Origin of the sequence: Pseudomonas urethralis (assembly GCF_021602465.1) — a bacterium.
In the GTDB taxonomy this organism is placed as follows: Bacteria; Pseudomonadota; Gammaproteobacteria; order Pseudomonadales; family Pseudomonadaceae; genus Aquipseudomonas; species Aquipseudomonas vlassakiae.
This window is the reverse complement of the sequence record NZ_BQIJ01000002.1, coordinates 339514-393321: the sequence shown is the minus strand read 5'-3', so window position 1 is coordinate 393321 and position 53808 is coordinate 339514. Positions and strand designations below refer to the sequence as shown.

At 57.7% G+C, this 53808-nt stretch carries 64 protein-coding genes and 6 pseudogenes (2 of these 70 cut by a window edge); 39 read left to right on the top strand and 31 right to left on the bottom strand.

Translation table 11 applies throughout. From position 1 onward, the window contains the following. Positions 1–1083, bottom strand: the start of a protein-coding gene (locus tag L6D64_RS04665; protein ID WP_176509020.1) for a bifunctional diguanylate cyclase/phosphodiesterase. It extends 1464 nt beyond the left edge of the window; the window shows 1083 of its 2547 coding nt (coding positions 1–1083); it begins with the start codon at positions 1081–1083; its stop codon lies off the left edge, out of view. Positions 1084–1162: 79 nt separating this feature from the next. After that, on the bottom strand, positions 1163–2491 hold the full coding sequence (gene pssA, locus L6D64_RS04660; RefSeq protein WP_225923391.1) for a CDP-diacylglycerol--serine O-phosphatidyltransferase: 1329 nt from the start codon (positions 2489–2491) through the stop codon (positions 1163–1165). A 179-nt stretch (positions 2492–2670) separates the two neighbouring features. Here pssA and L6D64_RS04655 point away from each other — a divergent pair, with 179 nt between their 5' ends. Further along, positions 2671–2889, top strand: a complete 219-nt coding sequence (locus L6D64_RS04655; protein ID WP_176509021.1) for a DUF2970 domain-containing protein — start codon at positions 2671–2673, stop codon at positions 2887–2889. Positions 2890–3166: 277 nt separating this feature from the next. Here the strand turns inward: L6D64_RS04655 and L6D64_RS04650 are convergent, their stop codons facing one another. Next, positions 3167–4243, bottom strand: a complete 1077-nt coding sequence (locus L6D64_RS04650; RefSeq protein ID WP_176509022.1) for an ABC transporter substrate-binding protein — start codon at positions 4241–4243, stop codon at positions 3167–3169. 214 nt (positions 4244–4457) lie between these two features. Between L6D64_RS04650 and L6D64_RS04645 the strand changes: the two genes are divergently transcribed. The 6 genes from L6D64_RS04645 (at position 4458) to L6D64_RS04620 (ending at position 10086) form a co-directional block, all read left to right on the top strand. Beyond that, a complete protein-coding gene (locus L6D64_RS04645) occupies positions 4458–6110 on the top strand; it encodes a nitrite/sulfite reductase (protein WP_054885150.1) in 1653 nt (550 codons plus the stop codon). After that, positions 6094–6588: a DUF934 domain-containing protein gene (locus L6D64_RS04640; RefSeq protein ID WP_176509023.1), complete on the top strand. Its 495-nt coding sequence runs from the start codon at positions 6094–6096 to the stop codon at positions 6586–6588. Before L6D64_RS04645 ends, L6D64_RS04640 begins: the two co-directional genes overlap by 17 nt. A gap of 235 nt (positions 6589–6823) precedes the next feature. After that, positions 6824–7627, top strand: coding sequence for a 2,5-didehydrogluconate reductase DkgB (gene dkgB / locus L6D64_RS04635; protein WP_176509024.1), 804 nt, complete (start codon positions 6824–6826; stop codon positions 7625–7627). Positions 7628–7631: 4 nt separating this feature from the next. Beyond that, positions 7632–8579 carry a TIGR03571 family LLM class oxidoreductase gene (locus tag L6D64_RS04630; RefSeq protein WP_176509025.1) on the top strand — a complete coding sequence of 316 codons (948 nt, stop codon included), beginning with the start codon at positions 7632–7634 and terminating at the stop codon, positions 8577–8579. Then, on the top strand, positions 8576–8920 hold the full coding sequence (locus L6D64_RS04625; RefSeq protein WP_176509026.1) for a MoaF-related domain-containing protein: 345 nt from the start codon (positions 8576–8578) through the stop codon (positions 8918–8920). The genes L6D64_RS04630 and L6D64_RS04625 overlap by 4 nt, the downstream gene beginning before the upstream one ends. Next, positions 8917–10086 carry an MFS transporter gene (locus L6D64_RS04620; protein ID WP_176509027.1) on the top strand — a complete coding sequence of 390 codons (1170 nt, stop codon included), beginning with the start codon at positions 8917–8919 and terminating at the stop codon, positions 10084–10086. Before L6D64_RS04625 ends, L6D64_RS04620 begins: the two co-directional genes overlap by 4 nt. A gap of 41 nt (positions 10087–10127) precedes the next feature. Here L6D64_RS04620 and L6D64_RS04615 read toward each other — a convergent pair whose 3' ends face one another. Next, a complete protein-coding gene (locus L6D64_RS04615; RefSeq protein ID WP_236192353.1) occupies positions 10128–10601 on the bottom strand; it encodes a sn-glycerol-3-phosphate transporter in 474 nt (157 codons plus the stop codon). An 80-nt stretch (positions 10602–10681) separates the two neighbouring features. Here L6D64_RS04615 and L6D64_RS04610 point away from each other — a divergent pair, with 80 nt between their 5' ends. The 3 genes from L6D64_RS04610 to L6D64_RS04600 all read left to right on the top strand — a co-directional run bounded on the left by L6D64_RS04610 (position 10682) and on the right by L6D64_RS04600 (position 13335). Further along, positions 10682–12133 carry an alpha/beta hydrolase gene (locus L6D64_RS04610; protein WP_176508776.1) on the top strand — a complete coding sequence of 484 codons (1452 nt, stop codon included), beginning with the start codon at positions 10682–10684 and terminating at the stop codon, positions 12131–12133. A 204-nt stretch (positions 12134–12337) separates the two neighbouring features. Further along, positions 12338–12607 carry a hypothetical protein gene (locus tag L6D64_RS04605; RefSeq protein WP_054885155.1) on the top strand — a complete coding sequence of 90 codons (270 nt, stop codon included), beginning with the start codon at positions 12338–12340 and terminating at the stop codon, positions 12605–12607. Continuing rightward, positions 12604–13335, top strand: a complete 732-nt coding sequence (locus L6D64_RS04600; protein WP_176508777.1) for an ATPase — start codon at positions 12604–12606, stop codon at positions 13333–13335. The genes L6D64_RS04605 and L6D64_RS04600 overlap by 4 nt, the downstream gene beginning before the upstream one ends. Positions 13336–13429: 94 nt before the next feature. On the opposite strand, the gene L6D64_RS04595 is transcribed toward L6D64_RS04600, so the two are convergent. Further along, on the bottom strand, positions 13430–14785 hold the full coding sequence (locus L6D64_RS04595; protein WP_176508778.1) for an ATP-binding protein: 1356 nt from the start codon (positions 14783–14785) through the stop codon (positions 13430–13432). Next, positions 14782–15492, bottom strand: coding sequence for a response regulator (locus tag L6D64_RS04590; RefSeq protein ID WP_176508779.1), 711 nt, complete (start codon positions 15490–15492; stop codon positions 14782–14784). Before L6D64_RS04590 ends, L6D64_RS04595 begins: the two co-directional genes overlap by 4 nt. Before the next feature lie 164 nt (positions 15493–15656). On the opposite strand from L6D64_RS04590, the gene L6D64_RS04585 reads away from it, so the two are divergent. From L6D64_RS04585 to L6D64_RS04560, 6 genes are all read left to right on the top strand, one after another. Further along, on the top strand, positions 15657–16436 hold the full coding sequence (locus tag L6D64_RS04585) for an MlaA family lipoprotein (protein WP_176508780.1): 780 nt from the start codon (positions 15657–15659) through the stop codon (positions 16434–16436). Continuing rightward, on the top strand, positions 16429–16653 hold the full coding sequence (locus L6D64_RS04580) for a hypothetical protein (protein WP_176508781.1): 225 nt from the start codon (positions 16429–16431) through the stop codon (positions 16651–16653). Before L6D64_RS04585 ends, L6D64_RS04580 begins: the two co-directional genes overlap by 8 nt. A gap of 128 nt (positions 16654–16781) precedes the next feature. Next, the gene (locus L6D64_RS04575) at positions 16782–18011 is read left to right on the top strand and encodes an MFS transporter (protein ID WP_176508782.1); all 1230 of its coding nucleotides are present in this window, start codon (positions 16782–16784) and stop codon (positions 18009–18011) included. 31 nt (positions 18012–18042) lie between these two features. After that, on the top strand, positions 18043–18816 hold the full coding sequence (locus tag L6D64_RS04570) for an AraC family transcriptional regulator (protein ID WP_176508783.1): 774 nt from the start codon (positions 18043–18045) through the stop codon (positions 18814–18816). A 334-nt stretch (positions 18817–19150) separates the two neighbouring features. Then, a complete protein-coding gene (locus L6D64_RS04565; RefSeq protein WP_176508784.1) occupies positions 19151–19336 on the top strand; it encodes a hypothetical protein in 186 nt (61 codons plus the stop codon). A gap of 127 nt (positions 19337–19463) precedes the next feature. Next, complete coding sequence (locus L6D64_RS04560) at positions 19464–20681, top strand: amidohydrolase family protein (protein WP_176508785.1); 1218 nt, start codon at positions 19464–19466, stop codon at positions 20679–20681. A 22-nt stretch (positions 20682–20703) separates the two neighbouring features. Here the strand turns inward: L6D64_RS04560 and L6D64_RS04555 are convergent, their stop codons facing one another. The 6 genes from L6D64_RS04555 to L6D64_RS04530 form a co-directional block, all read right to left on the bottom strand. Further along, positions 20704–21213, bottom strand: a complete 510-nt coding sequence (locus tag L6D64_RS04555; protein ID WP_176508786.1) for a hypothetical protein — start codon at positions 21211–21213, stop codon at positions 20704–20706. A gap of 76 nt (positions 21214–21289) precedes the next feature. Beyond that, positions 21290–22015 (bottom strand): DUF72 domain-containing protein, encoded by a 726-nt coding sequence (locus tag L6D64_RS04550; protein WP_176508787.1) that lies wholly within the window; start codon positions 22013–22015, stop codon positions 21290–21292. A 142-nt stretch (positions 22016–22157) separates the two neighbouring features. Further along, positions 22158–22964, bottom strand: a complete 807-nt coding sequence (locus L6D64_RS04545; protein ID WP_176508788.1) for a DUF3618 domain-containing protein — start codon at positions 22962–22964, stop codon at positions 22158–22160. After that, the gene (locus L6D64_RS04540) at positions 22961–23386 is read right to left on the bottom strand and encodes a phage holin family protein (RefSeq protein WP_176508789.1); all 426 of its coding nucleotides are present in this window, start codon (positions 23384–23386) and stop codon (positions 22961–22963) included. The genes L6D64_RS04545 and L6D64_RS04540 overlap by 4 nt, the downstream gene beginning before the upstream one ends. Then, positions 23386–24030, bottom strand: a complete 645-nt coding sequence (locus L6D64_RS04535) for a hypothetical protein (RefSeq protein ID WP_236192351.1) — start codon at positions 24028–24030, stop codon at positions 23386–23388. Before L6D64_RS04535 ends, L6D64_RS04540 begins: the two co-directional genes overlap by 1 nt. Positions 24031–24164: 134 nt before the next feature. Beyond that, positions 24165–24626 (bottom strand): DUF6196 family protein, encoded by a 462-nt coding sequence (locus tag L6D64_RS04530; protein ID WP_176508790.1) that lies wholly within the window; start codon positions 24624–24626, stop codon positions 24165–24167. Positions 24627–24750: 124 nt separating this feature from the next. Here L6D64_RS04530 and L6D64_RS04525 point away from each other — a divergent pair, with 124 nt between their 5' ends. Further along, complete coding sequence (locus L6D64_RS04525; protein ID WP_176508791.1) at positions 24751–25659, top strand: LysR family transcriptional regulator; 909 nt, start codon at positions 24751–24753, stop codon at positions 25657–25659. 193 nt (positions 25660–25852) lie between these two features. On the opposite strand, the gene L6D64_RS04520 is transcribed toward L6D64_RS04525, so the two are convergent. Continuing rightward, positions 25853–26287 (bottom strand): anti-virulence regulator CigR family protein, encoded by a 435-nt coding sequence (locus L6D64_RS04520; RefSeq protein WP_176508792.1) that lies wholly within the window; start codon positions 26285–26287, stop codon positions 25853–25855. A 219-nt stretch (positions 26288–26506) separates the two neighbouring features. On the opposite strand from L6D64_RS04520, the pseudogene L6D64_RS28620 reads away from it, so the two are divergent. Further along, positions 26507–26608: pseudogene (locus L6D64_RS28620) on the top strand (hypothetical protein); the annotation flags it as partial. 508 nt (positions 26609–27116) lie between these two features. Then, the gene (locus tag L6D64_RS04510; protein ID WP_176508794.1) at positions 27117–27809 is read left to right on the top strand and encodes a DUF421 domain-containing protein; all 693 of its coding nucleotides are present in this window, start codon (positions 27117–27119) and stop codon (positions 27807–27809) included. A 470-nt stretch (positions 27810–28279) separates the two neighbouring features. Here L6D64_RS04510 and L6D64_RS04500 read toward each other — a convergent pair whose 3' ends face one another. From L6D64_RS04500 to L6D64_RS04470, 7 genes and pseudogenes are all read right to left on the bottom strand, one after another. After that, positions 28280–28504 (bottom strand): DUF2188 domain-containing protein, encoded by a 225-nt coding sequence (locus L6D64_RS04500; protein ID WP_176508795.1) that lies wholly within the window; start codon positions 28502–28504, stop codon positions 28280–28282. A gap of 133 nt (positions 28505–28637) precedes the next feature. Continuing rightward, the gene (locus tag L6D64_RS04495) at positions 28638–28958 is read right to left on the bottom strand and encodes a hypothetical protein (RefSeq protein WP_236192347.1); all 321 of its coding nucleotides are present in this window, start codon (positions 28956–28958) and stop codon (positions 28638–28640) included. Positions 28959–29155: 197 nt separating this feature from the next. Next, positions 29156–29614: a DUF3429 domain-containing protein gene (locus L6D64_RS04490; RefSeq protein ID WP_176508796.1), complete on the bottom strand. Its 459-nt coding sequence runs from the start codon at positions 29612–29614 to the stop codon at positions 29156–29158. 35 nt (positions 29615–29649) lie between these two features. Beyond that, positions 29650–30210, bottom strand: coding sequence for a GTP cyclohydrolase I FolE (gene folE, locus L6D64_RS04485; protein ID WP_176508797.1), 561 nt, complete (start codon positions 30208–30210; stop codon positions 29650–29652). Then, positions 30195–30608: a thiol-disulfide oxidoreductase DCC family protein gene (locus L6D64_RS04480; protein ID WP_176508798.1), complete on the bottom strand. Its 414-nt coding sequence runs from the start codon at positions 30606–30608 to the stop codon at positions 30195–30197. Before L6D64_RS04480 ends, folE begins: the two co-directional genes overlap by 16 nt. 151 nt (positions 30609–30759) lie before the next feature. Then, the gene (locus L6D64_RS04475) at positions 30760–31071 is read right to left on the bottom strand and encodes a DUF2514 family protein (protein WP_276575129.1); all 312 of its coding nucleotides are present in this window, start codon (positions 31069–31071) and stop codon (positions 30760–30762) included. After that, positions 31068–31497: pseudogene (locus tag L6D64_RS04470) on the bottom strand (structural protein P5). Before L6D64_RS04470 ends, L6D64_RS04475 begins: the two are co-directional and overlap by 4 nt. A gap of 154 nt (positions 31498–31651) precedes the next feature. Between L6D64_RS04470 and L6D64_RS04465 the strand changes: the two are divergent. Further along, complete coding sequence (locus tag L6D64_RS04465; protein WP_176508799.1) at positions 31652–32671, top strand: acyltransferase family protein; 1020 nt, start codon at positions 31652–31654, stop codon at positions 32669–32671. Here L6D64_RS04465 and L6D64_RS04460 read toward each other — a convergent pair. From L6D64_RS04460 to L6D64_RS04445, 4 genes are all read right to left on the bottom strand, one after another. Continuing rightward, positions 32655–33206 (bottom strand): tail fiber assembly protein, encoded by a 552-nt coding sequence (locus L6D64_RS04460; protein WP_176508800.1) that lies wholly within the window; start codon positions 33204–33206, stop codon positions 32655–32657. The two genes, L6D64_RS04465 and L6D64_RS04460, sit on opposite strands and share 17 nt — an antisense overlap. 2 nt (positions 33207–33208) lie before the next feature. Next, a complete protein-coding gene (locus L6D64_RS04455) occupies positions 33209–33373 on the bottom strand; it encodes a hypothetical protein (protein WP_176508801.1) in 165 nt (54 codons plus the stop codon). 941 nt (positions 33374–34314) lie between these two features. Continuing rightward, positions 34315–34491, bottom strand: coding sequence for a hypothetical protein (locus L6D64_RS04450; RefSeq protein ID WP_176508802.1), 177 nt, complete (start codon positions 34489–34491; stop codon positions 34315–34317). Positions 34492–34606: 115 nt separating this feature from the next. After that, a complete protein-coding gene (locus L6D64_RS04445; protein ID WP_176508803.1) occupies positions 34607–34828 on the bottom strand; it encodes a hypothetical protein in 222 nt (73 codons plus the stop codon). 113 nt (positions 34829–34941) lie between these two features. On the opposite strand from L6D64_RS04445, the gene L6D64_RS04440 reads away from it, so the two are divergent. Continuing rightward, the gene (locus L6D64_RS04440; RefSeq protein ID WP_176508804.1) at positions 34942–35325 is read left to right on the top strand and encodes a hypothetical protein; all 384 of its coding nucleotides are present in this window, start codon (positions 34942–34944) and stop codon (positions 35323–35325) included. 15 nt (positions 35326–35340) lie between these two features. On the opposite strand, the gene L6D64_RS04435 is transcribed toward L6D64_RS04440, so the two are convergent. After that, positions 35341–35589 (bottom strand): hypothetical protein, encoded by a 249-nt coding sequence (locus tag L6D64_RS04435; RefSeq protein ID WP_236192346.1) that lies wholly within the window; start codon positions 35587–35589, stop codon positions 35341–35343. Between the two features lie 220 nt (positions 35590–35809). Between L6D64_RS04435 and L6D64_RS04430 the strand changes: the two are divergent. The 11 genes and pseudogenes from L6D64_RS04430 to L6D64_RS04380 all read left to right on the top strand — a co-directional run. After that, positions 35810–36377: pseudogene (locus L6D64_RS04430) on the top strand (tyrosine-type recombinase/integrase); the annotation flags it as partial. A 271-nt stretch (positions 36378–36648) separates the two neighbouring features. Next, positions 36649–37893: a tyrosine-type recombinase/integrase gene (locus L6D64_RS04425; RefSeq protein ID WP_176508805.1), complete on the top strand. Its 1245-nt coding sequence runs from the start codon at positions 36649–36651 to the stop codon at positions 37891–37893. A gap of 136 nt (positions 37894–38029) precedes the next feature. Next, complete coding sequence (locus tag L6D64_RS04420) at positions 38030–39244, top strand: hypothetical protein (RefSeq protein ID WP_176508806.1); 1215 nt, start codon at positions 38030–38032, stop codon at positions 39242–39244. Then, the gene (locus tag L6D64_RS04415; protein ID WP_176508807.1) at positions 39241–39696 is read left to right on the top strand and encodes a hypothetical protein; all 456 of its coding nucleotides are present in this window, start codon (positions 39241–39243) and stop codon (positions 39694–39696) included. Before L6D64_RS04420 ends, L6D64_RS04415 begins: the two co-directional genes overlap by 4 nt. Further along, on the top strand, positions 39693–41519 hold the full coding sequence (locus L6D64_RS04410) for a DUF3732 domain-containing protein (protein WP_176508808.1): 1827 nt from the start codon (positions 39693–39695) through the stop codon (positions 41517–41519). Before L6D64_RS04415 ends, L6D64_RS04410 begins: the two co-directional genes overlap by 4 nt. Before the next feature lie 204 nt (positions 41520–41723). Beyond that, entirely contained in the window at positions 41724–41996 is a 273-nt protein-coding gene (locus L6D64_RS04405) for a hypothetical protein (protein ID WP_236192345.1), read from the top strand. 91 nt (positions 41997–42087) lie between these two features. Then, complete coding sequence (locus L6D64_RS04400; RefSeq protein WP_176508810.1) at positions 42088–43056, top strand: DUF932 domain-containing protein; 969 nt, start codon at positions 42088–42090, stop codon at positions 43054–43056. 73 nt (positions 43057–43129) lie between these two features. Further along, complete coding sequence (locus L6D64_RS04395; protein ID WP_176508811.1) at positions 43130–44134, top strand: YqaJ viral recombinase family nuclease; 1005 nt, start codon at positions 43130–43132, stop codon at positions 44132–44134. 88 nt (positions 44135–44222) lie between these two features. Continuing rightward, entirely contained in the window at positions 44223–45173 is a 951-nt protein-coding gene (locus L6D64_RS04390) for a recombination directionality factor (protein ID WP_176508812.1), read from the top strand. After that, positions 45145–45568 (top strand): annotated as a pseudogene (locus tag L6D64_RS04385) (JAB domain-containing protein). Before L6D64_RS04390 ends, L6D64_RS04385 begins: the two are co-directional and overlap by 29 nt. Positions 45569–45581: 13 nt before the next feature. Beyond that, complete coding sequence (locus L6D64_RS04380; protein ID WP_176508856.1) at positions 45582–45803, top strand: hypothetical protein; 222 nt, start codon at positions 45582–45584, stop codon at positions 45801–45803. Between the two features lie 9 nt (positions 45804–45812). Here the strand turns inward: L6D64_RS04380 and L6D64_RS04375 are convergent, their stop codons facing one another. Next, positions 45813–46160, bottom strand: coding sequence for a helix-turn-helix domain-containing protein (locus tag L6D64_RS04375; RefSeq protein ID WP_176508813.1), 348 nt, complete (start codon positions 46158–46160; stop codon positions 45813–45815). A 137-nt stretch (positions 46161–46297) separates the two neighbouring features. On the opposite strand from L6D64_RS04375, the gene L6D64_RS04370 reads away from it, so the two are divergent. The 4 genes and pseudogenes from L6D64_RS04370 to L6D64_RS28370 all read left to right on the top strand — a co-directional run. Beyond that, complete coding sequence (locus L6D64_RS04370) at positions 46298–46666, top strand: hypothetical protein (RefSeq protein WP_176508814.1); 369 nt, start codon at positions 46298–46300, stop codon at positions 46664–46666. A 33-nt stretch (positions 46667–46699) separates the two neighbouring features. Continuing rightward, positions 46700–47080, top strand: coding sequence for a hypothetical protein (locus tag L6D64_RS04365; RefSeq protein ID WP_236192344.1), 381 nt, complete (start codon positions 46700–46702; stop codon positions 47078–47080). Positions 47081–47113: 33 nt separating this feature from the next. Next, positions 47114–47518 (top strand): hypothetical protein, encoded by a 405-nt coding sequence (locus tag L6D64_RS04360; RefSeq protein ID WP_236192343.1) that lies wholly within the window; start codon positions 47114–47116, stop codon positions 47516–47518. A gap of 236 nt (positions 47519–47754) precedes the next feature. Further along, positions 47755–47942: pseudogene (locus L6D64_RS28370) on the top strand (hypothetical protein); the annotation flags it as partial. A 28-nt stretch (positions 47943–47970) separates the two neighbouring features. Here L6D64_RS28370 and L6D64_RS28425 read toward each other — a convergent pair. The 3 genes from L6D64_RS28425 to L6D64_RS04345 form a co-directional block, all read right to left on the bottom strand. After that, positions 47971–48120 carry a DUF2790 domain-containing protein gene (locus tag L6D64_RS28425; protein ID WP_236192342.1) on the bottom strand — a complete coding sequence of 50 codons (150 nt, stop codon included), beginning with the start codon at positions 48118–48120 and terminating at the stop codon, positions 47971–47973. Between the two features lie 475 nt (positions 48121–48595). Continuing rightward, positions 48596–49129, bottom strand: coding sequence for a YkgB family protein (locus tag L6D64_RS04350; RefSeq protein WP_236192341.1), 534 nt, complete (start codon positions 49127–49129; stop codon positions 48596–48598). A gap of 17 nt (positions 49130–49146) precedes the next feature. After that, positions 49147–49686, bottom strand: a complete 540-nt coding sequence (locus L6D64_RS04345) for a MarR family winged helix-turn-helix transcriptional regulator (RefSeq protein ID WP_054571903.1) — start codon at positions 49684–49686, stop codon at positions 49147–49149. Between the two features lie 446 nt (positions 49687–50132). On the opposite strand from L6D64_RS04345, the pseudogene L6D64_RS04340 reads away from it, so the two are divergent. Then, positions 50133–50267, top strand: a pseudogene (locus tag L6D64_RS04340) (succinyl-CoA--3-ketoacid-CoA transferase); the annotation flags it as partial. A gap of 107 nt (positions 50268–50374) precedes the next feature. On the opposite strand, the gene L6D64_RS04335 reads toward L6D64_RS04340, so the two are convergent. Next, a complete protein-coding gene (locus tag L6D64_RS04335; RefSeq protein WP_176508815.1) occupies positions 50375–51031 on the bottom strand; it encodes an O-methyltransferase in 657 nt (218 codons plus the stop codon). 50 nt (positions 51032–51081) lie between these two features. Next, positions 51082–52275 carry an arabinose transporter gene (locus L6D64_RS04330; RefSeq protein WP_176508816.1) on the bottom strand — a complete coding sequence of 398 codons (1194 nt, stop codon included), beginning with the start codon at positions 52273–52275 and terminating at the stop codon, positions 51082–51084. Between the two features lie 159 nt (positions 52276–52434). On the opposite strand from L6D64_RS04330, the gene L6D64_RS04325 reads away from it, so the two are divergent. Both L6D64_RS04325 and L6D64_RS04320 read left to right on the top strand, forming a co-directional pair. Further along, positions 52435–53094, top strand: coding sequence for a TetR/AcrR family transcriptional regulator (locus tag L6D64_RS04325; protein ID WP_176508817.1), 660 nt, complete (start codon positions 52435–52437; stop codon positions 53092–53094). Between the two features lie 568 nt (positions 53095–53662). Beyond that, positions 53663–53808, top strand: partial view of a (2Fe-2S)-binding protein gene (locus L6D64_RS04320; protein ID WP_176508818.1) — the beginning only. Its footprint extends 340 nt past the window's final position; only the first 146 of its 486 coding nucleotides appear in the window; its start codon is at positions 53663–53665; its stop codon lies off the right edge, out of view.

Genomic DNA, 53808 nt, shown 5'->3' with positions numbered 1-53808 from the left:
CCAGGTCTCGACAGGGCTGGTGTCGCAGGCCAGCAGTTGCGTGAGGGGGCGCTGCAGCCATTGCTCGACAGGGTGGCCGGTCAGCTCGGCGAACCGTGCGGACAGGTAGGTCAGGTGCTGCTGGGCATCGGTTTCCCAGATCCAGTCCGAGGCTGCCTCGGCGACGGCCTTGAAACGCGCCTCACTGGTTTGCAGGGCGTTCTTGGATGCCGCCAACTGGCGGTGGCTGCGGTCGATGCGGGCGCTGGCGCGGATGGCATAGCGGGTGAGCAATGCCGTCAGCAGGCCAAACACCAACAGCACCAGGCTCAAGGGGGCGACCACCGTACGCAACAAGGTGGTGCCGGGGCGCTCGATTTCCCAGGTCAGGCCCTGCCCGCTGCCTTCCAGCGGCAAGTAACCGAGGCCCGCTTGCGGGACTTCGCTCGCGGTGGTGGCAAAGCCACTCAAACCGACCGCCTTGGCCAGTTCTGCGAGCATGACCGCGTCCAGCGCACGCACGAACACCAGCACCGCGCTCGGCGCCGCCACATGGTGCGGTGTCGAGGGGGAGCGAATGACCGCAGCAGTGAACAATGCCGGTTGCCCGGCGAACATGACAAACCCGGACGCGGCCTGATCCTGCTTGGCCGCGGCACGCGCCAATTGCACGACCCGGCTGCCGCTGGCACTGAAATCGGCAAACGTGCGGGTGCTGAGTTCGCCTTTGATCACCGCATAGTGGGTACCGTCATCGTCCAGTACAAACACGCCCTCGTAGCCATTGTCGCTATAAAGGGTCTGGCCGACATTATCCTCGTCATACGCCCAGTGGCTGTCCACCGGCCCTGCCAGGTGATCGTAAGCGGCCTGCCAGAAGGCGTAGCTGAGCAGGTAGGCACGCTCGTTTTTCTGTAGCTGCTCAAGGGATGACTGCGTGTGGAAACTGCTTTGGCTACGTTCGCGCTCATCGAGCGACTGGGCGATCCGGTACAGCGAGACCATGCCCAGCACCAACGCCACCAGCAACAGCGCCGAGAAGGCCAGGACCAGCTGCCGGACCACGAGGCTGCGCGGCGAGCCATTGCCAACAAGTGCTTCCATTCGCAGAGCCTTTTACCAGGGTTCGTCAAAGTGGACCCCGACCGATTGGCAAGGATCGATCCAGCTGACGACTGGCGGCCTACAGCACCCTTTTGATCAACGGCTCCAGCCGGCTGTAGCGCAGGCGGCGCAGGAACTTGCGCACTTCCTTGGGATGCTCGGCTTTCTCGCCCAGCTCGTCCACCGTGCCGATCTGCGGCGCATGCCGGCGGATGCCTTCCAGCTCCACCGCCCGCGGCACCAGCCACTGCCCCTGCGGGTCGTCGATCAGCAGCCCGTTCTCCAGGTCCAGGTTGAACCCGCGTGGGTTGAGGTTGTTGCCAGTCAGCAGCGAATAGCGCTGGTCGACCCACACCCCCTTGGCATGGAAGGTGTGGCCCGGGTCGTTCCATATCCGTATCAGCAACTGGCCGCTGGCAATCGCGGCCTGACGGCGCCGGGCAAAGGCCCGCAGGTTGTCCTCGTACAGGTACGGCAAGGCACCACTGGCACTGAACGGCTCGCCCGGGGCAATGTAGAAGTCGTTGGCGGTGCGGTGGCCGACGATCAGCTCGATGCGCACGCCCCTGCCCAGAGCATGGTCGATCTCGCGCATCACCACCCGTGGCGGGTTGAAATACGGTGTGCTGATGATGATCTGCGCACGTGCCGCCGCCAGCAGCGCGCACAGCGTGCGGTTGAGCGGGTTGCCACGGCCCACGCCCAGCAGCGGGATGACCCGCAGCCCCTGCCCCGCCGTGGCGGGCGGTGCGTCATAGGCCATACGCCGCAGGCGCGCCCGCAGGCGCCGGATATCGCCGCGCAGGCTGCGGGTTGCAGGGGCAGCAGGCAGGTCCAGACGCGGCGTCGCGGTGTGGTGCAACAAGCGTCGAACCAAGCCGACCATGGCATCGGCCAGGGCCGGCGACTGGAACAGGTGGTAACGGTCGAGCCGGTAGCGGTCGAACCGGTGGAGATAGACGTTATTGAGGCTGGCGCCGGTGTAGATCACGCAATCGTCGATCACGCTGCCTTTCAGGTGCAGCACGCCGAACAGCTCGCGGGTCTGCACCGGCACACCATGAATCACCACATCCAGCCCACGCAACTGGCGCTGGGCCTGATACCAGGCGGCATTGCCCGGCTGGCGCCCGGCCCCCAGCAGGCCACGGCGGGCACGGAACCAGTCGACCACGATGACGATCTCCAGGCCCGGCCGCTGGGCCTTGGCCTGGTACAGGGCATCGAGCACCTCCTGGCCGGCCTCGTCCTCTTGCAAGTACAAGGCAACGATCACGATTCGCCGGCTCGCCGTGGCGATGCGTTCCAGCAGGCAGGTGCGGTAGGCTGCGGCATCCGGCAGCACCTGGATCGCTTCGGGGGCGATGGCGAAGCCTGGCAACGCCGCCAGCATGGAGTCAGGGTTCAAATGGAGTCACCTTTGGTGTGCAATCAGGTCCGTGCTGCCGGACACGTTTATTGTTCGGCGCGCCACCGCGTCAAGCCGAAAACCTTAACGTGAGGAACCGCCCGTGGCAATGCAGCCAGCCAAGCTCATGCGCATTGCCTACACTATTGCTGATTGCCGCTGATTCTTCAGGAGCCACCATGGACGATTCCAGCCAGGGCAAGCCCCCGACCTTCTGGCAGATGCTGCACAGCATTCTCGCCGCCGCCTTTGGTGTGCAAAGCGGCAAGAACCGCGCCCGCGACTTCACCCACGGCAAGGCCAGCCACTTCATCGTGCTGGGCACGCTGTTCACCCTGGTGTTCATTGCCGTGCTGATCGGCCTGGTGCAACTGGCGCTGCACCTCGCTGCCCGCTGAGCACGCTGGAAACAACGCAAACGCCTGCGGGATTCCCTCCCGCAGGCGTTATGCCTGGATCACGGTCTTGAGTTCAGGTCACTGGTGGCTGACCCAATACACGGCGGTGACCACCACCAGGACGATCAGGCAGAGGATCGCCCAGGCATCGACACTGCTGTCAGCTTTGCGGACCTTGGTAGAGTTTCCCATTGCATTGCCTCTTGTAGTGGTTATGGGAATGCACTTCACCACCAGCAGTTAAGACGAGCTATGCCCTTCACTCAAGCAAGGTCTTTCAATAGTCGACGGGTGACGTGAGAAACGGGTACTGGTAGCTGGGCGGCTGCCCTTGGGCGCTGTAATGCAGGAAATCGACACCGTAGTCGTCGCGTTCCAACAGTTTCAGCCAACGCCGTGCCTTGGCCTGGTCGATCGACTGCAGCACGGGCAGCACGTGCTCTTGCTTACCGTCGCGGTTGACCTGCAGGCCTTGGGCATCGTCGTGCAGCAATACCATGGCCCAGCCCCCCAGCGTGGTGTGCCCGCCCATCAGCACACCCAGGCGCCCATCGATACGGGCGCGCAAGGCTTGCGGCGAGCTGTTGACGGCGGCAAACACCACGTCGCGCCCAGGCTTGCGCCCGGCTTCCTCGAACGCCTGCATGGCACCGAAGGCCATCTCGTCGTTGGCTGCCCACACCAGCCGGGTCTGCGGATAGCGCTGCAATAACTGTTTGGCTTGCTCGTAGGCGCGCTCGCGGCTCCAGCCGCCATACACCACCTGGCGCAGCCGCACCTGCGGAAAGTCGGCCAACGCCTGGCGCATGCCTTCTTCGCGCAACTGCGAAGCCGGGGTGGTCTTGACCCCGGCAAAGGCCACCAGGTCGATCGGCTCATTGTCTCGGGGCACCAACGCGACCATCTCGTGCAGCATGCGAAAGCCTGCCTGCTGATCGTTGCCGGTCAAGGTGCCCAGCACTTGTCCATATCTGTCGGGCTGGGCCTGGATGCTCCGGGCCTGGCTGGCGGTGAGGCCGTTGTTGACCAGGAACAGCTTGACCCCGGTCCCACGGGACAAGCGGATGATCTCTGGCGCCAGGTACTGTTCGTTGACCAGCACCAGGTAGTCCGGCCGCTGCGGGCCATCGAGCGTCGCCCGGGCCTGGCTCATCGCCCGCGCGGCATCACGCTCGCTGTACTCGACCCGCAGGGTCATGCCCAGCTCATCGGCGGCAGCCTGCATGAAACGCGAGTAATTGACCCAGAACGTCTCGTTGGAGTGGCCAGGGTTCAGGAAGACCACCGAAGCGGCCTGAGCGCAAGCTGCCAAAGGCAGGCTCAGGCACAAGCTTTGGCAAAGCGCCTTGAGCATGCGGATACACCCTTTGAAACAAACCATTGAGTATAAACCCCTCGCCCGATGGGGTAACAAATGCCAGTCAGTCTCACTTAGTTCGTTTGGTTCTTTTCATATGCAAAAACATCACTTTAGCGCATAAACCCAACCTGCTATCGTTCCCCGGCTCCGAACCGGAGTGCGCGGCCGTGCGCGCGAATAGCTGCATGCAGCCTGAGACAGGACTTTTATGTACGTATACGACGAGTACGATCAGCGGATCATCGAGGACCGCGTCAAGCAGTTCCGTGATCAGACCCGCCGCTACCTGGCCGGTGAGCTGAGCGAAGAAGAATTCCGCCCTCTGCGCCTGCAGAACGGCCTCTACATCCAACGTTTCGCGCCGATGCTGCGCGTCGCCGTGCCGTACGGCCAGCTGAACGCCAAGCAGGTTCGCACCCTGGCCAAGATCGCCCGCGACTACGACAAGGGCTACGCCCACATTTCCACCCGCCAGAACGTGCAGTTCAACTGGCCAGCGCTGGAAGACATCCCGGATATTCTCGCCGAACTGGCCACCGTGCAGATGCACGCGATCCAGACCAGCGGCAACTGCCTGCGCAACACCACCACCGACCAGTTCGCCGGTGTGGCGGCGGATGAAATCGTCGACCCGCGCCCCTGGTGCGAAATCGTCCGCCAGTGGACCACCTTCCACCCGGAATTCGCCTACCTGCCGCGCAAGTTCAAGATTGCCATCAACGGCTCGAAAGAAGACCGTGCCGCCATCGAAGTGCACGACATCGGCCTGGAGCCGGTGCGCAACGCCGCTGGCGAGCTGGGCTTCCGCGTGCTGGTCGGTGGTGGCCTGGGCCGTACCCCGGTGGTCGGTTCGTTCATCAACGAGTTCCTGCCGTGGCAGGACCTGATCAGCTACCTCGACGCCATCCTGCGCGTGTACAACCGTTACGGTCGTCGTGACAACAAGTACAAGGCGCGGATCAAGATCCTGGTCAAGGCTCTGACCCCGGAAGTGTTCGCCGAGAAGGTCGAGGCCGAAATGGCCTACCTGCGTGGCGGCAGCACCACCCTGACCGAGGAAGAAGTCCAGCGCGTCTCGCGCCACTTCGTCGATCCGGATTACCTGGCCCTCGACAACGTCGACTACAGCGCCCAGGATGCCGAGTTCCCGGGCTTCGCCCGCTGGCGCTCGCGTAACACCCGCGCCCACAAGCGCCCTGGCTACGTGGCCGTGACCCTGTCGCTCAAGCCGACCGGCGTTGCCCCCGGCGACCTGACCGACAAGCAGCTGGACGCCGTGGCCGACCTCGCCGAGCGCTACAGCTTCGGCTTCCTGCGTACCTCCCACGAGCAGAACATCATCCTCGCCGACGTCGAGCAGCGCCAGCTGCACGCGCTGTGGATGGAACTGCGCGAAAACGGCTTCGCCACGCCGAACATCGGCCTGCTGACCGACATCATCTGCTGCCCCGGCGGGGACTACTGCTCGCTGGCCAACGCCAAGTCGATCCCGATCGCCGAATCGATCCAGCGCCGTTTCGACGACCTGGACTACCTGTTCGACATCGGCGAGATCGACCTGAACATCTCTGGCTGCATGAACGCCTGCGGCCACCACCACGTCGGCCACATCGGCATCCTCGGGGTGGACAAGAAGGGCGAGGAGTTCTACCAGGTATCGCTGGGCGGCAACGCCGCGCGCGACGCCAGCCTGGGCAAGATCCTCGGCCCGTCCTTCGCCCAGGATGACATGGCCGATGTGATCGAGAAGCTGATCGCCGTGTACGTCGAACAACGTACCGAGGAAGAGCGTTTCATCGACACCTACCAGCGTATCGGCATCGACCCCTTCAAGGAACGCGTCTATGCAGCGAATCATTAAGAACAACCAGATCGTCGACGAAACCTGGCACCTGTTGCCCAAGGACTTTTCGTTCGACGAGCTGACCAACTGCGACGACTACATCGTCCCGCTGCAGATGTGGCGCGACCATGCCCACGTGCTCAAGGCCCGCGACGGCGGCCTGGGCGTGTGGCTGGACAGCGACCAGGAAGCGGAAGAAATCGGCGAAGACGTGCAGCACTTCCAGGTCATCGCCCTGAACTTCCCGGCCTTCACCGACGGGCGCAGCTATTCCAACGCGCGCCTGCTGCGTGACCGCTACGGCTACAAGGGCGAGCTGCGCGCCATCGGTGACGTGCTGCGCGACCAGCTGTTCTTCATGGCCCGCTGCGGCTTCGACGCGTTCGCCATCCGTGCCGACAAGGACCCGGAGGACGCGCTGCAGGGCCTGAAGGACTTCTCGGTGACCTACCAGGGCGCCACCGACGAGCCGCTGCCGCTGTTCCGCCGCCGCTGATCGTCACCTGCAATGCCCTACGGCCCGCCTTTTGGCGGGCCGTTTTGTTTGGACAATTGCCCTTACCGCAATCACAAGCGCACAGCCGATTCGTGACTCCAGGTCAAATGACCTTGGCCCCGCCCCGTCTTAATCAATCCCAGGCAAACCCGCACACTGCTCCCCATTCGAGATCGACCGAACCCGAGCGACCAGTCTCAGTCCGGTCCACCTTTCACTCACCAGGAGCAGATCCATGAGCATTCCATCCTTCGGCCTCGGCACCTTCCGCCTCACCGGCCAAGCCGTCATCGATTCGGTCAAGTCGGCCCTGGAACTGGGCTACCGGGTCATCGACACTGCGCAGATCTATCAGAACGAAGCCGACGTCGGCCAGGCCATCGCCGAAAGCGGTGTGCCGCGCAGCGAGCTCTTCATCACGACCAAGATCTGGGTCGAGAACTACGCTGCCGACAAGCTGATCCCCAGCCTGCGCGACAGCCTCAAGAAACTGCGCACCGACTACGTCGACCTGCTGCTGATCCACTGGCCGGCCCCGGGCAATGGCGTCGAACTGGCCGAATACATGGAAGCCCTGGCCGAAGCCAAGCAGCTGGGCCTGACCCGCCAGATCGGCGTGTCCAACTTCAACATCGAGCTGACCCGCCAGGCCATCGCCGTGGTTGGCAAAGGCGAAATCGCCACCAACCAGATCGAGCTCAGCCCGTACCTGCAGAACAGCAAGCTGACCGCGTTCCTCAAGGAGCAAGGCATCACCGTCACCTCGTACATGACCCTGGCCTACGGCAAGGTGCTGAAAGACCCAGTGCTGGCCGAGATCGCCAACAAGCATAAAGCCACCGTCGCCCAGGTTGCCCTGGCCTGGGCCCTGCAGCTGGGTTACGCGGTGATCCCGTCTTCGACCAAGCGCGAAAACCTGGCCAGCAACCTGCTCGCCCGCGACCTGCGCCTGGACGACGAGGACATGGCGCATATCGCCACGCTCGAGCGCAATGGCCGCGAAGTCAGCCCTGAAGGCCTGGCGCCGATCTGGGACTGATGCCATGACCACGCCCCTCGAACGCCTGACCGCTGGCGGCTTCAGCATCGGCCTGGAGGCACCGCTGGACCACGACTGGACGCCTGCCGGCGACCAGGCGCGGCGCAGAGATGGCCGCCAGTTCGGTGAGCCGGACCTGCGCCAGCACGCCGAACTGGCCAAACTGGCCGACCGCCTAGGCTACCGCGCCCTGTGGATCCGCGACGTGCCGCTGTACGATCCGTCGTTCGGCGATGCCGCACAGGTGTTCGAGGTGTTCAGCTACCTTGGCTACCTGGCCGGGGTGACCCGCGACATCCTGCTCGGTACCGCTGCGGTGGTACTGCCGATCCGCGAGCCATTGCTGACCCTCAAGTCGGCCGCGAGCATCCAGCACCTGTCGGGCAACCGCCTGCTGCTGGGTGTCGCCAGCGGCGACCGGCCAGTGGAGTACCCACTGTTCGGCCGCGACTTCGAGGGGCGTGGCAACAACTTCCGTGAACAGGTGGCGTTGCTGCGTGACGGCGCCCACGGCCACCTGCCCGAAGGCATGGCCGTGCTGCCGTCGACCCAGGCGTCACTGCCGTTGCTGGTGGCGGGCCTGGCGCAACAGAGCCCGGCCTGGATCGGCGCCAACATGGACGGCTGCCTGGCCTACCCTGGCACGCCAGACGACCACCAGCGCCGGGTCGCAGCCTGGCGAGCGGTAGCGGGCAGCAAACCGTACAGCAGCTTCATCCACCTGGACCTGGCGGAAAACGCCGATGAACCGCTGCAGCGCTGGCGCTTCGGTTTGCGCGGCGGGCGCAAGGCGCTGGCCGGCGAACTCGCCGCCTTGCGCGCAGCCGGCGTGGATCACGTCGGCCTGCACCTGCGGCGCAATGTGCGGCCGCTGGATGAAACCTTGCATGAAATCGCTGAATACGTTCTGCCGCAATTCCACGAAACCCAACTGACGCAGGCCTTCCGATGAGCACCGCTTCCCCACTGCCGGCCTTCGCAGGCCGCAGCTTCCAGGTCGACTACCCCGGCCTGGCCGCACACAACCGCTACGCCGACGACGGCCGCCACGTGCACTATGCGATCGTTTCAGGCCCTTATGCCGGTGCCAGCGGCGCCGCCGAGTGCCAATGGCGACAGATCGCCAAAGGGGTCTACGTGATCTCCTGGCAGGAGGCCGATGGCGCCACCGTGGTGCATGTCGATGACTTCATCAACGGCCGCTCGCAGGCCTTCTTCACTGCCAGCGACCTGAGCTTCCACCGCATGGAAGGGCCACTGACCGCACTCGACACGCAGGAGCCTGCACAATGAAAGCCGGACGTGTCCTGTTCGCCCTGGCCATCGGTGCCTTTGGCATCGGCACCACCGAATTCACTCCGATGGGCCTGCTGCCGGTGATCGCCCAGGGCGTCGACGTCAGCATCCCCAGCGCAGGCATGCTGATTACCGCCTATGCCATCGGCGTCATGGTCGGTGCGCCGATCATGACCTTGCTGTTCAGCCGCTTCGGCAAACGCGCGGCGCTCATGGCACTGATGGCGATCTTCACCCTGGGCAACCTGCTTTCGGCGCTGTCACCGGACTACTACACCCTGCTCGCCTCGCGCCTGGTCACCAGCCTCAACCATGGGGCCTTCTTCGGTCTTGGTGCCGTGGTTGCCGCCAGCGTCGTGCCCAAGGAAAAACAGGCCAGCGCCGTGGCGACCATGTTCATGGGCCTGACCATTGCCAACATCGGCGGTGTGCCGGCGGCCACCTGGGTAGGCCAGCAGGTCGGCTGGCGCATGGCCTTCGCGGGCACCGCGCTGCTCGGCCTTTTGGCCATGGCGGCCCTGTGGTATGCCCTGCCCAAGGGTGAGCGTGGCAGCGTGCCGCATGTGCGCAAGGAACTGGCAGTGATCGCCCGCCCCAGCGTGCTGCTGGCAATGGCCACCACGGTGCTGGGGGCTGGCGCCATGTTCACCTTGTATACTTACGTGGCACCGGTGCTGGCGGAGCTGACCGGCGCCTCGGACAGCTTCGTCACCCTTGGCCTGGTGCTGATCGGCGTTGGCTTCACCTTGGGCAACAGCCTGGGTGGGCGCCTGGCCGACTGGTCGCTGGACGGCTCGGCGCGGATCTTTCTCGGCGTGCTGGCGGTGATCATGCTGTTGATGCCGCTGGTGCTGGGCAGCCATATCGGTGCCGCCATCGCCTTGCTGGTGTGGGGCATGTTCACCTTCGCCGTGGTGCCGCCACTGCAGATGCGGGTGATGATCGCCGCTATCGAGGCACCTGGGCTGGCGTCGTCGATCAACGTCGGTGCGTTCAATCTGGGTAACGCGCTTGGCGCAGCCTTGGGCGGCGCGGTAATCAGCCTGAACCTTGGTTATGCCGCAGTGCCGATGGCGGGTGGCGTGCTGGCTGCTGCCGGGTTGCTGCTGGTATGGCTCGGTGGGCGCAGCAAGGCTGCGGATAAAACCCTGGGCACCGCCTGACCTGAAGGATAGCGCCGAACCTGAGGGAGCGGCGCTATCTGTCAGAATCTCAACCCCACGTTGATCATCCCCGCAGCCCCTCCCAGCACCACGAACTCGGCCCCCACCGGCCCCCAGTGCACGCCGAACGACGGAATGATCACCGGCGCAACGCCAAAGTGGTTCAACGGGATCTTGTCGTCATATTCGCCCTTGTAGCCCTCGATCAGGCCGGCGCTCAGCTTGGCGTACACGGGATAGCGCTCGTGCTCCCAGACCTTGCCCAGGTAGGCGTAGTAAGAGCGCTGGGAGAACGAGTTCTTGAAGGTCGCCGCGCCCCACAGCAGGCCGTCAGTGTAGATGCGCTCGATACCGATCAGTTCCTGGTGGTTGTTGTGCTCCGGGTCGTGGGTCCAGTGCTTGGTGTAAGCGCTGGTCTGCACATACCAGTAATCCCCTTCGCGCTCGCCATCTTCGGCAATTGCGGCCAGACTCACTGCCAGCAGCCCGATCGCTGCCATGGACGTCCTGTTCATGCTCGATGCCTCGCTGGACATTCCAGTGACACTAGCCGGGCCCGCCCGATCGCGCCATGTGAAAGGTCCATGGAGGAACCATGCCGATACGCCGTTTGCTGGTGGCTGTAGTACTGGTGGTACTGGCTCTGCTGGTCACTGCGTTGTTCGCCTTGCGTATCACCGTAATTGCGGATTTTCAGCTGGAGCCGTGGCACACCTATGTGCCGGACGAGATGCCAGCCAGCGACATCGACCACGCCAGCTGGGGCGACTACCTCGCTGCCGAGCAACGCGTGCTCAACCAGGTCAACCGGGCAATGCGCGAGCAGCTGGCCAGCGAGCCAGCCTCCGCCTACAACCGCTTCGTGGCCAGCAGCCGAGTGTACCCAGGCAATCTCAGCCATGACTGGAACCGCTCCTATATCGCCGAGCCCAGGCAGACAGCCAAGGGCGCGGTGGTGCTGCTGCACGGCCTGACCGACTCGCCGTACAGCCTGCGCCACTTCGCTCGGCATTTTCAGGACCTGGGCTATGTGGTGGTCGCCCCGCGCTTGCCCGGGCATGGCACAGTTCCCGCCGGCCTTACAGCAGCCCGCTGGGAAGACTGGATGGCCACTACCCGCCTGGCCGTACGCGAAGCTACCCGCCTCGCGCCCGCAGGCACCCCGCTGTACATCGTCGGGTTCTCCAATGGTGGCGCACTCGCCGTCAAATACAGCCTCGACACCCTGCAGGACCCGCACCTGGCCAGGCCTGCCCACCTAGTGCTGATCTCACCCATGATTGGCGTCAGCCGCTTTGCCCGCTTTGCCGGCATCGCTGGCCTGCCAGCACTGTTCCCGGCGTTCGCCAAGGCCGCCTGGCTGAGCGTGCTGCCCGAATTCAACCCGTTCAAGTACAACTCGTTTCCGGTCAATGCCGCGCGCCAGTCCTACGAGCTGACCGAAGCCGTGCGCCAGCAGCTGGCCACTGAAGCCCGCGAACCGCAGCGCCTGGCCACGCTGCCAGCGGTTCTCACCTATCAATCACTGGTCGATGGCACGGTCAGCACCGAAGCCATCCAGAACGACCTGTACGACCGCCTGCCCGCCAATGGCAGTGAGCTGGTGGTGTTCGATACCAATGCTTCGCTGGGTATCGACGAGATGCTCAGGCCGTCGGTGGCGGCCCTGCGTGACAGGATGTTCGCCCCTCGGGCCCGCCCCTACGCACGAACCTTGATAGCAACCCGAGGGCCGGGCAATGCGCAGCTCAAGTCGACACGCTTCGCGGCCCAGGCAACCACGGCCAGCGAGCAGATGCTGGATGCGCTGTATCCGTCCAGCCTGATCTCGCTGTCCCATGTGGCACTGCCCTTTCCCATGGATGATCCGCTGTATGGGCAGCAGCCGGGTGGCCAGGAAAGTTACGGGGTGAACCTGGGCAATTTGAACATGCGCGGGGAACGCGGGGCGTTGATCGTGGATGCGGGAAGCTTTTCGCGGGCCACTTCCAATCCGTTCTTCAGGGTGATGCTGGAGGGGATAGATGAAGGATTGCAATTGCGCTGAAGCGGCCAGCGGCCGAATTGGGCAATGAATCAGAATTGGACTACACATCATGGCGAAAACAGCTAAGCGCCTTCGTGCCACACTCAGGCACGACCTCTTATCAGGACCGCCAAGATGCCATCCTTTGATGCCTTTTTACCGTGCCAGCGCTATGATGCCCCCTATGCACACAATCTGTTTCAGGTTGTCTGGAGGTATCTACCCATGGCTGCAAAAGCCAAGCATGCCACTGAAACCGAGCTCGACGCACTGGAGCAGTTGATTCCCGACTGCGCCACTGAAGCGACGCATTCCGCTTATCTGCGGGCGCTGCAAGTGAGCCGGCACGGCGTACTGCGTACGGATGATGGCCATCTCGTGCGGGTTGCTGCTGACGGCTCCAGAACAGTCGTGGCCAAGGCCAAACCCCGGCGCAGAGTCAATATTGGCGAGAAGATCAGCGTAAGGAAGGTCAGCGAGAATCCGACCCAGTGAAGGCCCGCAGGCTGCGGGTATTCGCCGGCCCCAATGGATCTGGAAAAAGTACGATCAAGGCTGACCTGCCGGCAGCCCTCACGCGAATTTTCGTGAATGCCGATGAATTGGAGAGAGAAGCCAAGGCCACTGGCTTTATCGACCTGGCAGACTTTGAAATCGAAGCCAGCCTGGCTGAGCTTGTCCTATTTCACACCGATCATTACCTGATACGGCAGAAGCAACTGACTGATGAAGCCAGAATGCTGGGGCTGCACGGCTCGAGCGTCGACTATCGACAGATCAAGGTGAATTCCTATTTCGCCTCCGTTCTGTCTGACTTCATTCGGCACCGCTTGCTCGATGAGGGTGTCAGCTTCAGTTTCGAAACTGTCATGTCGCACCCCAGCAAGGTCGAGTTCATGCGGAGTGCCCAAGCGCGGGGCTACCGTACTTACCTTTACTTCGTCTCGACTGAAAACCCTGAAATCAATATCGACCGGGTACACATTCGAGTGCAGGAAGGTGGGCATCCAGTCAGACCGGATCTAGTCAGAGAACGCTACGCACGGGCATTGGACTTGCTGCCGGACGCTATCGCAGTCAGTAATCGCGCCTACGTGTTCGACAACTCAGGTGCGTGTGCTGTATGGCTGGCGGAGATTACTGAAGGCACCGAGCTAGAGTACCGGGCTGAACAGATTCCTGACTGGTTCTTCGATGCGTACGTCGACGAAGTCGAGCCCTGAAAACTGGCACAGACGAGGAAACCTGCCACTGACCACTACCGCACCGCCGTGCGCCATGCCTATGAATACCGGCATGAGCGACCTGGGGCTCTGATCAGCCCACTGGCAAGCTGACCTTGACCTCCAGCCCGCCACCCGGGCGATTGGCCAGGGTCACGCTGCCGCCTTGCTCCAGCACGATCGCACGTACCGCCGGCAAGCCGAGCCCGACACCCCCGGTGTCACGATTGCGGGAGCCTTCGATGCGGAAAAACGGCGCGAACACGCGCTCCTGCAACTCTGGCGCGATGCCCGGCCCGCGATCCAGCACAGTGATTTCCAGTTGCTCGGCGGTTACCGCCAGCCGCATCTCAGGCGCCAGGCCATACTTGACCGCGTTGTCCACCAGGTTCACCAGCACCCGCTTGATACCCACCGGCCGCCCGACGTAGACGCAGCGCCGCGGCGCATCGAGGGCAACCTTGATACCCGCGTCCTTGAAGTCGTCCACCACCGTTTGCAGCATCTCGGCCAGGTCGAACGCCGTGGTCTGCTCAAGCCGCGCATCGTCGCGGAAGAATTCCAGGGCAGCATCGACCATGGCCTGCATTTCGTCGACATCCTTGAACAGCTTGGCCTGCACTTCATCGTCCTCGATGAATTCGCTGCGCAGGCGCATGCGCGTCAAAGGCGCGCGCAAATCGTGGGAAATCGCCGCCAGCATCTGCGTGCGATCATTCACGAAATGCTTGAGCTGCGCCTGGGTGGCATTGAAGGCGAGAATGGCCTGGCGCAGGTCATGCGGGCCAACCACCGGAATGGGCGGAGCATTCAGATCCTTGCCGAAACGCCGCGCGCCTTCAGCGAAGCGTTCCAGAGGATGGGCCAGATAACGCGTGGCGAACAGCGCCACCACCAGGCTGGAAACCAGCATCAAGGCAAGGATGATCAGGTTGCGCGGCAGCTCGTCCAGGCCCCAGCTGCGCTGCGTGGCGCGATACAGCACCCAGCTTTTGTCACTCAGCTCGATCATCAGGGCGTAGCCGCGCGCGGGTTCAAACTCCCACAGTTCGGACGCTTCAAAGGCCTGGATCCGAGCATCAGGCCGTTTCAACAAGGCCCGCAGGGTTGGCGCGCCCTGGCGAAACTCGGCATCGACCAGATCCGGTATACCGGCCTGGTCACGGCTGCGCAGCCATTGCACGGAGTAAGAACCATCGCCTGCTGCGCTGGCGATGCCGGGGCGCTGTGCGACGGGCGCTGAATCGAGGATGCGAGTGACCGCGGCGACCTTCTCGATCACGCCGCTCTCCAGCAGCGGCGGCTGCGCCCACACGCTCAGCAGCAGGCTGAACAGCCCCTTGAGCAACAGCAGGATGAACATCGCCGTCAGGGTGGTCAGGGCAATCCAGCGGGCGATGGTGATGCGTGGCCGCGGCATGGCCTTGCGCAGCCTGCTCAACAGCGTCATCGCCTGACCACGCTGGCAGTGAACAAGTAGCCGACATTGCGCAACGTGCGGATCAACGGTTCGGCACCCGCGTCGCTCTCCAGCTTGCGCCGCAACCGGCTGACTTGCACGTCGATGCTGCGGTCATAGGCCTCATACGACTCACCCCGGGCCAGGTCGAGCAACTGCTGGCGGCTGAGCACACGCCGGGGGTGCTCGGCAAACACCAGCAGCAACTCGAATTCACCCTTGGAAAGCGGGATCATCACCTGCTCTGGCGAGCGCAGCTCACGGCGCACCACATCCAGTTGCCAGCCGGAAAACTCCAGCAGCGTGCGCGGGTTGTCCAGCGCGCCGTCAGCCGCTTCGCCGGCCCGGCGCAACACCGCCCGCACCCGCGCCAGCAACTCGCGGGCGGCAAAAGGCTTGGTCAGGTAATCGTCGGCGCCCAGTTCCAGGCCGACCACGCGATCGCTCAGCTCGGCCATGGCGGTGAGCATGATCACCGCCACCTTGTGCTCGGCACGCAAGCGCTGGCACAGCACCAGGCCACTGTCGCCGGGCAGCATCACATCGAGGATGACCAGGTCCGGCACCCGTCGCTCCAGGGCCTGCCAAAGCCCTTTGCCATCACGGGCCACGTCGACTTCATAGCCATGCTGGCGGAGAAACTTCTGCAGCAGATCGAGTACTTCGACATCATCGTCGACTATCAGCAAATGGCTCAAAACAGGCACCGAAAACAAAGGCAAGCGCGTACTCTAAGGCCATCCACAGGCTGCCGTCATATATTTCAACCCGGAAACAAAGCGTCAGATTCGAGACAATCCGGACATTCCCAGGCAATCAATCTGCTGCAGCATCGGCGCCCCTTCTGCTCAGGAATGTGCCTATGCCTACCCCTTCTGCTGCTTGGTGCTCTGCCCGCAACACGGTCCTGGCCTTGTCCCTGGTCGTCGCCAGTGGCTGCAGTCAGCGCCCGCCGGCCACGGCTTGCGGACCGATGGCCTATCAGCTCAGCGATCCGGCCGAACCTGCCAACCGCGCCGTGTTCGCCTTCAACCGCAGCGTCGACGATTACCTGCTGGCGCCGGTTGCCCGTGGCTATACCGCCTTGCCGAACTTTGCCCAGCAAGGCGTACACAACTTTGCGGCCAACTTCGGCGAGCCCAAGGTGTTCGCCAACGACCTGCTGCAAGGCAACAGCGAACGGGCGATGACCAGCCTGAGCCGCTTCATCTTCAACACCACCCTCGGCGTGGCCGGCCTGTTCGATGTCTCCGGCAAGATGGGGCTGGCCCGCCATGAATCGGACTTCGGCCAGACGTTTGGCGTGTGGAAAATCGCCGATGGCCCGATTGTCGAATTGCCGCTGCTGGGCTCACAGAACCTGCGCGATGCAACTGGCCGGGTACTGAGCCTGGCGGTGGACCCGTTCGGCGACAACAGCGATACGGTCGAGACCCTGGGCACCGTGGCCATGGCCGGTGGCACGGTGGATGGCCGGGCGCAGGCGTTACCGCTGACCGACCAACTGCGTACTCTGCCTGATTACTACCAGGCCGTGCGCGATTTCACCGCACAACAGCGCGCCAACCGGGTTGCCGAGGGCAAGCTCGGCGCGCCAGGCAAGCGCCCCGACCACTGCCAGGGAGGGCCTGCCGGTGAATAATGCGGTGTCACTGTTCCGCCGCGTGGAGTGCGGGGCCGAGCAGCCGGTGCTGTTGCACGAACTCGAAGCCCGCGTCTCGGAGGATGGGCGCGAACTGATCGTCAGCCGTTATCGGGAACGTTACGCCGACGGTGGCGATACCCAGCGCCACGAAGTGCATCGCCGCATACCGATCGCCATGCTGTTGAAGTGGATGGCCAGGGCAGGCACGTCATAACGCGACACTCGCCGACTGAATGTCCGAATCGCGACAGTGAGTGCCTGTTCGGCGCGAGACAGGCATTGCCCGGCTGGATAACCTTCGTCGGGCAATGCCTTGCCATCATTCGAAAGAGAGCCTCGCCCATGACGACTCCTGCCGCCACCTTGGCCCCACCCACCGCCGCCGACCAACCCCAGGGCTTTCTGGTCCGCATCGTCGGTGCCGCCGCCTTCGCCCACCTGCTCAACGACCTGATCCAGGCCGTGCTGCCGTCGATCTACCCGATGCTCAAGAGCGACTTCTCGCTGAGCTTCGCCCAGATCGGCTGGATCGCCCTGATCTACCAGGTCACCGCCTCGCTGCTGCAGCCGTGGGTCGGCATGTACACCGACAAGCGCCCCATGCCTTACCGGCTGCCCACCGGCATGCTGTTCACCCTGGTGGGTATCGCCCTGCTCGCCTTCGCCAACAGCTACCCGATGTTGCTGTTCGCCGCTGCCGTGGTGGGTATCGGCTCGGCGACCTTCCATCCCGAAGCCTCACGGGTGGCGCGCATGGCCTCCGGCGGGCGCTTCGGCACCGCGCAGTCAACCTTCCAGGTCGGCGGCAACACCGGTTCCGCCATCGGCCCGCTGCTGACCGCCGCCATCGTCATCCCCCACGGTCAGCCTGCCATCGCCTGGTTCATGCTGGCGGCCGCCCTGGCGATCGTCGTGCTGCTGCGCGTCACTGGCTGGACCATCCGCCACGGCCAGACCCAGCTCAAGGGCCTGGCCGGGCAACAGGCGCCGGGGCTGTCCACCGCTGCCATGTGGCGCGCAGTGGGCGTGATCGCCGTACTGATGTTCGCCAAGTTCGTCTACATCGCGTCGTTCACCAACTACTTCACCTTCTACCTGATCGAACACTTCGGCCTGAGCGTGCAGCAAAGCCAGCTGTATCTGTTCGTGTTCCTTGCTGCCGTAGCCCTGGGCACCTTTGCCGGCGGGCCGGTCGGTGACCGCATCGGGCGCAAGGCGGTGATCTGGATTTCGTTCCTCGGTGTGGCCCCGTTCGCCCTCGCCCTGCCCTACGCCAACCTGGCCTGGACTGCGGTGCTGGCGGTGGCCATCGGCCTGGTGATGTCGTCGGCCTTCGCCGCGCTGGTGGTGTACGCCCAGGAGGCAGTGCCTGGCCGCGTCGGCATGGTCTCGGGGGTGATGTTCGGCCTGATGTTCGGCATCAGTGGCATCGGCGCTGCAGGCCTCGGCGAACTGGCCGACCTGCATGGCATCGAGTGGGTCTACCAGGTGATCTCGTTCCTGCCGCTGCTGGGCTTGGCCACCGCGCTGCTGCCGGCCACCCGCTCGAAAGCACGGCCTGCCCGCTGCTAAGATGGCCGCGCCTGTTGGACTGGACACGATCATGGTCAAACCCCAGCACGAACTGCTGATGGAGGTCGATGAATGGACCTGGGAGGTGGGCAGCCGGGCAACCGACTACCCGCCAGACTGGTACATCGCCCCTCACTCGCACGCCAAGCACCAACTGATCTACGCCATCAAGGGGCTGATGCTGGTCGAGTCCGAGGCCGAGCGCTGGACTGTGCCACCCAGCCGCGGCATCTGGATGCCCAGCGGGCAGGTGCACGCCATCCGCTGCGTTGGTGACGTGAAGATGCGCAGCGTGTTCGTGCGCCCTGATACGGCGCTCGAACTGCCGTTGCAAAGCAAGGCCATCAGCATCTCGCCGCTGCTCAGCGAGCTGATCAAGGCGTCGGTCGACTTCGCTGGCCCTTTTGCCGAGGACTCTCGCGAGGCGCGGATCATGCGCCTGATCCTCGACGAAATCTGCGTGCTGCCGACCTTGCCGCTGAAACTGTTGCAGCCCAGCGACAAACGCCTGCGCACGCTCTGCTCAGCCTTGCAGGCACGCCCCCACGACACGTCGACCCTCGCCGACTGGGGCGTGCACCTGGGCGTTGACGAGAAGACCATCCAGCGCCTGTTCCGCAAGGAAACCGGCATGACATTCGGCCAGTGGCGCCAACAGGCGCGCCTGATGCAGGCGCTGGAGCGCATCGCTTTGGGCGAACGTATCGTCGATGTCGCCGCCACACTGGGCTATGACAGCCCCAGTGCATTCGCCAGCATGTTCAAGCGCCAGTTCGGTATCACGCCCAGTCAGTTCTTCAAGTAACCGCCGCCAACTGCATTCACCCGGGCGATGGTGCCGCCCGGCAATTGCTACATGAAGTTGCAGCCAGGGTGAAAACGCCTTGCCTGCGCTGGCCACGCTCATGGCGACGGCGGCCTGCCGCGAAGCTCAGCAAATACGGGCATTTGGCTGAGATTCAATGCACATGAATTGAAACAGCTAGCAGGCGGATTTGTAGGACGTTTCCTCCGAGCACGGTAGGCAGAATCGCCGCAGCGCCCCTTTCCTGTATGAAACCCCAGTTTCTGCAAGATTTTGTCACTGATACGGTCCATTTTTCCTACAACGGCACGGACGCCAATGCCGCGAGAACAACATGGATCAATACGACAAATCTGGCCTGGCCTTGCAGAAAAACCTGCTCAATCTGCGTCGTGAGCGGGATCGCTTGAGGGCCGAAGGCAAGCATCAGGACGCTGAACGACTGGCGCAGGAAATTTCGCGCATCGAAGCGGTGGTGGCTGCATTGCCCGCAGAGGCCAAACCACCCACGTTGCAGTAGATAAGCCAACGGCCCTTGCCTGTATCAAGAAATGCACTGTGGTCGATCCTGATAATTAATTTGTGAGGGGGCCGGATCATCCCTACCGTATGACGCTAATCAAGCGTGGGAAGCAAAGGCCCCTTTCATGAACGATCGTGAGTTCATCAATGCCATCGACGCCGATGGGCTACCCCTGAACATCGCCGTGCGCGGAGGCTGCATCAGCCACCTCGGCCCGCACCGCGCCCGCACATCCGCCATCGAGACCATCGACCTGGAAGGCCTGCTGGTGCTGCCCGGCTTCGTTGACGGCCACATCCATCTGGACAAGAGCTTCGTCGGTGACCGCTGGCGCCCGCACCAGCCGGTCGCCAGCCTGCGCGAGCGCCTGGCCGTGGAAAAACGCGAACTTGCCAGCGCCCCACCGATCGTCGAGCGCGCCGACGCGCTGATCCGCCAGGCCGCCTCGTTCGGCACCCTGGCCATGCGCTGCCATGTCGACGTCGATGCCACCACTGGCCTGGCCAACTTGCGCGCTATCCTTGAAGCCCGCGACAAGTGGAAAGACCTGATCGACATCGAGCTGGTGGCGTTCCCGCAGGCCGGTGTAGTGACCTGCCCTGGCACCGCGCAGGTGATGGAAACCGCCGTGCGTGAAGGTGTGCAGGTGGTTGGCGGCATCGACCCGACCACCCTGGACGGCGATGCCGACGCCCAGCTTGATATCGTTTTCGGTATTGCCGACCGCCATGGCGTGAAGGTGGACATTCACCTGCACGAACCCGGCGACAGCTGCATCGCCCAGCTCGAGCGTATCGCCGCCCGTACCCAGGCACTGGGCATGCAAGGCCTGGTGGCGGTCAGCCATGCCTATGGCCTGGGTGATGTCAGCGACGCCGTGGTTGACCGCACTGCCGAAGTGCTGGCCCTTGCCGGCGTTTCGATCATGACCAATGCCCCCGGTGACCACGCCTTCCCGCCTGTGCTGCGCCTGCGTGCCGGTGGCGTGCGGGTGTTCACGGGCAACGACAATATCCAGGACGCCTGGTGGCCCTATGGCAACGGCGACATGCTGCAGCGGGCGATGCTGGTCAGTTACCGCTCTGGTTTCAACACCGACGAGGAGCTGCGCGTAGCGCTGGAAATGGCGACCGTGGCCAGCGCCGGGGTGATCGGCAAGCAGGATTACGGGTTGAAGGTGGGCAATGAAGCCAGCTTCATTCTGTTCAAGGCACCGAATGCAGCAGCGGCGGTGGCAGCAGCCATTCATGAACGGGTGATCGTGCGCCACGGGGCCTTCTGGGGTGGGCCTGCGCAGCTACAGCTGAAGGCTGCGCAGTTCGCCACCGAACTGCGTCGCTAGCGAGATCCATGGCAAAGCGCGCTTACTGAATGTGCTTGAGCTTTTCGAGCATGGCGGCGCTGCCCTTGAGGTAACCGGTGACCTCGCCATCTTCCCGTTTGAATTTGATGCCCATCACCTTGTTGTCCAGCTTGACCAGCTCGACCGATGCCCGGATGACTTCATGGGGATGAGTGACCTCTGCGGGCGCCTTGCCTTTCTGCATGGAAACTTCGCTGACGATCTGCTCGAACCTGTTGCGTTCAGCATCATACGACCAGGACGACTGCTGCACGATCTTCTGCATTGAGTTGTTCTCGCTGAGGATCAGGAAGTCGGTGGCCGAACCGTCTGCCCTGAGCAGCAACAACGCCAGCGCCTGGGAGCTGCCATCGTCGGCGTTGGAGTACCAGACGCCATACAGGTCGCTTTTCAGGTATCTGGGCGTTGTGCCTGGCGTTTCGCTGGGTGGGTTTGCCGTGCCGGGTGTGGAGCAAGCGCAGAGGACCAGCGGGGCCAGCAGTGCGATTGCTACGGTGAGATACTTTCTCATTACATTCCTGGGGCTTTTCAGTATCCGATCCGCAGCGTCCCTTTCTTGACTGGCTGCGGGTTTGCGTTGAACAGGCTCAACCTGCTTGCATCGACAAACAGCGCTGCAATTGCAGCGCATTGGCAGTCGCTGCTCCTGAGGCAGTATTGTCGAAAATACACCAGGTGCGGTGTCCGGCTGCGCAACTGCGTTGCAACTGTTCAGCCAGACCATTGAGGTAGTCAAGCGAATACTCGCTGTGGTAGATCCGCGGTTCGCCGTGCAAGCGCCAATAGACGAGGCCCGGCCATCCAGCCGGCGATGCATCGGTGCCGAATCGCGCAGGGTTGGCCGCAACCTGAGCTACCTGCTGATCCATCAACAACGCCTGTGCGTCATGCCAACTGCTGTTCCTCGGCTCCAAAGCTAGCGGGCCATCATAGCGCTCACGCACCCGTTCGAAAAAACGCCGCGCAACGGCGTACTCATAGATCAGCGACGGTGGTAGCTGTATCAACAGGCATCCCAGGCGGCTACCCAGTTGCCCGCATTGGGCCAGGAATTCGGCAAGCGGGCTCTCGCAGCCCTGCAAGCGCAGCTCGTGGGTGATCCTTTTGGGTACTTTCACTGCGAAGAGAAAATCCTCAGGCACAGACGAAGCCCAGCGAGCGTAGGTTTCTGGCCGATGGGGCCGGTAGAACGAACTGTTGATCTCCACTGCGTTCAACTGGCCAGCGTAGCGTTGCAGGTGGGACCCTGACTGTGGAAAGTGATTGGCAGAGTGACTTGGCAGGCTCCAACCCGCACACCCCAGATGAATCATGCTGGTCCTCCTGCTGCATAATGATCCCGACACGCCCGGCGATGGACGCATTGGCCTGAACGGTAATCCACAAAACCCTTCGATCAGGATGAACACCAGCCCTTTGCGTACTGAAAGGGCTGGCGATGCATGGGCTTGCCAATCATGGAGTGAAACCCAGCCCGGCAGACAGGTCAGAGCCTTCAGGTTGGCGGCCCGCCTGTGATGACCCGGCATCACCCGTCTGATGGATAGACTGTTCGACCGACGTCTTCACCTCGCTGCCCTTGGCCTTGAGGGTGTCGGTCAACCGGTCGCTGCTGGCGCCCATCAGTTGATCTTCTTTGCGCGTGCTCGGTAGCGCCGCCCCCAATGCTGCCCCCAGGGCGATGCCCAAGGCCGCCAGCACCAGCGGCTGTTCCTGCAGCAGATGATCGAACTGCCCCTTCAATGCCGTGGTCTGGTCCGCGACCCTGTGTGCGGTACTGCGCACGGTATCAGCTGACGCACCTACGGAATCGCGCGCACCGCTGCCCAGCTCACTGGCCCGATCGCGTACGTCATGGGCCTTCATGCGTGCTTTCTGACTTGCATCGTGCATCGCTGCTCCAGCATGGGCGAAGGCATCTTTCACCGTGTCTACGGCATCGCCGAGTTTCTCGCCCAATCCGGGACCGTCATGCGCCGGCCCAGGGTTGAACGGGCGGTTCTGGTTCAGGCCCAGCCAAGCCAGGCCCAGCACCGTCAAGGTCGCGGGTACCGGATTATTTTTAAGCGTGGTGCCGAGGTTGTGGAAAAACTCACCGCCATGGCCTTTGGAATAGGCCAACACCCGGTCAAGCATCTGGCCTGGGCTCAGGCGCTGTTCGAGGGCATCCACCAGGTCGCTGATATGCTCGCGCTTGGCGTTGATTTCCTGTTCCAGCAGCTGCGGGTCTTTTTGCGCATCAGTCTCGAAAGGAGTGGTCATGGCAATTTCCTCTTCAGCGTGTCCTTGTCCTGTTGCATGGCATGCAAGGTGCGATCAGGTGCCAAGTGGCCGGGCTCGAATTGCTTCTTGCCAGACTGCAGCATGATGAAGCCAATCACTACCGTGACTGCGCCGACGATCAACGCTGCCAACCACGGCGCGACCACCAGCGCCAACGCGTAGACCGCCGCCATCAGGAGGATGACAAAGCCCGCCAGCACCACGATCGCCCCGGCTGCCACCGCCGCCGTACCCGCCTTCAGGGTGGCCAGGTTGTGCTGCAATTCAGCCTTGGCCAGCGCCAGTTCCTTGGTGAACAGCTCGGGCACTTCGCGCATCAATTGGCGCAGCAGCCCACCCACGCCAAGCGCATCGTTTTCCGAGGGGTGTACGCCTGTGTCATGCAAAGGATCGTTGTTCATCATTCACCTCCTTTGAGCGGGTCGCGCTCGAACGGGCTGCCACTGACCGGCGTACCGGCACCTGTACCAACGGGATCGTTCGGGGTGTAAAGAGTGCTGGTGGATATGTCGCTGCCTCTGTCAGGCGTTTCTGGCTGCGCAGGATGCGGCGGGCTGAAAGCATCAGCCGCAGGACGGCTTGGTTTCTGGGTGGCACTGGCTCGGAGGAAACGTGACACGGCAAAGCCGACTGCAACGCTGCCGGCCAGAAACAATGTCGGGTTGCTGCGGGCAAGCTGTGCACCGCGTTGCAGCAGGCTCTCGGCGCTTTCATGACGGACCTGTTCGGCGAACTCGCCGACACATTCAGCCGCCTGGCTCAGATAGTGCGAGAGCCCCAGGCTGTCGTTGCCTTCCAGCGCCGACGCCGCTGATCGCGCCCCCTCCTTCAGCGAATCGAGCTGGTCGGCTGCAGTATCGCGATAATGCTCAAATTGTTCGCTGCCCTGGTGCTTGGCTTCACCCAGCACCGCTGCGGCCTCTTGATGGATGGCATGCACGTGGTCCTCAAGGTTGCCAGGTGGAGATGTCGAGCTTTGGTCGGTCTTTTCCATCGTTGTACCCTCGAAGCTGATTGGAAGTGAATGCCCTTTTTTGGCGGGCATTCTTGCGAGGGACGTCTTCCAATCGACGGGAGTTCAGCGCGTATGACCTGTGACATTTGCTTAAGGATCCAAAGGTAATCGTGCGATCAACCAGGCCCCTGATAACCGCCGCGCAGGCTTTGACGGCGTATGTGCTAGCGTGAAGCGCCCACCTCGTCGTCCGCTTGGCCATCTGCCAAAGTCTGGATCTCTGCGAAGACTTCTGAAGCCAGGCTGGCCGGGACGCCCCAGTAATCAAAGATCCCACCCTCATCTCGATTCTGGCCACAGGTCACGAATACGCCGGTGCCAAACTTCTGCTTGAGGTGCATTGCCAACCAGCCAACGAAACCGCTGTTGTCGGCGCCTTGCGGAAAATGGAATCGGAACACACCGAACAGCTCTTGCTCGACATCTGCACAAGGGACCAGTTGACTCCAAACCTGGTCATCCCGTACGAGCGCCAGCGCATCGGGGCGGACGGCAGCAGGAAACGATGGCAACGGAAACTCCAGAAAGGCGTAAGTGCCCGGGAGGAACCGCACATGGGCTTGGGTAATGACGCGCAACAAGCGACGCGCCGTAGCGTCGACCGTTTCATGGGAAATGTTCACCATTTCAGACTCTCCGTTCAGTAACGCGCGCAGCGCTTCTTTTGATTGACCGAGCGGATGCTAAGCAGGAAGATCTTCAAGATAAATGCTCAAATTCAAATAACATTAACAACTAACGTTTGAAGATATGGATAAGCTGAAAAGCATGGCGGCGTTCGTAGCAGCCGCTGAATCAGATTCCTTCTCTGCAGCCGCTGCCGTACTAGGCGTGACGCCACAATTGATAGCCAAGCAGGTCAGCAATCTGGAATCTCAGCTAGGCCTTAAACTGATCACCCGCACCACTCGCCGACAAAGCCTGACTGCCGTGGGCAGGGACTATTACGTGCGCTGCAAGGCTATCCTGAGTGACGTTGCAGACGCCGATGAACTGGCGCTGTCAGCAAGCTCGACGCCGCGCGGAAAAATCCGCATCAGTGCGCCCTATAACTATGGCTCTCATCGACTCATTCCCTTCCTGACCCAGTACCTGACACGTTACCCAGAAACGGAAATCGAGTTGGAGTTGACGGACAGGTTCGTGAATATCGTAGAAGAGGGATTCGAAGTCGTGTTTCGGCTGGGCAAACCCCAGCTGGCCGACAGCGCGGCATTGGTCCAGCGCGGCTTGAGACCTTTCAGGATGTTTGCTTGCGCATCTCCCGCTTATCTGTCACGCAAAGGGACCCCGCTCCATCCCGAACAACTGGTGGGCCATGATTGCCTGGGCTATCTGTTTTCCGATCGAATGACGGACAAACTCTGGCGCTTCAGCAAAAACGGGCAGACGTTCACGATTCCCATTGCGAGTCGATTGAACGTCAATAACACCCTGGCCAAAGTGAACGCTGCATTAGCGGATTTCGGCATCACGCTGTGCGTCGAGGATGTACTGAGGCCTTACGTGCAACGGGGTGAACTGGTCGTACTCTTCGAGGATTTCGAAGGGCCCACGTATCCCGTCAACCTGATCTACCCCTTGGACCGCCGCCCCTCCGCGAAGCTCAGGCACTTCATAGACGAAGTAGTTACTGCATTAGGTTCGCCGACGGCATGACTGAATCGCTCTTGGTTTCGTAGGGTCGGAAGCGGTCACCTACGACCGGCAGCCAACGACCCATAGTTGACGTTCACGGGGCCTGTCTCAGCCATGCCCCACAGAATCACCTGATACTTCTTAAACATTTTCTCGGCACCAGGTGGCTCAAGCTTTTCCTGGTCACAAGATCCAGTTCATGGGTCCACGGGACTTAGTCAAGCACATCGTGTAGTACTTCATAGATGACACCTGAAGTAATAGCCACAAGCAGCAGGTCAGTTCCAGCTTGCTGCCACTCATAACCATTGTAATGAGGAAGTCGCCCGATCAGTCGGCTATCCAGCTTCTTCGCAATCCCGGGCGGGAGAGGCTTGCCACGCGCCAGATTCTTCTGGATACCTGGCGGTAAGGGAGAGCCTGGATTCCAGTAATTGCGGTTGTCATTGAGGATGACTCGCACCCCTCCTAAATCGACGGAAGGCCCTTCGTGCCAGTCATTGCTGTTGCCCTGATGACCTTGGCTTGCGTGTTGTCCTGCCTTGTCGTGGCTTTTCCCTTTGCCGGGATCTGCCAGCAAGTTCGGGCTTACAACCTGAGCCAGCGAGAAAGCTACGACGATACTCAATTTCCTTCTCATGGTTAGCATTCCTTGGGACCTTATCCAACCACAGAGTAGCTAATCTACTGGTAGAGGCAATGCCAGTCAGGGAGCGAGCATTCCGTCGGGATTCAAGAACTTAACCCTCTAATGTCGGTCTGATCGGCACCTTCAGCTCTACCACACGCCTCTGGAGGCGAATAAAAAATGAGAAAACCCGTGCTTGCTGTCTTTGCTTGTGCATTGGCACTCGGGATGATTCCATTCGTACCCGCAGATATCTCACCTATTGGTTCCGCCTATGCCAAAGATGGAGGTGGTGGTCATGGCGGTGGAGGTGGCAACGGTGGCGGTAATGGCGGCGGACATGGAGGTGGGCATTCAGGCGGTATGGGAGGGAACAGCGGAAATGGCAAGAGCGCTGGAAGCGATCACGCTGGCAAGGCCACACGCGATCACGGTGTAAGCGGCAACCATTACGGGAGCTCCCGCAACACTGATAATGGTCACGGAACCACTACCTCGGGTATCGCTCACTCCAAAGACACTCGCGGTTTGGCCAAATCCACTGCCATCTCACGAACGACTCCAGGTGACCACAATTCAAGAGGTCTATCCAACGCTGTCAGATCTTCTTCAAAGAATGATCGATGACTTGGCAACTCCAATGCGGCATAAACCTAGCGTTTTCAAAAGCCCAGCGTTTGCTGGGCTTTTTGGCTTGCCGCCTCTAGAGCTGCTCAGGCGCGAATGCTTCGTTGCCGATCGCGACCGGAATTGAATTCTTCGTTGGTTTCAAGACTCTCTATACCGATCAGCCAGCGCTAGAGGAGCGGCCTGCCCGCTGCTTGAACAACAATGAAAAACGGGATAGAGAATGGTCACATTCGATCTGCAACGGATGCTGATTGGCGAGCTTCCGCTAACCTTCCTTCTCGAGGTTGCCCTGCGGGTTTCTGTAGCATTCCTGGCCGTATTCTTCTTCTTGAAGTTCAGTGGCCGCCGTGGAATCAGACAGCTCTCCCGATTCGAACTCGTCGTCATTCTTACCCTTGGTTCTGCAGCAGGCGATGTGACCTTTTACGAAGATGTGCCCCTGCTTCCGGTCGCGCTCGTTTTCCTCACGCTATTGCTGCTCTATCGCGGCACCCTTTACCTCATGAGGGGAAGCAAAACCTGTGAGGCGTGGATCGATGGCTTACCCATCACGGTGGTGAAGGATGGGATGTATGAAATCCATTCTCTGCGGAACCTGAACATATCCTCCAATGAACTGTTCATGGAGCTTCGTCAACAAGGTGTGGAGCACTTGGGCCAGGTACGTCTTGGCCTGTTGGAAACCGATGGGGATCTCAGCCTTTATTTTTACGCTGCGGAAGACACTCGTCCTGGCCTATCGGTGCTCCCTGAAGAACACCGGTCAGAGTTTGCATCACCCCAGACTGCAGGCCTCTACTGCTGCGTGAACTGCGGATTTCCGACTTACCACGAGGCGCAGGACTCAGTCTCTTGCACCCGGTGTGGCCATACCATCTGGTCTCCTGCTCTAGATACCCTACGCAACCGCTAATGAGCCATCTGGCACCCGATCCGATCAACGCATCGGGGATTGCGGTGATCCCTGGTACAGAAGTGGCCCAGCTTCGCGCAGGAAAATCTCCAAGGTTTTCGGCCCGATTCCGTCGAAGCTCAAAAGCCATACTTTTAATTTATCGACATCCATCGGCTGACCAGGCGTGTGGAACTGATGCAACTCAGACTCAAGGCGCACACCCAGCGTCTTGAGCCGCCTCGCCGTGGATTCGTCATACCGTGCATAGCCAGCCTGCCCCAGCAATCGCACCAAGTCTCGGTGAGCGCACCGAGCTAGCCTTCCGGGGCAGTTCAGGCCATGTCGATCCACTAGATTGCGGTATGCCTCGAGCGCCACTGTCGAGCGAATCCTCTTCCCAACGAGGAAGCTGGCGAGCAACCACTTGTAGAGTCCCCGGCTCTGAGCTTCCTGCAAGTCAATGCCCAGGCCCGCAGGCGTGACGGGAGTCACCCCTTGGTTCGCCTCGGATCAGCGGAGCGAGGATAGGTGCGTTCTTCTTCAATGCTGCCATCTGCCTTATGGATTTTCACCGAGGCCGTCTTGCCTTCGAAGAACTCGGAAAGGGAACCTACCAGCTCCTGCTTCGTGCTGCTGCGTTTCGACGCCCGCTCAGCACCGGCCTTTTTTAGCTCCCAGCCGTCTGCAGTGGGGCTGACGTGGTAGTTGTCCATCGCTCTACTCCTTCTGTTTCATGCCGATTCGCTGTCTCATCTCTGACGTGATCAGCTGCCCAGTGCTCGTCATGTCTGCGTGGGGATCATCACCGGCAAGCTCATCCAGGCGTTCCTGGGTATTGGTGATGGTTCACCGGGCTGCGGACTTGAGCTCAATGATCTCCTGCCGGCAAATTGATACCAATACGGGTAGATCCTCCCGGGCGCTGGCTGCATAAACATTGACCGCCGTAGCGCCTTTAGCGTTCGTAAATGTCGATGAAGATCTTGCCGATATGCCCTGCATGAGCTGACAGGTCACCCTGGATCTGGCGGATTGACGGGCCAGCGTACTGCGGACGTGCTGAATCAGGCGATCGCTCAGTCGCGGCCGCCCCCGACCATGGGTTTCGATGAAGAGATCGGAGATCACACCCCAGGCCTCGTCCGAGAGTCCGTAACGCTTTGCCATCACCGAATTCCTTTACGTTGATGGCGCGGGACTCTACAAATCTCAGCAATCTTGTGGCGGCGATTGGGTTTCTCGGAATTGCGTACAGAGCCTGGAGAGCCAGCTTCCCGAGCCAGCACTTCCGAACGACAGGGCTGGTATGGCCTGGATGGTGACACTTCAATTGTTACTTTGGTGGTGACATCGGAACAGTAGTTTCAATTCTTAAAAAACACTACCAGCGCACCAATAATCAAACACAAGCTCGCCACAATCGTTAAACTCATTCGCATAGGAAAATACCACTCAGGCAAAATATTCATCAATTTACGATCTTGCCAAAGGTGTCCAATAAAGCCAAAGCATAAAAGCAAGCAGCCCCATGGCACAGGTAACAACATGCCAACCCAACCGATAAGGGCTGGAATCAAACTCCACACGAGCCTCTCCTGCCGCTCAGCCGCAGGCAAGCCCTGTAGCATCATAGCGAACCCCCAATGCAGAGCGCCCACAAAACTCAGTATCACAGCCCCATAGCCAACCAACGCAATAGACAGAAACTCTCGAGACTCAGCCGCCAAACAAATCAGCAGTGTCAAACCAACAAATGGCAGCAATCCACTGTAACCCAAGACGGTAAAGCGACGTGGAGATAACGAATCGGAAACAGTACGCATTGGTACGTCACTCCTCTAAGGCTCAGGATGAATGTTCAGGTGTGTCGCCCAATGAGCTTCAGGAATTCGTGACGGGTAGTCGGGGACTCTCGGAACTCACCAAGCATTACCGATGAAATCATCACCGAGTTCTGCTTTTCTACACCTCGCATCATCATGCACATGTGCTTTGCCTCGATCACTACCCCAACCCCTGCAGCGTCAGTCACTTCTTGTATGGCACATGCAATCTGTCTAGTTAAATTCTCTTGAATCTGCAAACGGCGGGCAAACATATCAACTAAGCGTGCCACTTTGGAAAGACCTAATACACGCCCTGTTGGCAGATAAGCAACATGCGCCTTTCCAATAAACGGCAACATGTGATGCTCACATAATGAGTACAGTTCAATATCACGAACCACGACCATCTCATCGTTCTGACTTTCGAACAAGGCACCATTGACTATCTCATCCAGGCTCCGGGTGTAACCATTGCAGAGGTATTGCATCGCTTTAGCAGCACGTTGGGGCGTATCCAAGAGGCCTTCTCGCTGCGGGTTTTCACCCACGCCGACAAGGATTTCACGATAATTCTCGGCTAGCGAACGTGACATTTGGATTCCTCACCTTTGCAACGTTGCCCACCCTTGGGATGAGGTAGCCAGGCCAAACTAGGCCTCAAAAGACAGAACAATCTGTAAAAGACCGAAAGCACAGGACGTAGCGGACGCCAGGCCAGTGGAGCTGCCCAGATTCCCACACCCGCAGCACGCCAAGTCCACAGGGTTGCGTCCAAGCCTGTGACCCACTGATCGTTCGCGAACCTTGCGTGCAAGCACGATCTCAATTGTTCGATCGTCAGGCCCAAAGGGCCGGGATCGAAGTTATCGCCAGCGATATCGATCAGGATGAGCTTTGCTGCGGTGGAGCGCCTGCGCAGGAAGGCCACCTCCCTGGAGCACAATGGGCACGCGCCGTCGAAGTACAGGGTCAAAGGCCACTGGCAAAACATGTACAATACCTCGCATTTGTACAGGTCTTGTATAACTTAGCGGAACCCAAGAAATTAGCAATGGCCGGGGGGACAAATCACCTCGCAAAGCGCCCATTAGCCCGAGGCTGTCGGGATCAGGCGCCGTGCAGATAGCGGCAGGCGACTGGTGTCAGCAGGTGTCAGTCGGGATCGGAAGGGTCTGCGCCGTGCGATAGATGCATCGATTTTGAAACTGCAAGTCTTGCCAGGAGCATCTGGACGCTGCTGTGCTCGGGATCTCCTCCTGCGCTTGGGCGCGTCGTTGTTCTTCCTGGCGGGCGCCGCGCTCACCGATCACCTCGGCCAGGCGGTCGCCACTGTCACGTTCGGCTGAAGCCTGGACGGCTTCGGCGCGTTCCACTGCCCTGCCGTGCTGGTACACGCCCCAATAGGACGCGAGCAGCGCCAGCAGGATCAACGATCTGATTGCCCACGACTTCATGCCAAGGCCCTCCGCACGCCCTCGTCAATGACCGCCGGCGGGTATGGGTTGCCACCGTTCTCGTGGATGATGATGCTGATCACCATTCCCTTCAGCGTGGCCGGGTTTCGGATGTCGATCGGGGCGGTGGTGCGCACGCCAATGCGCTTTGCCACGGCGGCTGCATATGCCTGGGTGTCGTTCTCGTTGCTCGGTGCCCAGCGGTTGATGGTTTCGAGCACCGTGTCGATACCCTTCCCGCCCACGCCGGGCATGCCGTCCTTGCCCCGGTAGTTGATGAGCAACTTGCCCAGGGCGCGAATGCCATTCTCGGGCGTATCGAAGATTGCGAAGCGGCCACCAGGCTCCCTGCCAGTCGTTGCGCGGGTTGAAATCGATGTTGCCGGGGTTCCGATTACGGACGCCTCGGGGCTGGGATTGAGTCATGGCTTTTTTCTCCAGGCAAAAAAATGCCCGCTACTGCGCGGGCTTTGAGAATGATTTACATCAGTCCTATTCATGCGATTTTTTCGTATAGCCCCTTGTGGATTGGTTAATCCAAAAAACGGCTGTAGAATGCGTTTCTTTTGAACTCAGAAAAATGCTTAACTCCATTCAAATACTGAGAGCTCTGGCTGCGTGGCTAGTAGTTGGGCATCATATAATTCAGCTTTACTATAAGTCCTCCACATCGGGAATCGCGTCGGAAATTCTCCACAAATATGGCGCTATTGGAGTTGATCTTTTTTTCATAATAAGTGGCTTCGTGATCTACGCTTCAGCCTCTAAAAAACTCACCTCGCCAGCCGACTTCGCAAAAAACCGTCTTATTAGGATAGTCCCGGCATACTGGGTATTCACCCTGATCACGGCAGCCATCTTGATCTATGCGCCCAACTCAATACCGCTTACATCTCTTGAGCCAATTTTCCTGATAAAAAGTCTTTTCTTCATTCCAGCACAAAACCCGTCAGGCATAGGTCTTTATCCTTTAATGACTGTTGGATGGACGCTAAATTATGAAATATCCTTCTACGCAGTATTTTTCATTTCGCTATTTCTTCCCCAAAAGATGCGAATAGCCTCGCTATTCGCAGGCGTAGCACTGATCCAATTCGCTGCAAGCAAAGCCGGCGAACCGTTCTCTTTCTACAAGAACGCTATTGTTTGGGAATTCTTGCTAGGAGTTGCAATTCAGATCGCCTATCAACGAGGACTAATATTCCGCATAACACCAGCTCTAGCCGTTTCGGCCGTTCTTTTGGCAATTTGCACTATCGCGTACGCAGGACCAGTTTCACATGACCCATATAAAAGCGGGCTGCCCTGCGCCGTCATTCTGTGTGCAGCCGTTTCCCAAGAGCGGTTTTTCCCTAAACATAACTTCCTTGTCAAACTTGGCGATTGGTCGTACTCCACATACCTTTCTCATGTACTTGTGATCTGCTTAGCAATTTATATATCAGAACAATTCCAGGTAAATGATTACGTCCTCATGCTCTGCGTATGCGCTCTGACACTAGGAATTTCAATGGTCAGCTTCTCGATTATCGAGAAACCACTATGTGGCGCTTTCAAAAGATATCAAATATCTCGCACAACCATCAAAGAGGCTGTGTAGGCCACGTTATGATGTCGGGATACTGAGACTGTTCGGGTAACCGGTTGAGGGCAACGCGGTACCGCTTCCATGCCTCCAGAAGGACCGCCTCTTGGTCAGTCGCTATGTCGAGGTCGACGGCATCCTGCAACGGCGCAATTGCAGCATCGGCAACAGCGCGGCGCTGTGCAATCTCGGCATGAGCCAGGACTAGGGCGTCGGCAGGATCGAGCTCCTGAACAGGAGGCAGGGCGGGCGGCGCCAGCTCATCGACGGACACATGCAAGGTGATGCTGTGCAGCAAGTCGGCTGGCTCGCCTTCCTTTGCCACGCTCACCAGCAGCACACCATCGGCATACGAGGTGGCCACGGATGCGCCAGCGTCCATCTGATTGATCACATAACCCCAGCCCTCTGGCGGAGGGCACATGCCGAGCGTGCCAAATACCAAGTATTGCCCCGGGCCAGGGTGCTCGACAGTCAGGTCAGCCCGCCCAAGCGAAGTGACGTCGATGATCGAGCCATTGCCTAAGATGTTGATTGCTGCTCGGGTCATAGTCAGATCGCCTTCAGGGTGCCGTCGGCGGCACGGGTTGTATTGCCATCGTGGTAGATCTTGCGCCAGGCGCTGAAGCTGGACGGCCCCATGAGTGAACGGAACCCCATCTCGCTGGTGGCATAGTCAACAGCTATTTGCCCACCGTAGTTTGCTCCGGCACTCAATGCCGACAATTCAATCAACGAACCATAACCAGACCGGCGATCCGACAGGCCCGAAAGCCTGCCCACGCGCAGCCCACTGCGACGGCGGAGGAGGTGTTGACCGAACTGAGTGAATGACCTGGTAAGCGGGTGCGGAGAAACACGGATTTCACTGGCTGGCCTTGGCCACAGGGCCAGACGGGAAATCAACGCCCTGGAGGGCAAGACGATGCAGATAGAAATTGATCTTGAGGGTCGACCTGTTCCTCATCCTGCAATCGCCCAATGGCTGAAAGTGGCTGAAGAAGCAGAGCGCGCAGGCGTTTCTGGCTACGCAGCCCGCAGAGCCGCTCGAGCTATTGAGATCGAGCAGGAGACGGGGGTTACAGTTTGCGCTTGCTGCTTCAAGCCATATGGCCGCGGTTCACTGCAGCACTGAATAACCAGCGCCACGTCCGCCTGACGTTAACTGCCCGATGCCCTGCTCCCCATCGCAGGCTGCATCGGAGTGTGATCTGTGAGACGTGGCCGCTGGAACCCAAGCGCCTAGATGGATGCGCCGAAACGCGGATACGGGGCGCTCAATACCAGATCACACCCCGATGCATCTTCAAAGCAGTCAAAAAAATTGAATCAGCTAATTGCCTGCTCGGTCAGGAATTATGAACGCAGTAAATCTGACGAGGTAACAGCAATGACTATCCAGGCAGAGACACTCGCTCAACTGACCAAAGCACTCCAAGAGCGCGGCATGGAACTCGTAACAGACGTTGCATTTACCAGAGCGCCATACCGGCGAAATCATCGCTGGATCTGCATCGTCGAGTAGCAATTCTATGGGCGGCGCGCTGCCGTTGCTGACATCGCCGCGTCACGAAATCACGGTGTCACTGGCTGTGGCGCGGCAGCTTGAGAATTTTCGTGCGCGAGAGGCCTTACGGCTCACCTCAGATAGCTGATGCTCACTTTGCTAACGCGACAAACAGGCCGATTACAAATAGGACCAGAATGATTGGCGAAATCCACTTCATCGCCTCCTTGTCTGCTTCGTCCTGTGCCGCTTTACGGCGCTCATATGCGATTTTCCCAGCCATTACCCGGCGCGGATTCTTAACCCCGGTTAAATTGCGCTTACCCACTGCTCACTCCCTGTTCCGGCCCCATGTCGGTCACCCGTAATACCCCATCCCAAACCAAATTGCCACCACGCCGAATCCTGCCACGGAGGGCGGCGCGTACCATTTGACATGGGCGTCAGTCCGAACCGGGGAGATACAGCACTTCATTGAACGCTTCATCGATTTCCCTAATCGACATTGCTACATGGGGACGCCCCGCAAGCAGCACCACGCTCTCTCCTCTGAGTAGCCCGGCTGCTCGATCTACGAGCTTCCTACCATTGCAGTTCTGTTCCATCGCCGCTGCAATTACAGCAATGAGAGCTTGCTCCAGCGCAACCTCACGGTCACTTGCCATATATACCTCTTTAGTGCACGACAGGTACCGGAAAGCCGTAATACCCAATCCAACTCCCAATAGCCACCATGCCGCATCCGGCCACGGAGGGCGGCGCATGTTTGGAGAAAGCCATGAGCAACTACAACTGCGACTACGTTCGCCGCCACTACGACGTGCCGGCCGAGATCGGGCGGCGCGTGATCGCCAACGGTGAACCAGGCGTGATCATGGCCGACCGTGGCCCCTACATCGGCGTAATCCTCGACAGCGACCCGAAGAAGCGCATCCGCAACTACCACCCCACCTGGGAAATGCAGTACGGCGAGATGGCCGAGAAGCTTCCCCTGAAGCGCTACCAGGTGCTGGTCACTGGCTGGGACTGGTGGGACATCACCAACCGCACCATCGTCGATGTTTTCGCTAGCACCCCGTCGCAGGCCAAGTACAAGGCCTATGAGCGCTGTGAGTACCACGACATCGAGTGCATGTTCGGCTTCAAGGTTCGCCGGGCCTGACCCTCCGGCCATGGATCAGCTCTTGGGCTTGTTCTTCTTGCAATGGTACTCGTGGCAGTACCAGTCATGGCACTCCCCTGGGCAGGTCAGGTAGCTATCAATGGTGCTGCTGATGAAAAACATCCCGAGCGTTGCGCCTAGGACTGGGATAATCCACAACCAATGCGGTAGAAATCCGCCACCATATCCGCTGCCAACAATCACCGCTGCGCCGATTAGCCGCCAGTATTTAGGCCATAACCAGCTCTTCTGTTCTTCGCTCAAGCCCGTTCTCCCTGAATGGTTTGCAGCGAAGCATACCACCCTCTCAAACGATGACGCCTCGCCGGCGAAGACCACCCATGTCTACATTTCAGCCCAATTTCATGCGGGCGTATTGGCGTCCCACCACCGGGCGGCCCAAGCCCATTTCCAACCCGGTACCGGCACCGCCGCCACCGCAGAAGAAGTCGACCACGATCTCGTCATCTTGAGGATCGAAGCCAAGGCCGTGCCCAGAGACTTCTACGCGAACGATGCGATCTGGAAAGCGGTTCATGCAAAGGCGGTGAATGAGCTGAAGGACGCCATGGACTTGGCGTATTTGACGGGCCAGCGTCCGGCGGACGTGCTGGTGATGAGAAGTGATGACATCGAGGACAAAGCCCTCGGCGTGAAGCAGAAGAAGACCCACAAGAAGCTGAGGATCATGCTTGAGGTGGATGGAGTCGAAAGCGGCCCTGGGCGCCTTGATCCGGAAGATGCTGGAGCGGAACGCGTCGCACGGCTCGCCGTATCTCCTGCTGACCGAGTCGGGAAAACGCGTCACGGCCGCCATGCTTCGCCATCGCTGGGACGATGCGAGGGAAGAGGCAGTTAAGGCAGCAGTTGCCGCCGGTGACCAGGTCCTGGCTGGCCGTATTAGCCAATTCCAGTTCCGTGACATCCGCCCGAAAGCAGCATCCGAAATCGTCGATGTCGACCATGCCAGCCTGCTGCTGGGTCACACCAAGGGCGACATTACCGAGCGGGTTTATCGCCGAGTTGGAGCTCTGGCGAAACCGACCAAGTAGGAAAGTATCGGAAGCGCGTCCGAAATAAACCATTCCAAGGGTGTTCCCATGGGTCGTTTTTCTATGCCCCCAAAAACGCAAAAAGCCCTGAATAATCAGGGCTTTGAATATGGCGGAAGCGTAGTCCGCCTGAGCAATATCCATCAACGTCCACATACCTCCATGGAGACCCTGATTTTACTGGCATCCACTCCATATAACGTCCACCAACGTCTTGCATCATCTACTCAAATCCGGCTATAAAACGTGGGTAGAAAAATGGGTATGAGTCATGGCGCGTGGCATCAACAAACTCTCCGCTCTCGCGGTGCAAAAAGCAAAGGAACCTGGCTATTACGGGGATGGTGGCGGTCTCTGGTTACAGATCAGCAAGCTCGGCGGCAAGTCCTGGGTGTTCCGCTATACCAGAAACGGCAAGACCCGCGACATGGGACTTGGCCCTGTCCACACCGTTTCTCTCAGCGAAGCGCGCTCGAAGAGCCTCGAGCATCGAAAAAGCCTGCTTGAGGGTATCGACCCTCTCGAAGCAAAAAAGGCGAAGCAGCAGGAAGCCAAGCTTGAGGCTGCCCGGCATAAGACCTTCAAAGAGTGTGCGCTAGCCTACATCCAAGCCAACCGTGCGGGCTGGAAAAATCCGAAACACGTCCAGCAGTGGGAAAATACGCTTGAGGCCTATGCCTATCCAATCATCGGTGAACTGGCTATCGGAGCGGTCGACACGAACCTGGTGTTGAAGCTCCTACAGCAACAAGTCGGTTCGCCTAGCGAACCCGCACAGTTCTGGTACACGAAGGCAGAAACCGCCAGCCGGCTCAGAGGCCGGATCGAGAACATTCTCGATTGGGCGACTTTCCGCGGATACCGCCAAGGTGAAAACCCAGCTCGCTGGAAAGGTCATTTGGAGCATGAGCTACCTGCAAGAAGCAAAGTCCAGAAGGTTGTACATCACGCATCACTCCCCTACGCGGAAGCTCCAGCTTTTATGCGGGAGCTAGGCAAGCGCAAAGGTGTCTCGGCCAGAGCATTGGAATTTTCAATTCTGACTGCTTGCCGGTCAGGTGAGGTACGTGGCGCAGAGTGGGGCGAGATCAATTTTAAAGAGTCGACATGGACGATACCGGCAACACGCATGAAGGCAGGTAAGGAGCACTCTGTGCCGCTGTCATCCGAAGCAGTTCAGCTACTTAAATCGTTGCCACGCACAGCAGATAGTTCATACGTGTTCCCATCCCCGCGCGGCAAACAGCTATCGGACATGTCACTCACTGCCGTTCTGAGGCGTATGGACGTGGGGCACCTCACGCAGCATGGTTTTCGCTCAACCTTCCGAATCTGGGCAGCGGAGCAAACGCATCACCCTCGCGAGGTGTGCGAGCATGTCCTTGCCCATAAGCTCCCTGATAGCGTTGAAGCCGCTTATCAGCGAGGCACCCTATGGCCAAAGCGCATCTTGCTGATGCAAGACTGGGCGCACTACTGCTCTGAATCGAGTCATCATGATGCAGACCATAGCTGACGTTGGGCTCGCGGAAGGCCAGATATGGCCAAACGACATTATGCACTGTAAAATCAGGAAATTTTAAATAATTTTATAATAAATTAACACTGCATCGTATCACGAGTTTGGCATTCACAAGGTGATGGACCAGCAAATGAGCCATTTTGAAAATACAGCTGCCGACAAAAGCGCCGCAGGATTTACATATCAAGACTTTGTTTATGTTTACAACCTATTGCAATTAGAACCTGAACAAGAATTGGGAATCGAAGTGTATGACGACCTTCACAAATTCACCTGTGAGGGACTTACGTTAATCCAAGTAAAACACTCGATCGGAGAGGGTAATCTGACTGATCGCGATATCGATCTATGGAAAACGCTTTTCAATTGGCACATGTCAATTGACGAAATCCCAATATCAAAAGATCTCACTCTCGTCATCTATACAAACAAAAATCTTGGAACTCAAGAATTTATAAGACTCTTCCAAAATCCTTCAAAAAATAAAGCGCAAATACATTCTAAAGCCAAGGAAATCCTAAAAGACCTTGAAGCTAAAGATCTTGAAAAAAATCAATCAGCGAAAGCGGCGGGTAAGGAAAAACCCAGCGAGAACCCTATATTAAAATACGTTCGCGCGATCGCCGACGCCAACAAAGAAAGCATATATTTCATCTTAGATAGACTACAAATCCAGTCAAACCAAATTGAAATAATTGAAAAAATAGATCGAAAACTTAAAACGTTTGCAATTCCCGAGAAAAAAATAGAGTCGGTCCGAAACGAACTCACGGGCGCAGTTTCCATCTATCAATTCAGTAACGTACTTTCCTCTCAGAAGACCATAATCAGCTACGACTGCCTAAGAAAGCAAATAGGATTTGATAGAATAATACAACTCGCCATATCTCTTACAACTGACTTCGAAAGCTATTACGACCGTTTTAATGAGCTAGACATTAGCAAGCTATCCTTTAAAGACGGCGTATTTAGCAAGCAGCTTGTTGACTTGGGCTTTTCAAAAAATGAGATATTCGACCATGGTATCGAAATGGTCTTAACCGAACAAGTCATTGAAGACTTAAAGCAACAAGGGCATTTCAGCACCATCGAAGACACCCGCTTGGAAACTCAAATAAGTTCAGCTTGGAAAGATTTTCACGGTGAGGCACATGAAGAACCACATGCAACAGAAACAGCGCATGTAAAAGCAGCAAAACAATGTCTTCGTAGCTCTCGTAGAAAGGAATACTCATCCGGCGACAAAAAAATTCCAACAGAAATGGGAAGCGGCAAATTAATCAAGCTGTCAAATAAGCCATCATTAGGATGGAGAAGTGACTGGGAAGAGAAGTACAGACAATGAAGGCATTAATACAAAACGAGATCCTTGGCGCAATAGCGCTTCAAGAGACGCTAGCACACATGCCTCAAAAATGTATGCCCTTACCCAACGTACTTTTCGTGCTCCCACTTCTTTTCAACAAAAAGATACGAAACATACTAAAAGACAAACGCGTAAAATTTCGAAGCTTGAAAGACCTGATAGTTTCTTATCCAGAGGTTTTTTTAAGCATGCCAAATCTATATTTGGACTCCACTCTCTCCTCAGTCAACACTCTTATCTTAGCGATAGATGTCGGTATGATAGGGATCAATGAGGGACAAACTATAATCTTAGAGAGAGAAATTCCTGGAATATCAAAAGAAACGTACGGTCTCTTAGCGGCTGAGATATCTCTCGCAGCCCCCAATGCAGCAAAAATTCTACAAGAATCGCCTTGTAACCTTTTCTTGAATTTCGGAGTTTCCGCATGAGTTCCATTCAAATAAAAAATATATTCCTATGGCAGAAAAACGGCACTCTCCGCGACTTGGAATTCAAAGAAAACCATGTAAACGTCATCACCGGCGACTCAGGAAAAGGCAAGTCATCGGTTCTTTACATAATTGACTACTGCCTTCTTTCCAGCGAAGCAAAAGGCATATCCAAGACAAACATCGACTCCAAAGTAAAATGGTACGGTTTACGCCTAAAAATAAATGACAACATTATTACTATCGGCCGGCCGTCTATTAGCAGCGGCTTAACAGATGCTTTTTACTATAGTGACACTGGCGAGATCCCGGAAGAGCCCAACAACAACATAAAGTTAGAAAATCTTAAAAACATATTAAATACAGCATTTGGAATAGATTCAGATCTTAAGGTTCCGTATGGCGGGAAATTTGTTAGAGCGGGAAGCAAAGTTTCGTTCAGAAGCTTTTTAAGCCACTGCTATCAAGACCAAACAACCATCGTCTCACCTGATTATCTGTATATAAAACCCAGCGATAAGAAATTTCAAGAACGAGTACAGCGTACATTTAGAATGGCGCTTGGGGTCGAAAACGCATCTACCTCATTGATCAAATCAAGACTTGTAGATCTTGAACAAAAGAAAGCATCGCTCGAAAAAAAGAAAGAACATCTAGAAAAAAAGCGTACCATATTCCACCAAGAGCTTTCCGAGTTAGCTCAGGAAGCAGTTACAGTAGGGGCACTTGGCTCGATCCCGAAAGAAGACTCCTCACTTCTGTCTGTACTGAAGGAGATAGCTATCTCGGCCGACATCCCCCTTAGGCAAGAAAGTGAAGTCGAAGTCATAACAAAAGAAATATTTTCATTGAAGCTCAAAAATCGCAATTACACAAAATTCATCGAAGCCAAAAACGACTACATCAATCAAGCCAAGGCCACTGAAGACTCGCTTAAAGCGATTGACATAATAAACCTAAATCAAAATCATATTTTTCGATCACAGAACGCAGCTTCTCTAGTATCACACCTCCAAAGAGAACTACTCAACGTTCGAGAACTAATAAAAAATAAAAAAACCGCACCCTTCATAGGTGAAGTCAAAGAAATCATAAAAGAAAACAAAAAAGAAATCGAAAAACTAGAGAAAGATCTAGAAAAATTTAAGTCTTTTGAGAAGTTCCGAGCAACCCCCAAAGAGTATTTTAAATACATCGGAAAACTAGAAGCAAAAATTGACTTATATGCGTCCGATGCCTTACCCGACGAACTCACAGATGAAGATATCGACGAGAAAATTAAGTCTCTCAAATCCGAGCTTGAGGACGACCAGTCTCGGGCCGATATCGCCAAAAGACGCTTAGACCAACTTATAAATCTTAGGCTAGAGAAGTTAAAGCTCAAAGGGTACGAGGGATTTGAAGCCTTATTCATTGAGCCAGAGAGAATAATAAACCTTTACTCAGCTGAAAATGATGCCATTGAAAAAATGCCGGACATCGGAAGCGCCTCAAACTACCTTTACCTTCATCTTTCATACTTCTTAGCGCTACACGAAGTAGCCAAAGAGCGAAAAACCTCCTGGATGCCATCATTTGTTGTATTTGACCAGCCGAGCACCCCTTACTTCACAACATCAGGCACCCCAACCGACGACATAAAAAGCTTAGATGCGGTTTTTATAGAACTTGACTCCTTTGTTAAAAAGATGGACAACCATGGTGGATTCCAAGTGATACTGCTTGAGCACGTAGAGGAGAGTCACTGGAAGAATTTAGACCTGCAGCGATTCAGATTAGTTGATCGTGAGCTTCGCGATGATTATGGGTTGGTTCTCGAATAGGGGCTATCTCCAAAGACATTACAAAAACCACTTCGAGAGAGCCGCCATCGGCTCTCTTCGGATAGCGAATCCATGGCAATTTTCGATTCAAAAAAAATTTAGCCACACATTACTGCAATGACATCACCAACAATGAGGCTCACCCCCATGTCATTGCACTGCCCTCGCTGTCACTCCCCCAAAGTCGCATCCTTCCATCACGCTATGAAAGTCAGCGCCGCCATCGGTACCGTGGGCGGTGTTGCACGTGGCGTCAGCGCGGCCCTGGCAGGTAGCCAAGCTGGCGCAGCTATCGGTGCGTTCGCCGGTCCTGTCGGCGTCACCCTTGGTACCGTGTCGGGCGCCATCCTAGGTGGGCTGGCCGGCGGCGTAGGCGGCTGCGCGCTCGGTGCTCAGCTCGGCGAGTCGCTCGACCGCCACGTTCTGGCTCACAACCTCTGTCTGCTCTGCGGCCATCGCTTCAACCTGCCGACCTGATCCGACTCCCCTCTCCTCATTTCATTCGTCCGGACGGCGCTGCGCCTCGCACAGCGCTTTATGCCGTCTTACACCCAAAGGAATCATTCACATGGCACATCTCGTCGAAACCATGGCCTATGCCGGCTCCACTCCATGGCACGGTCTGGGCAATCAACTCACTCAAAAACAACCCATCGAAGTCTGGCAACGCGAAGCGGGCATGGACTGGCAGATCCTGGAAAGCCCCGTGCACTTCAAGTCTGATGCCATCGGTCACCTTGGCGCGATCCACTCTTTCCCGGAACAGAAGGTGCTCTACCGCTCAGACACCAAGGCGCCGCTATCAGTGGTATCGCAGCGTTACCACACCGTGCAGCCTCGGGAAGTTTTGGAGTTCTACCGCGACCTCACCGAAGTTTCCGGATACGAGCTGGAAACTGCTGGCGTGCTCAAGGGAGGTCGCAAGTTCTGGGCACTGGCGCGTACCGGACAAGGCGCCGCGCTCCGGGACAACGACCAAGTCAATGGGTATCTTCTGCTGGCCACATCGTGCGACGGCACCCTTGCCACCACAGCCACCCCCACCACCGTACGAGTGGTGTGCAATAACACTCTGACCATAGCCCTGGATGGCACCAGTCGCGCGATCAAGGTGCCGCACAACACCCGCTTCGACCCCAAGGTAGTGAAGAAACAGCTCGGCATTGCCGTCTCGCAATGGGACGACTTCATGTACCGCATGCGCGCGCTGGCCGAACGCAAAGTTCAGTGGCACGAGGCATTGGGATTTTTCATGACCGTGCTATGCGATACCAGCCCGACCGGCGTGTTGCCTGAGCAACTGCCCAACGAGCGTGCGCTGCGCAAAGTCCAGGAGCTGTACGAGGGACGTGGCCGAGGCAGCCAGCTCGAATCTGCCCGCGGCACCGCTTGGGGTCTGCTAAACGCCGTGACCGAGTATGTCGACCACGAACGCCGTGCGCGCAACAACGAGTACCGCATGGACTCGGCCTGGTTCGGCCAGGGCGCTCAGATCAAGCAGCGCGCCTTGGATGCCGCGCTGCGACTCGCGGCTTAAACCTCCTTACCTCTCCTCACGCCCGGTCAGCGTTGTGCTGGTCAGGCGTTTTTCTGTCTTCAAGGTGAACCGCATGAAAGCAACGTCATTGAACGGCAGTACTCGCAAGAAACGTCCGGCCCTGCGCCTGGTCAGCACCAAGGAGTTGCCCCGTGAGGACTGGCTACAGATTCGAAAGCAGGGTATCGGCAGTTCGGATGCCGCCGCTGCCGTGGGGCTGAATCCCTACAAATCGCAGTTGGAGTTATGGCTGGAGAAGACTGGGCGCGATACAACGCTGCCGAAGGCAGATCCCCACGATGAGGAAAGCCCGATGTACTGGGGCAACGTCTTGGAACCCATCGTGGCCTGGCATTACAGCAAGCGCACGAAGAACAAGGTGCGGCGCATCAACGCCGTATTGCAGCATCCCGATCCGGAACTCCCCTGGATGTTGGCCAATATCGACCGCGAGGTGATCGGGACCGACGATGTTCAAATTCTCGAATGCAAGACCGCCGGCATAAACGGGGCGCGCCTCTGGAAGGAAGGCGTGCCCGAATATGTGGTGCTGCAGGTCATGCACCAACTCGCCGTCACCGGCAAGCAGGCGGCGGATGTCGCCGTGTTGCTCGGGGGCCAGCAGTTAGAGGTGCACCGAATTGAGAAGGACGAGCAGATGATTGCCCGCTTGATCGAGCTGGAGCGCAGGTTCTGGCACTTCGTAGAGACCGACACCCCGCCGCCGGCCGATGGCACCGCTTCTGCTGAAGGGGCATTACGCTGTCTCTATCCGGAGGATAACGGCCAGATCATCGACTTCAGCAACCACGCCGGAATGAGCGCCGTCTTCATCGAGCTCAAAGCCGTACGCAAGTCGATCGCCGATAAGGAAAAACGCGAGGCTGAGCTGAAGCAGATCCTGCAGCAGGCCATGGGTGATGCCAGCCGAGCAGAGTTTTCCAGCGGCTATGTTAGCTGGCGCAAGGCTAAGGACAGTATCGCTCTCGATGTCGCTCGACTGCTTCAGGATAAGCCGTACCTGCAGGCCAAATACCCGTTGCTGAAACCCGGTGCGCGGCGCTTCCTGGCCGGCTGATTTTCACCTCCCTCACTCCACTCCCCTTGGCCAGTCCATGCAGTTCGCACTGCGTGGCTGGCCTTTTTTCATTCCCAGGAGAACCACCATGCTGAAAGGCTTAGCCCTGACGCCCCCAGTGCTCGGGCGCATCTCCATCGGCAAGGTCATCGAGAAGAACGGCAAGCGCCTGCCGGAGAAGGATGACCAGTTCACCATCACCTCCCAAGTGCAAAGCAAGGACGGCTGGCTATTGCACCCGCTCAACGACAGCCTACGTCAGAGTAAGGACGACAAGCTCCGCAGCATTCCGGTGCGCCTGCTGTTCAACGCGCCTGAGCTGAATCTTCGTGCCGACTACACGCTGTTTGATCGGCAGTCCGGACGACCTCTGTGCGTGGGTAACGGTGAGACCTGCAAGCGCGTCACCCAAGACGGTATGCAATCCCTACCCTGCCCTTCGCCGGATGCCTGCCCATTGGCCAGGGGTAATGTCTGCAGGCCCTACGGACGGCTGAACGTGGTCATTGGTGATGAGGATCCACTCGGTAGCTTTGTGTTTCGCACCACCGGCTTCAACAGCATCCGCACCCTCGCCGCCCGGCTGCATTACTTCCAGGCCATCTCCGGCAACCGCTTGGCGTGCCTACCGCTGGAACTACGCCTTCGTGGCAAGTCCACTCGGCAGAGCCATGGTACCCCGATCTTCTACGTCGACCTGACGATACGCGGCGGTATGGACATGGCCGAAGCGCTGAAATCCGCGAATGAACTGGATACGCAGCGACAAGCAGCTGGCTTCGATCAAGCTGCGCTGGATGAAGCGGCGCAGCGTGGCTTCGCCAATGGCGCGTTCGAGGATAGCGAGGAAGATGACGGCCCCATCGTCGAGGAGTTCTACCCTGTCGAGGAAGGCCAATCCCCTGTCGCCAACATTCTCCAACGATCTGTGAAAAGCAGCTTGGCCGCGAAGCTAGAGGCGCAAGCCCAGCGTCATACCCCACCGGTTGATCAATACCAAGGAGCCCAGTATGCGTCTGCACAAGCTGAAGACCGGTGACTCGACCGGCACCTACCTGGTCGAGTCACTGGTCACCGAAACCGACATCCTACTGGTGTCCCGGCAGTTGGCGAATCTGCGTCTGCGCCGTGGGCGTTCGCTGACCTCTCCGAAGGCAGTGTTCAGCCACCTGCAGGCGCTGCTGGGCGATTACGAGCATGAGGTTTCTGCCCTTCTCCACCTTGATAGACGCCGTCAAGGCAGCCCTGGAGCGCAACGCCACCGCATTGGTCTTGGTGCACCACCATCCCTTAGGGGATCCCGAAAGCCAGGCGGACCGCAACCTGACCCACAAGCTGAAGGAGGCACTGAACCTGGTCGGGGTGCGGACGCTGGACCACATCATCGTAGGTCGCGAAGGCTGTCTATCGTTGGCAGAACAGGGTCACCTGTGAGGAGAAAATGAAGATGACGCTATTAAGGGTCTTGGCCGCCGTGTTTATGTTCGTTGGCATTCTCGCTGGCTGCCTGGCGCTCCTGCTGCTGGTGATTTTACTGGTGCGTTTTCCGCCACTACTGATCGCCGTGCTGCTGGCATGCTGTACTCTTTGCCAACTGCTGAAAGTGTTCCGGACATCAGAGATAACACCGACAAAGCCACCACCTCCTTGCAGTGACCATTCCACGTAAGCAGCCAGGTCAGCTGCGGCTGAGACGTTCCACCAGACGCTCCACCATCTCCAGCACCAGTGTCCGATCATCCGCCGTCAGGACAGATAGTAAGTTCTGCAGGCGGCGCGCCTGATCCTCCGGGCGCGAGCTACCTTCGGTCAGTAGGTCAGCTGTCTCGCAGCCGAAAACCGAAGCGAGTTCAACCAGACGCTCCACGTTTGGCATAACGACCCCGCGCTCGATACGTGATACGGCTTCACTACCGATCCCCAATCGCTCAGCGACCTGTTCCTGACTCAACTTACAACGCATTCGTTGGCGCGCAATCGCTTGGCCCACAACCTCAGCCAACTGCTTCGAATCGGTTTTTGACATGCCGTCCTCCAGATCAACCTGAATGGTTGGCCATCAACCTGTTGACATGAAGGACCTTGCGAGACGAGACTCAACCCTAAAGGTTGATATTCGACCTTCTCGCCAATTCAAATCCCAAGCAGGGAGCACAAAGCAGCATGATCGTCGTAACTGGTCTGAATGAAGCGCAGATTGAAGGCCTCGTGAGAGGCAAATCGTCCTTCGAGGTAGTTGGCCTCAGAGGAAATTTCATGGAAGGGATCAAGCTAGTAGAAACCAAGATAGAGGCCCTCGGTATGAAGTGCCGAGTCAGGACAGATGTTAAAGGATCCCTGATCCAAGGCGGAGCCCTAGGAGCAGTCTTTAGCGTGGTATCTACACCTGCCACATTGGCCCTTGCAACATTGACCGCAGCAGCGGGGGTTGGCCATACGCTCGCAACTTACGACCCGGACTATGAAATCGTAAAAGATTACGTCAATAAAAAACTCAAAGTAGCCTATAAAAAAAGGGCAAACAAAAAATAAATAAACCTTCTCAAATCATCGCAGACAAAGCACATGAAAGCCAAATCAAGCATACTGAAAACAGCAGGCTTATTACCACTATTATTCTCGCTTAATGCTCAGGCGGATGTTGACTATGGGTATCTATATCCAAGCACGCTACCCAACGAAAAATCAATGAATGATTTACCTTATGCAATTCCCTGCGCAGAAGCCAAAAATCAGTATGGCGCTAAATTCTATCGCTGCACTTGGTACACCCTACCTAGAAATATTACCAGGTGGGACGCTCAACAACAGCGTAACATTAGCTTCAGTAATCAGATAAGCGGCGCATGCCAGCGTGGCACCTGTCGTGCGTCCAATGGCTCGGGCGTCTATGGGATGTACGGACAAAACCTCAGCTTTACCCTGTCCATTTACTATTACATATAAGGAAGTAAGGATGGCTATCCGATTGCCTATCGCATGGATGGTGGCCCTCACAAAAAAGGCAAAGAAGTAACCTACGCGCAAGCACGAACAATACTTCAAGAATTTTTACTCGACCACGGTATCAGCTCAACAAGTGCAAAAGACACTATCGGAGCGTATAGCCTTGACGCGCAAATTGGGCTTAGCTCTTCCAGTGATGTTACCCCTCAGGCTGAAGAAATCGTCATGACAAAACCCACAAAAAATATCGATGTGAAGGAAGCATGGTGCAACCCACGTGCGGACGACGAGTGCACTATCAACGGAAATAAAGTAGCTAAGGCGGAGCTTAAGCAATATCTCCCGGAGATTTATGAACTGGAAGTTCTAAACGCTGGCGGATATTGCGAGCATCCTATCTGTTATGACAAGAACGATAAACCTGTCGGCATTCACTAATATGCAAGGGCACGGAAACATTCCGTGCCTTTTATTTTTTTGTGTCCTCAGTTAGAAACCCACTAACGTAAAACATCCACTATCAGACATCCAATTGCTGGCATTGGCCCATGGTGATCTCTCCATGCTGAAACTCTGAGTTGCTCTTCCTTGATGGCGCTTCGCCCCCTCGCTGACCTGACTTCGCCCGCTTAAAAGCCCGGAGGTATTGAACTCTGGGACCAAGTAGCTGGACATCCCAACCAGAGGAGGCCATTTCAGACTTGGCTCAGCCATTCTGGTACGCCCTGTCGCCACTGCCGATGTTTATTGAATTTCCGGTGCTGCTGCCCAAGCTAGGTTTCTGGCCAGCATCATCATCACAATGGCAAGTTTCGATGGGATTGCCTTAGTGCTACGCCGATTTGGCATCGAGTTGTTATGAGCCAAATACCCTAACAGCACTTCGATAGCTACTCGCTATTGATGCACTTGCCTTTTACCAAGTAGCGAACCAAGTGTGGTTCATCTTTCGAGTCCTCGTAGGTAATCATGCTTCTCACACTCCTGCAGTACCGCACGCTGGGCGAGAAGTACACCAACTTGCCGATGTCCAAGTCCATGCCATAAGCGTAGTCTTCAAGCCTGGGGTAAGAGCTTCTTCACGCTTTGTGCGTAGTGCTCTGTAGCCTTCCTGGCAGATTGCTCAAGATTATCAGTTACGATACGGCTAAACTCGAAAATTTCGCGAATCCGATTAAATCAGAGAAGGAGGAGAGGCGCGAACCCTTATCGACGGAGAAGCCCGCATATCTACTGCTATTAATTCACTGCGCGAATCGATAACTATGACCTGTTAGTATTCTTGAGCAGCTAAATGTAGCCGCCCGTGGCGGTGCTCAGTCGGTCGCATAGATCGCATACTATTCAGAAATCAAGAATAACATTGCCAGCCTTTTAACGGCTGGCAATGTTAACGTGACTATTGAGATAGTGTCGCATTCAGAGGTTCCAGGCACGTACAGCGTGTCAAGTTGGGAAACTGCGATCATCAAGCACAACGGCACGGTTGGTACAGGAGGATTGGCAGAGGCCGTATCATCGATTCTGATCCCTCACCCACGGCCCTTGCACGGAAGCCGCAAGCAGGCACAACGAAGCAGCCAACAGGACTAAATCCTTCAACAAGAATTGTCCCGGCGCAGCCGAAATGGCCGGGAACCCTCCCGCCGTGGCCTCCGCTACACCAGGGGTACTAAAGAAGAAGGTCAAAGTTACAAGGTAGGTCATGGTTGACATCGCCGCCCCCAAAGCCGAAAACAGTGGTTTGAAAGCACCGATGGTGAGCGCCGCTGCAGTTGAGAGCTCCAGCACACCGATGACATAGCTCGCGCCTTGAATGCCGAACAGCGTATGTAGCCAGCTCATGAGTGGGCTGTTGGCAATGAACGGCGCAATGCCCTCAGCCTCATACATCGTGAATTTCATGCCTCCGAACCAGATGAAGACGACAACCAAGGTCCATCTAAGGAGCACTAGATAATTGAAGGAGCCAAGGCTTTTCTCTGCAATTTGCAGGCGAATCTGGTTAGGCTGGGTAAAGTTCGTCATTTTCAGTTCCTCGTCAGTCATGTAAGGAATCGGCAACCTCACGCGGTGGCGTTCGGGTTACCAAGGGATTGAAGAGGCCCGAAGACCTCCATCGGACAGTCGGTGCAGCAGCGCTCGTCGCAATAGCGACAGGTCGTCAGCGATGTCAGCGCATCGTCAGGCAGTGCTGCAACGATCGTTTCGGCTATGCGCTCAAGAGCGCTCAAATCTTCAGATGAAACAGGGGCGAGCAGCGTACTGAGGGCGGCACGCCGAAGTTCGAGAAGCTCTTCACGCTGTTTACGGCCGCTTAAAGTCAAAGCCAGGCTCATTGTTCGTCGATCCAGCGCCGACGGTTTCTTCTCAACAAAGCCTCGTTCGACCAGTCGATCGACAAGGCGCACGGCACCTGCGTGTGACAACCGCAAGATGCGGCTCAATTGGTCAATCGACAGGCTGGGCACATGCCCAATCACAATCACCGCCGCCACGGTTTCACCACCCAAAGGCATGGCGTCGTTGACCGCGGCACGCATCTGATCGGTAACACCGACCGCTAGGGCCCCCAGGAGATTTATCAGTCGTTCGGAATTAATCATGGCTGTACACTCCTTTCGCCTACACATGTATGACTCATGCATATATTAGTACATCAACAAACCTGCTCCAGTCAACACCCACGAGGAAAACCGGGCGACGAAAGGTCGCTAAGGCCGCATATGGCTATCACCGGATGGGACAAGCCAGGGAGCCTATGGCGGCATGGCTTCTCGCGAGTCGACCTACTGGCTCTCGAATACTCGACGTTCATCGTCAACGGTCGCCCCGATTTGGCGATTCTCGTCTAAAGTCCTGCCAGCGAAGAGGCGGCCGCCACTATCGGGGATTTGACGGCCACCCAGCCACGTTAAAGTGCAGATCATTCGCAGATGTTGCTGACAGGCGCTGACACTGAGCAGCTTTATACGCGCATCTCTGCTGAGTGTGGCCCTCCCGTTCTACACGGTAGAGAGGATCGCTATTTTGAATAGCCTCAGATACAGCCACCGTGCCCCACGCATCTAGGGAGGGTGAGTCGAAGCTGCTAGAGTGCTGCAACTAGCCGCTGAACGGCGTCGCCTGCATCCGTATGGTGCTTACCGACCTCGTACATCTGGAGATCGAAGACGGTGCCTTCATCTCCATGAGCGTGCACCGAAAATGGCTTTCTGAGAGTGGTCTAGCTTTACCCAGCTATCTGCCTAGTTGCAGATAGCTGGGTTGGCGAGCCTTTGCTTGATCTCCTCCTTATCCCAGCCGAATGGAAAGTTCGACGTCATCGCAAACCCGCGTGGACAAGTACCCACTCTCACTATCTCGAACACGGGCGAGATAGTCCGGGCTGTAATCTGCATTGTCGGCAACGACCCATGCTCCCGGACGAAGACGATCCTCCAGCAGATTAAGGACGTCGCCGTAAAGTGCCTTGGCCCCATCCAGCAGCAAGAGGTCGATCTTATCCGGAAGATCCTGGCTCAGGGTCTGCAAGGCGTCGCCCTCTCGGATCTCCACCAGATCGATCAAGCCACCTGCGCTCAGATGCTGACGCGCCTTAGCGATTTTCGAAGATTCGAACTCAGTGGTAATCAGACGGCCACCGCCGTTGTCGCGTAGTGCAGCAGCCAGATGCAGCGTGGAAAGGCCAAAGGAGGTACCGAACTCGATGATCGTCCGTGCATTCGAACCGCGTACTAGGCTGTAAAGCAGCCGACCGGTTTCTCTAGAAACCGGCAGCCAAAGATCCTTCAGACGGGTATAGAAATCCAAATATTCGGTCTTGCTACGCATTAGTCGATCAAGCTCGTCACGGGACATACCCGCCAAAGCCGGGCTGGTGGCCGCATCGGCTTGGGCGAACAACTGATCTAGCAAGTGTGCAACGGGAGCGGAGGCCAAAGTAGACATAGGTTTTCCTCAGGTTGAAGAGTCCCAGCAGGTAGCTGGAGACAGGTGATTCAGCGCTTGCTCAGCAACTGCAGCGCCACAAAAAACGAGAGGCCGACAGAGGCTGCTCCGGCCAAATAGACCGAGGCCACTCCCCATGACTGAGCCATCAGGCCGGCGAGAGGGCTCGTCAGCCCCAAGGCGATATCGAGAAATGCCACGTAGGCCCCCATTGCCAAGGCGCGGGTCTGTGGCGGAGCACGCCGCACGGCCTCGACACCAAAACCAGGAAATGCGAGTGAATAACCGATGCCAGTTAGCGCCGCTCCGATGTAGACAGTGGGCGTACCTTCCGCCCCCCAGATCATCAGCAACCCGAGCGCTTCGATCGCCACGCAGACCATTGCCACCCGTGCCCCTCCGAGCCTGTCCGGAAGGTGAGAGCAGAAGAGCCGTGCGGTAATGAACGCTAGGCCGAAGGCACTGAAGACCAGAGACGAATCCCCCCAGTCCCTGGCGGAGAACAACAAGGCAATGAACGCTGTGATAACGCCAAACCCGACACTACACAGTGCTAGTCCGAGCCCTGGCACCCAGACGGCGCCAATGACTCGATAAAAAGGCGTACGACGCGTAGCGGTGGTCGACACGCCTTTGATATGTGCAATAGCGAGCAATGCCAGCAGCGGGATCAAGACGGATCCCAACGAAACGCCAGCGAATCCCCAAGCAGAATTAATCGCTACCCCCAAAGGCGCCCCTAGGGAATAGGCTCCATACATGGCCATCCCATTCCAGGCCATAACTTGCCCGGCATTCTGCGGCCCAACTTTTCCGATCCCCCAGCCCAGAGCACCAGTCACTACAAGGCTTTCCCCAAGAGCTAGGACGATGCGCCCAATCAGCAGCCCCCAGACAGATACAAACGGAACCTGCGTGAACGCTAGGGACGAGAGGTAAACGACTCCAGACAAGCTCGCCAACAATAGCCCCAGAGTCATCGCCCACTTAGCCCCACGCATATCTGCGAGATTCCCTGCCCACGCCCGAGAGCACAGAGCAGCAATGAACTGAGCCCCAACCACCAGACCGATTACAGAAGTGCTCATGCCGAGAGAATGATGCAGGTGCAGCGGCAGGACCGGGAGCTGCATGCCAATTACTAAAAAAGCGATAAAAACGGCCAGAGTCAGTAGCAACAACCTGAGCACGACCACTTTGGATGACTGTTCCTGTGCGACGGATTCAAGAGATGTGCTGGTCATAGAGACGACCTGTCGAAAACGGTGTTCATGAAAGCGATCCTGAGAGAATTGAAGAGCGTTTCAATTGAGGACTAAAATGTGATCATTTCGTCGCTTTCAAGAATATGAGCAATTAATCGCATTTAATATTCGCATCCAACTTCAAGGTACTGACGCGTCATGGCAAAGCGCTCGAACCCCCAAATTTCCTCGCGGAAAGAGCCTAAGCAGGCTCGCTCCAACGAGCTGGTCTCAGCTGTTTTGGAGGCTGCTATTCAGGTTTTGGCAAAGGAAGGAGCTACGCGCTTCACTATGGCGCGCGTGGCAGAGAAGGCTGGCGTGAGCGTTGGATCGCTATATCAGTACTTTCCCAACAAAGCGGCGATCTTGTTCCGCTTACAGAACGATGAGTGGCAGCAGACATCGAAGATGCTGTGCCAAATTTTGGAAGATTTGGCCGCACCACCCCTGCAGCGTTTGCGCACGCTCGTCCATACGTTCGTCCACTCCGAATGTGAAGAAGCACTAATTCGAGTGGCGCTGAATGATGCTGCTCCGCTTTATCGCAATGCCCCTGAAGCACAAGAGGCCAAAGCGTCCTCGGAGCAAGCCATCGAACGCTTCATGGACGAAACTCTGCCGGACGCACCTCAGCACGATCGGATTCTAGCGGGCGATCTAATAACCACCACGCTGAGCTGCGTGGGCAAGCAATTTTCCACCACACCTCGCTCGATCGAGGAGATTCAGGTATATGCAGATGCGCTGGCCGACATGCTGTGTGCGTACTTATACAAACTCCAGCGGCGCCAGGGGAAGAAAGATCGACAAAAGTCATAGCAGCTGAGGAACGGGCGGCTTTCTCTGCTCTTTACTCTAACGCTTTAACTACTAAAGGTCAGAAGCAGACTTGGCACTCCGCAGCCGTCACCTCGCACTCGCGAGCTGGCCTGACTTAACTAAAACCTAACGCCACTAACGCCCACGGCCATGGGAGCTCTATTCCGAACATCGGTAGACGATGCATCAGGAAGCCTGTGTTGATTTTATTTTAGTCTTTCTAAATGACAGGGATGTCAGTCAGCTTTTTGAGAATTTTGTTAGCGATATGCGCTGGCGGAAATCCTGCACATATCCCAGCGATATGCTAGTCGGTCTTAAGCGAACCGAATTGCCTCAGAAAGACCACTAGAGGCCTTTCTAGCTACCTCGACCGCCTAAAATGTCTCAAATCATTGCGTTTTTGACATTGCTAGCGCTTTGCACAGTGCTAGCCTTAATTCACATAGAAAGTATCGGCTCCATTGACAAGTTCAACCACTTATCGCTAGCACCATACTTGATAGCAAATTACCACAACCTTACGCTGCCTCATTAGCAAACCTACAAAACGCCTGCGGAGGTCGCTGTGATCGAATTCTATCTGAACGGCCAGAAAGTCCAGTCTCAATTCAGTGACGACACTCCATTACTGTGGGTAATTCGAGATGAATTCAAGCTCAAAGGCACCAAGTTCGGCTGCGGTATTGCCATGTGTGGTGCATGCACGCTCCA

Excerpts from the sequence above, each read along its gene's own strand:
- L6D64_RS04395 (WP_176508811.1), top strand. The coding sequence starts at position 43,130 with ATGAAAGCAACGTCATTGAACGGCAGTACTCGCAAGAAACGTCCGGCC.
- L6D64_RS04565 (WP_176508784.1), top strand. The coding sequence starts at position 19,151 with ATGGATCAATACGACAAATCTGGCCTGGCCTTGCAGAAAAACCTGCTC.
- L6D64_RS04495 (WP_236192347.1), bottom strand. The coding sequence starts at position 28,958 with ATGGCAAAGCGTTACGGACTCTCGGACGAGGCCTGGGGTGTGATCTCC.
- folE (WP_176508797.1), bottom strand. The coding sequence starts at position 30,210 with ATGTCACGTTCGCTAGCCGAGAATTATCGTGAAATCCTTGTCGGCGTG.
- L6D64_RS04400 (WP_176508810.1), top strand. The coding sequence starts at position 42,088 with ATGGCACATCTCGTCGAAACCATGGCCTATGCCGGCTCCACTCCATGG.
- L6D64_RS04605 (WP_054885155.1), top strand. The coding sequence starts at position 12,338 with ATGGCTGCAAAAGCCAAGCATGCCACTGAAACCGAGCTCGACGCACTG.
- L6D64_RS28425 (WP_236192342.1), bottom strand. The coding sequence starts at position 48,120 with ATGGACTTGGACATCGGCAAGTTGGTGTACTTCTCGCCCAGCGTGCGG.
- L6D64_RS04645 (WP_054885150.1), top strand. The coding sequence starts at position 4,458 with ATGTACGTATACGACGAGTACGATCAGCGGATCATCGAGGACCGCGTC.
- L6D64_RS04465 (WP_176508799.1), top strand. The coding sequence starts at position 31,652 with ATGCTTAACTCCATTCAAATACTGAGAGCTCTGGCTGCGTGGCTAGTA.
- L6D64_RS04540 (WP_176508789.1), bottom strand. The coding sequence starts at position 23,386 with ATGAACAACGATCCTTTGCATGACACAGGCGTACACCCCTCGGAAAAC.
- L6D64_RS04510 (WP_176508794.1), top strand. The coding sequence starts at position 27,117 with ATGGTCACATTCGATCTGCAACGGATGCTGATTGGCGAGCTTCCGCTA.
- L6D64_RS04535 (WP_236192351.1), bottom strand. The coding sequence starts at position 24,030 with ATGCCCGCCAAAAAAGGGCATTCACTTCCAATCAGCTTCGAGGGTACA.
- L6D64_RS04650 (WP_176509022.1), bottom strand. The coding sequence starts at position 4,243 with ATGCTCAAGGCGCTTTGCCAAAGCTTGTGCCTGAGCCTGCCTTTGGCA.
- L6D64_RS04575 (WP_176508782.1), top strand. The coding sequence starts at position 16,782 with ATGACGACTCCTGCCGCCACCTTGGCCCCACCCACCGCCGCCGACCAA.
- L6D64_RS04615 (WP_236192353.1), bottom strand. The coding sequence starts at position 10,601 with ATGAACAGGACGTCCATGGCAGCGATCGGGCTGCTGGCAGTGAGTCTG.
- L6D64_RS04520 (WP_176508792.1), bottom strand. The coding sequence starts at position 26,287 with ATGCTAACCATGAGAAGGAAATTGAGTATCGTCGTAGCTTTCTCGCTG.
- L6D64_RS04560 (WP_176508785.1), top strand. The coding sequence starts at position 19,464 with ATGAACGATCGTGAGTTCATCAATGCCATCGACGCCGATGGGCTACCC.
- L6D64_RS04370 (WP_176508814.1), top strand. The coding sequence starts at position 46,298 with ATGATCGTCGTAACTGGTCTGAATGAAGCGCAGATTGAAGGCCTCGTG.
- L6D64_RS04595 (WP_176508778.1), bottom strand. The coding sequence starts at position 14,785 with ATGACGCTGTTGAGCAGGCTGCGCAAGGCCATGCCGCGGCCACGCATC.
- L6D64_RS04390 (WP_176508812.1), top strand. The coding sequence starts at position 44,223 with ATGCTGAAAGGCTTAGCCCTGACGCCCCCAGTGCTCGGGCGCATCTCC.
- L6D64_RS04350 (WP_236192341.1), bottom strand. The coding sequence starts at position 49,129 with ATGACTGACGAGGAACTGAAAATGACGAACTTTACCCAGCCTAACCAG.
- L6D64_RS04630 (WP_176509025.1), top strand. The coding sequence starts at position 7,632 with ATGACCACGCCCCTCGAACGCCTGACCGCTGGCGGCTTCAGCATCGGC.
- L6D64_RS04625 (WP_176509026.1), top strand. The coding sequence starts at position 8,576 with ATGAGCACCGCTTCCCCACTGCCGGCCTTCGCAGGCCGCAGCTTCCAG.
- L6D64_RS04530 (WP_176508790.1), bottom strand. The coding sequence starts at position 24,626 with ATGGTGAACATTTCCCATGAAACGGTCGACGCTACGGCGCGTCGCTTG.
- L6D64_RS04490 (WP_176508796.1), bottom strand. The coding sequence starts at position 29,614 with ATGCGTACTGTTTCCGATTCGTTATCTCCACGTCGCTTTACCGTCTTG.
- L6D64_RS04415 (WP_176508807.1), top strand. The coding sequence starts at position 39,241 with ATGAAGGCATTAATACAAAACGAGATCCTTGGCGCAATAGCGCTTCAA.
- L6D64_RS04500 (WP_176508795.1), bottom strand. The coding sequence starts at position 28,504 with ATGGACAACTACCACGTCAGCCCCACTGCAGACGGCTGGGAGCTAAAA.
- L6D64_RS04440 (WP_176508804.1), top strand. The coding sequence starts at position 34,942 with ATGAGCAACTACAACTGCGACTACGTTCGCCGCCACTACGACGTGCCG.
- L6D64_RS04345 (WP_054571903.1), bottom strand. The coding sequence starts at position 49,686 with ATGATTAATTCCGAACGACTGATAAATCTCCTGGGGGCCCTAGCGGTC.
- L6D64_RS04445 (WP_176508803.1), bottom strand. The coding sequence starts at position 34,828 with ATGGCAAGTGACCGTGAGGTTGCGCTGGAGCAAGCTCTCATTGCTGTA.
- dkgB (WP_176509024.1), top strand. The coding sequence starts at position 6,824 with ATGAGCATTCCATCCTTCGGCCTCGGCACCTTCCGCCTCACCGGCCAA.
- L6D64_RS04425 (WP_176508805.1), top strand. The coding sequence starts at position 36,649 with ATGGCGCGTGGCATCAACAAACTCTCCGCTCTCGCGGTGCAAAAAGCA.
- L6D64_RS04325 (WP_176508817.1), top strand. The coding sequence starts at position 52,435 with ATGGCAAAGCGCTCGAACCCCCAAATTTCCTCGCGGAAAGAGCCTAAG.
- L6D64_RS04480 (WP_176508798.1), bottom strand. The coding sequence starts at position 30,608 with ATGTTTTGCCAGTGGCCTTTGACCCTGTACTTCGACGGCGCGTGCCCA.
- L6D64_RS04410 (WP_176508808.1), top strand. The coding sequence starts at position 39,693 with ATGAGTTCCATTCAAATAAAAAATATATTCCTATGGCAGAAAAACGGC.
- L6D64_RS04330 (WP_176508816.1), bottom strand. The coding sequence starts at position 52,275 with ATGACCAGCACATCTCTTGAATCCGTCGCACAGGAACAGTCATCCAAA.
- L6D64_RS04525 (WP_176508791.1), top strand. The coding sequence starts at position 24,751 with ATGGATAAGCTGAAAAGCATGGCGGCGTTCGTAGCAGCCGCTGAATCA.
- L6D64_RS04585 (WP_176508780.1), top strand. The coding sequence starts at position 15,657 with ATGCCTACCCCTTCTGCTGCTTGGTGCTCTGCCCGCAACACGGTCCTG.
- L6D64_RS04655 (WP_176509021.1), top strand. The coding sequence starts at position 2,671 with ATGGACGATTCCAGCCAGGGCAAGCCCCCGACCTTCTGGCAGATGCTG.
- L6D64_RS04610 (WP_176508776.1), top strand. The coding sequence starts at position 10,682 with ATGCCGATACGCCGTTTGCTGGTGGCTGTAGTACTGGTGGTACTGGCT.
- L6D64_RS04475 (WP_276575129.1), bottom strand. The coding sequence starts at position 31,071 with ATGAAGTCGTGGGCAATCAGATCGTTGATCCTGCTGGCGCTGCTCGCG.
- L6D64_RS04405 (WP_236192345.1), top strand. The coding sequence starts at position 41,724 with ATGAAAGTCAGCGCCGCCATCGGTACCGTGGGCGGTGTTGCACGTGGC.
- L6D64_RS04335 (WP_176508815.1), bottom strand. The coding sequence starts at position 51,031 with ATGTCTACTTTGGCCTCCGCTCCCGTTGCACACTTGCTAGATCAGTTG.
- L6D64_RS04420 (WP_176508806.1), top strand. The coding sequence starts at position 38,030 with ATGAGCCATTTTGAAAATACAGCTGCCGACAAAAGCGCCGCAGGATTT.
- L6D64_RS04460 (WP_176508800.1), bottom strand. The coding sequence starts at position 33,206 with ATGACCCGAGCAGCAATCAACATCTTAGGCAATGGCTCGATCATCGAC.
- L6D64_RS04545 (WP_176508788.1), bottom strand. The coding sequence starts at position 22,964 with ATGACCACTCCTTTCGAGACTGATGCGCAAAAAGACCCGCAGCTGCTG.
- L6D64_RS04550 (WP_176508787.1), bottom strand. The coding sequence starts at position 22,015 with ATGATTCATCTGGGGTGTGCGGGTTGGAGCCTGCCAAGTCACTCTGCC.
- L6D64_RS04555 (WP_176508786.1), bottom strand. The coding sequence starts at position 21,213 with ATGAGAAAGTATCTCACCGTAGCAATCGCACTGCTGGCCCCGCTGGTC.
- L6D64_RS04570 (WP_176508783.1), top strand. The coding sequence starts at position 18,043 with ATGGTCAAACCCCAGCACGAACTGCTGATGGAGGTCGATGAATGGACC.
- L6D64_RS04380 (WP_176508856.1), top strand. The coding sequence starts at position 45,582 with ATGACGCTATTAAGGGTCTTGGCCGCCGTGTTTATGTTCGTTGGCATT.
- L6D64_RS04365 (WP_236192344.1), top strand. The coding sequence starts at position 46,700 with ATGAAAGCCAAATCAAGCATACTGAAAACAGCAGGCTTATTACCACTA.
- L6D64_RS04375 (WP_176508813.1), bottom strand. The coding sequence starts at position 46,160 with ATGTCAAAAACCGATTCGAAGCAGTTGGCTGAGGTTGTGGGCCAAGCG.
- L6D64_RS04360 (WP_236192343.1), top strand. The coding sequence starts at position 47,114 with ATGGATGGTGGCCCTCACAAAAAAGGCAAAGAAGTAACCTACGCGCAA.
- L6D64_RS04620 (WP_176509027.1), top strand. The coding sequence starts at position 8,917 with ATGAAAGCCGGACGTGTCCTGTTCGCCCTGGCCATCGGTGCCTTTGGC.
- L6D64_RS04640 (WP_176509023.1), top strand. The coding sequence starts at position 6,094 with ATGCAGCGAATCATTAAGAACAACCAGATCGTCGACGAAACCTGGCAC.